43 protein-coding genes and 1 pseudogene are annotated in these 46,983 nt (G+C 72.0%); 14 read left to right on the top strand and 30 right to left on the bottom strand.

The genetic code is table 11. From position 1 onward, the window contains the following. The 16 genes from ACWC21_RS27460 to ACWC21_RS27385 form a co-directional block, all read right to left on the bottom strand. Positions 1-428 (bottom strand): flavodoxin-dependent (E)-4-hydroxy-3-methylbut-2-enyl-diphosphate synthase (locus ACWC21_RS27460; protein WP_450885504.1); only part of this gene is annotated, 428 nt, incomplete at its 3' end. 4 nt (positions 429-432) lie between these two features. Beyond that, positions 433-1,455, bottom strand: coding sequence for an adenosyl-hopene transferase HpnH (hpnH, locus tag ACWC21_RS27455; RefSeq protein ID WP_450885503.1), 1,023 nt, complete (start codon positions 1,453-1,455; stop codon positions 433-435). Positions 1,456-1,460: 5 nt separating this feature from the next. Next, the gene (locus tag ACWC21_RS27450; RefSeq protein ID WP_450885502.1) at positions 1,461-2,102 is read right to left on the bottom strand and encodes a phosphorylase family protein; all 642 of its coding nucleotides are present in this window, start codon (positions 2,100-2,102) and stop codon (positions 1,461-1,463) included. Further along, complete coding sequence (shc, locus tag ACWC21_RS27445) at positions 2,102-4,141, bottom strand: squalene--hopene cyclase (protein WP_450885501.1); 2,040 nt, start codon at positions 4,139-4,141, stop codon at positions 2,102-2,104. The genes ACWC21_RS27450 and shc overlap by 1 nt, the downstream gene beginning before the upstream one ends. 119 nt (positions 4,142-4,260) lie before the next feature. Further along, a complete protein-coding gene (locus tag ACWC21_RS27440) occupies positions 4,261-5,394 on the bottom strand; it encodes a polyprenyl synthetase family protein (RefSeq protein ID WP_450885500.1) in 1,134 nt (377 codons plus the stop codon). Next, positions 5,394-6,872 carry a hydroxysqualene dehydroxylase HpnE gene (gene hpnE, locus ACWC21_RS27435; protein WP_450885513.1) on the bottom strand — a complete coding sequence of 493 codons (1,479 nt, stop codon included), beginning with the start codon at positions 6,870-6,872 and terminating at the stop codon, positions 5,394-5,396. Before hpnE ends, ACWC21_RS27440 begins: the two co-directional genes overlap by 1 nt. After that, on the bottom strand, positions 6,827-6,967 hold the full coding sequence (locus ACWC21_RS27430; RefSeq protein ID WP_450885499.1) for a DUF6380 family protein: 141 nt from the start codon (positions 6,965-6,967) through the stop codon (positions 6,827-6,829). The genes hpnE and ACWC21_RS27430 overlap by 46 nt, the downstream gene beginning before the upstream one ends. Beyond that, a complete protein-coding gene (hpnD, locus tag ACWC21_RS27425) occupies positions 6,967-7,929 on the bottom strand; it encodes a presqualene diphosphate synthase HpnD (RefSeq protein ID WP_450885498.1) in 963 nt (320 codons plus the stop codon). The genes ACWC21_RS27430 and hpnD overlap by 1 nt, the downstream gene beginning before the upstream one ends. Continuing rightward, on the bottom strand, positions 7,926-8,852 hold the full coding sequence (gene hpnC, locus ACWC21_RS27420; protein ID WP_450885497.1) for a squalene synthase HpnC: 927 nt from the start codon (positions 8,850-8,852) through the stop codon (positions 7,926-7,928). Before hpnC ends, hpnD begins: the two co-directional genes overlap by 4 nt. A gap of 329 nt (positions 8,853-9,181) precedes the next feature. Continuing rightward, positions 9,182-9,985, bottom strand: coding sequence for an ABC transporter ATP-binding protein (locus ACWC21_RS27415; RefSeq protein ID WP_450885496.1), 804 nt, complete (start codon positions 9,983-9,985; stop codon positions 9,182-9,184). Further along, on the bottom strand, positions 9,978-10,907 hold the full coding sequence (locus ACWC21_RS27410) for an ABC transporter permease (RefSeq protein WP_450885495.1): 930 nt from the start codon (positions 10,905-10,907) through the stop codon (positions 9,978-9,980). Before ACWC21_RS27410 ends, ACWC21_RS27415 begins: the two co-directional genes overlap by 8 nt. A 98-nt stretch (positions 10,908-11,005) precedes the next feature. Beyond that, positions 11,006-11,878, bottom strand: coding sequence for a glycosyltransferase family 2 protein (locus ACWC21_RS27405; RefSeq protein WP_450885512.1), 873 nt, complete (start codon positions 11,876-11,878; stop codon positions 11,006-11,008). 8 nt (positions 11,879-11,886) lie between these two features. Further along, positions 11,887-12,666: a CDP-alcohol phosphatidyltransferase family protein gene (locus ACWC21_RS27400; RefSeq protein WP_450885494.1), complete on the bottom strand. Its 780-nt coding sequence runs from the start codon at positions 12,664-12,666 to the stop codon at positions 11,887-11,889. Then, positions 12,644-13,705, bottom strand: a complete 1,062-nt coding sequence (locus tag ACWC21_RS27395) for an iron-containing alcohol dehydrogenase family protein (RefSeq protein WP_450885493.1) — start codon at positions 13,703-13,705, stop codon at positions 12,644-12,646. The genes ACWC21_RS27400 and ACWC21_RS27395 overlap by 23 nt, the downstream gene beginning before the upstream one ends. Beyond that, entirely contained in the window at positions 13,693-14,445 is a 753-nt protein-coding gene (locus ACWC21_RS27390; protein ID WP_450885492.1) for a phosphocholine cytidylyltransferase family protein, read from the bottom strand. Before ACWC21_RS27390 ends, ACWC21_RS27395 begins: the two co-directional genes overlap by 13 nt. Continuing rightward, on the bottom strand, positions 14,442-16,241 hold the full coding sequence (locus tag ACWC21_RS27385) for a DUF5941 domain-containing protein (protein WP_450885491.1): 1,800 nt from the start codon (positions 16,239-16,241) through the stop codon (positions 14,442-14,444). Before ACWC21_RS27385 ends, ACWC21_RS27390 begins: the two co-directional genes overlap by 4 nt. A gap of 289 nt (positions 16,242-16,530) precedes the next feature. Here ACWC21_RS27385 and galE point away from each other — a divergent pair, with 289 nt between their 5' ends. The 3 genes from galE (at position 16,531) to idi (ending at position 19,481) form a co-directional block, all read left to right on the top strand. Continuing rightward, on the top strand, positions 16,531-17,529 hold the full coding sequence (galE, locus tag ACWC21_RS27380; protein ID WP_450885490.1) for a UDP-glucose 4-epimerase GalE: 999 nt from the start codon (positions 16,531-16,533) through the stop codon (positions 17,527-17,529). A gap of 118 nt (positions 17,530-17,647) precedes the next feature. Continuing rightward, positions 17,648-18,589: a cation diffusion facilitator family transporter gene (locus ACWC21_RS27375; RefSeq protein ID WP_450885489.1), complete on the top strand. Its 942-nt coding sequence runs from the start codon at positions 17,648-17,650 to the stop codon at positions 18,587-18,589. A 298-nt stretch (positions 18,590-18,887) separates the two neighbouring features. Then, positions 18,888-19,481 carry an isopentenyl-diphosphate Delta-isomerase gene (gene idi / locus ACWC21_RS27370; protein ID WP_450885488.1) on the top strand — a complete coding sequence of 198 codons (594 nt, stop codon included), beginning with the start codon at positions 18,888-18,890 and terminating at the stop codon, positions 19,479-19,481. A 6-nt stretch (positions 19,482-19,487) separates the two neighbouring features. Here idi and ACWC21_RS27365 read toward each other — a convergent pair whose 3' ends face one another. Then, positions 19,488-19,982: an ATP-binding protein gene (locus tag ACWC21_RS27365; protein WP_450885511.1), complete on the bottom strand. Its 495-nt coding sequence runs from the start codon at positions 19,980-19,982 to the stop codon at positions 19,488-19,490. A gap of 201 nt (positions 19,983-20,183) precedes the next feature. On the opposite strand from ACWC21_RS27365, the gene ACWC21_RS27360 reads away from it, so the two are divergent. The 3 genes from ACWC21_RS27360 (at position 20,184) to ACWC21_RS27350 (ending at position 23,630) form a co-directional block, all read left to right on the top strand. Continuing rightward, complete coding sequence (locus ACWC21_RS27360) at positions 20,184-20,939, top strand: enoyl-CoA hydratase/isomerase family protein (protein ID WP_450885487.1); 756 nt, start codon at positions 20,184-20,186, stop codon at positions 20,937-20,939. 81 nt (positions 20,940-21,020) lie between these two features. Continuing rightward, a complete protein-coding gene (locus ACWC21_RS27355) occupies positions 21,021-21,152 on the top strand; it encodes an LPFR motif small protein (RefSeq protein ID WP_388797146.1) in 132 nt (43 codons plus the stop codon). Between the two features lie 102 nt (positions 21,153-21,254). After that, positions 21,255-23,630, top strand: a complete 2,376-nt coding sequence (locus ACWC21_RS27350; RefSeq protein ID WP_450885486.1) for a Tex family protein — start codon at positions 21,255-21,257, stop codon at positions 23,628-23,630. Positions 23,631-23,717: 87 nt separating this feature from the next. On the opposite strand, the gene ACWC21_RS27345 is transcribed toward ACWC21_RS27350, so the two are convergent. The 3 genes from ACWC21_RS27345 to ACWC21_RS27335 all read right to left on the bottom strand — a co-directional run bounded on the left by ACWC21_RS27345 (position 23,718) and on the right by ACWC21_RS27335 (position 28,497). Then, positions 23,718-25,358 (bottom strand): ABC-F family ATP-binding cassette domain-containing protein, encoded by a 1,641-nt coding sequence (locus tag ACWC21_RS27345; RefSeq protein ID WP_450885485.1) that lies wholly within the window; start codon positions 25,356-25,358, stop codon positions 23,718-23,720. 35 nt (positions 25,359-25,393) lie between these two features. Beyond that, positions 25,394-26,437: an oxidoreductase gene (locus ACWC21_RS27340; RefSeq protein WP_450885484.1), complete on the bottom strand. Its 1,044-nt coding sequence runs from the start codon at positions 26,435-26,437 to the stop codon at positions 25,394-25,396. Between the two features lie 104 nt (positions 26,438-26,541). Then, positions 26,542-28,497, bottom strand: coding sequence for a Xaa-Pro dipeptidyl-peptidase (locus ACWC21_RS27335; RefSeq protein WP_450885483.1), 1,956 nt, complete (start codon positions 28,495-28,497; stop codon positions 26,542-26,544). A gap of 174 nt (positions 28,498-28,671) precedes the next feature. Between ACWC21_RS27335 and ACWC21_RS27330 the strand changes: the two genes are divergently transcribed. Beyond that, positions 28,672-30,162, top strand: a complete 1,491-nt coding sequence (locus ACWC21_RS27330; RefSeq protein ID WP_450885482.1) for a M1 family metallopeptidase — start codon at positions 28,672-28,674, stop codon at positions 30,160-30,162. Positions 30,163-30,255: 93 nt separating this feature from the next. On the opposite strand, the gene ACWC21_RS27325 is transcribed toward ACWC21_RS27330, so the two are convergent. After that, entirely contained in the window at positions 30,256-31,722 is a 1,467-nt protein-coding gene (locus ACWC21_RS27325) for an amino acid permease (protein ID WP_450885481.1), read from the bottom strand. Between the two features lie 223 nt (positions 31,723-31,945). On the opposite strand from ACWC21_RS27325, the gene ACWC21_RS27320 reads away from it, so the two are divergent. After that, a complete protein-coding gene (locus tag ACWC21_RS27320) occupies positions 31,946-32,704 on the top strand; it encodes a MerR family transcriptional regulator (RefSeq protein WP_450885480.1) in 759 nt (252 codons plus the stop codon). Here ACWC21_RS27320 and ACWC21_RS27315 read toward each other — a convergent pair. From ACWC21_RS27315 to ACWC21_RS27305, 3 genes are read right to left on the bottom strand one after another with little or no spacing between them, the layout of a single operon-like run. After that, entirely contained in the window at positions 32,699-34,882 is a 2,184-nt protein-coding gene (locus ACWC21_RS27315; RefSeq protein ID WP_450885479.1) for a 3-hydroxyacyl-CoA dehydrogenase NAD-binding domain-containing protein, read from the bottom strand. The genes ACWC21_RS27320 and ACWC21_RS27315 overlap by 6 nt on opposite strands. A 41-nt stretch (positions 34,883-34,923) precedes the next feature. Next, complete coding sequence (locus ACWC21_RS27310; RefSeq protein ID WP_450885478.1) at positions 34,924-36,138, bottom strand: acetyl-CoA C-acetyltransferase; 1,215 nt, start codon at positions 36,136-36,138, stop codon at positions 34,924-34,926. Positions 36,139-36,180: 42 nt separating this feature from the next. Then, complete coding sequence (locus ACWC21_RS27305; RefSeq protein WP_450885477.1) at positions 36,181-37,335, bottom strand: CaiB/BaiF CoA transferase family protein; 1,155 nt, start codon at positions 37,333-37,335, stop codon at positions 36,181-36,183. Positions 37,336-37,544: 209 nt separating this feature from the next. Between ACWC21_RS27305 and ACWC21_RS27300 the strand changes: the two genes are divergently transcribed. Next, a complete protein-coding gene (locus ACWC21_RS27300) occupies positions 37,545-38,723 on the top strand; it encodes a saccharopine dehydrogenase family protein (RefSeq protein WP_450885476.1) in 1,179 nt (392 codons plus the stop codon). 19 nt (positions 38,724-38,742) lie between these two features. Here the strand turns inward: ACWC21_RS27300 and mmpA are convergent, their stop codons facing one another. Beyond that, entirely contained in the window at positions 38,743-38,889 is a 147-nt protein-coding gene (mmpA, locus tag ACWC21_RS27295) for a morphogenic membrane protein MmpA (protein ID WP_450885510.1), read from the bottom strand. Between the two features lie 72 nt (positions 38,890-38,961). Then, complete coding sequence (locus ACWC21_RS27290) at positions 38,962-39,708, bottom strand: endonuclease V (RefSeq protein WP_450885475.1); 747 nt, start codon at positions 39,706-39,708, stop codon at positions 38,962-38,964. A gap of 62 nt (positions 39,709-39,770) precedes the next feature. Between ACWC21_RS27290 and ACWC21_RS27285 the strand changes: the two genes are divergently transcribed. Further along, positions 39,771-40,067, top strand: coding sequence for a YciI family protein (locus ACWC21_RS27285; RefSeq protein ID WP_450885474.1), 297 nt, complete (start codon positions 39,771-39,773; stop codon positions 40,065-40,067). A gap of 9 nt (positions 40,068-40,076) precedes the next feature. Here ACWC21_RS27285 and ACWC21_RS27280 read toward each other — a convergent pair whose 3' ends face one another. Both ACWC21_RS27280 and ACWC21_RS27275 read right to left on the bottom strand, forming a co-directional pair. Further along, complete coding sequence (locus ACWC21_RS27280) at positions 40,077-40,415, bottom strand: plasmid stabilization protein (RefSeq protein WP_450885473.1); 339 nt, start codon at positions 40,413-40,415, stop codon at positions 40,077-40,079. 72 nt (positions 40,416-40,487) lie between these two features. Beyond that, complete coding sequence (locus tag ACWC21_RS27275) at positions 40,488-41,540, bottom strand: WD40/YVTN/BNR-like repeat-containing protein (protein ID WP_450885509.1); 1,053 nt, start codon at positions 41,538-41,540, stop codon at positions 40,488-40,490. Positions 41,541-41,784: 244 nt separating this feature from the next. Between ACWC21_RS27275 and ACWC21_RS27270 the strand changes: the two genes are divergently transcribed. Further along, positions 41,785-42,201 carry an SsgA family sporulation/cell division regulator gene (locus ACWC21_RS27270; RefSeq protein ID WP_450885472.1) on the top strand — a complete coding sequence of 139 codons (417 nt, stop codon included), beginning with the start codon at positions 41,785-41,787 and terminating at the stop codon, positions 42,199-42,201. A 443-nt stretch (positions 42,202-42,644) separates the two neighbouring features. Here ACWC21_RS27270 and ACWC21_RS27265 read toward each other — a convergent pair whose 3' ends face one another. After that, complete coding sequence (locus ACWC21_RS27265; RefSeq protein ID WP_450885471.1) at positions 42,645-43,784, bottom strand: PucR family transcriptional regulator; 1,140 nt, start codon at positions 43,782-43,784, stop codon at positions 42,645-42,647. A gap of 87 nt (positions 43,785-43,871) precedes the next feature. On the opposite strand from ACWC21_RS27265, the gene ACWC21_RS27260 reads away from it, so the two are divergent. Together ACWC21_RS27260 and ACWC21_RS27255 are read left to right on the top strand one after the other, a co-directional pair. Continuing rightward, positions 43,872-44,927, top strand: coding sequence for a ferredoxin reductase (locus ACWC21_RS27260; protein WP_450885470.1), 1,056 nt, complete (start codon positions 43,872-43,874; stop codon positions 44,925-44,927). 7 nt (positions 44,928-44,934) lie between these two features. Beyond that, entirely contained in the window at positions 44,935-46,053 is a 1,119-nt protein-coding gene (locus tag ACWC21_RS27255) for a fatty acid desaturase family protein (RefSeq protein WP_450885469.1), read from the top strand. 156 nt (positions 46,054-46,209) lie between these two features. Here ACWC21_RS27255 and ACWC21_RS27250 read toward each other — a convergent pair. Continuing rightward, a pseudogene (locus ACWC21_RS27250) lies at positions 46,210-46,548 on the bottom strand (isocitrate lyase/phosphoenolpyruvate mutase family protein); the annotation flags it as partial. Between the two features lie 146 nt (positions 46,549-46,694). Between ACWC21_RS27250 and ACWC21_RS27245 the strand changes: the two are divergent. Beyond that, on the top strand, positions 46,695-46,983 hold a 289-nt coding region (locus ACWC21_RS27245), incomplete at its 3' end, for an ATP-binding cassette domain-containing protein (RefSeq protein WP_450885468.1).

Below are 46,983 nucleotides of genomic sequence, written 5' to 3'. Positions count from 1 at the left end.
ATCGGCGTGCCGTGGTCCTTCGCCGCCTTCGCGATCTCCCTGACCTTGTCGTCGAACTGCTTGATGTTGCCCGGGTTCACCCGCACCGCCGCACAGCCCGCCTCGATCGCCGCGAAGACGTACTTCGGCTGGAAGTGGATGTCCGCGATCACCGGGATCTGCGACTTCCGCGCGATCGTCGCCAGCGCGTCCGCGTCGTCCTGCGTCGGACACGCCACCCGCACGATCTGACAACCCGACGCGGTCAGCTCCGCGATCTGCTGCAGCGTCGCACCGACATCGGACGTACGCGTCGTCGTCATCGACTGCACCGACACCGGCGCGTCCCCGCCGACCGCCACGGTTCCGACCTGGATCCGCCGCGACGGACGCCGCGGCGCCACCGGCCGCACCGGCACCTCGGGAACGCCCAAGGGAACGGCGGTCATCGCGTCAGTCCCGGTTTCCGGAGACCGTCTCGCGCATCGCGCGCAGGGACTCCTTCAGGGACCCCATGGTGGCCAGCACGGCGGTGGGCTCGTAGCCGCAGTGCGCCATGCAGTTGGCGCAGCGCGGGTCCTTGCCGCGGCCGTACTTGTCCCAGTCCGTGTCCTCGATGAGCTCCCGGTACGTCGGCACGTACCCGTCGCTCATCAGGTAGCAGGGCCGCTGCCAGCCGAAGAGCGAGTAGTTCGGGATCGCCCAGGCCGTGCACGGGAAGTCGACCTTGCCCTCGAGGAAGTCCAGGAACAGCGGGGAGTGGTTGAGCCGCCAGCGGCGCCGGTTGCCACCCGCGAAGGCCTTCTTGAACAGCTCCCGGGTCTGCTCCACGCCCAGGAAGTGCTCCTGGTCGGGCGCTTTCTCGTAGGCGTAGGCGGGAGAGATCATCATCTCGTCGACCTCGAGGTCGTCGTTGAGGAAGTTGAGCACCTCGATGATCGTCTGCGGGGTGTCCGTGTTGAAGAAGGTCGAGTTGGTGGTCACCCGGAAGCCGCGCCGCTTGGCCTCCTTGATGGCCGCCACCGCCTCGTCGAACACACCCTCCTTCGCGACGGACTCGTCGTGCCGCTCCCGCAGCCCGTCGATGTGCACCGCGAACGCGAAGTAGGGGGAGGGCTTGAACTTGTCCATCTTCTTGCGCAGCAGCATGGCGTTGGTGCACAGGAAGACGTACTTCCGCTTCGCCACGAGCTGACGCACGATCTCGTCGATCTGGGGATGCATCAAAGGCTCGCCGCCGGCGATGGACACCATGGGTGCCCCGGACTCGAGCACCGCTCCCACCGCCTGCGCGACCGGCATGCGCTGCTTGAGCACGCCGGCCGGGTGCTGGATCTTGCCGCACCCCTCGCACTTGAGGTTGCAGGCGAAGAGGGGCTCCAGCTCCACGATCAGCGGGAACTTCTCCCGCCTGCGGAGTTTCTGTTCGGCCAGGTATGTAGCGACCTTGATGGACTGACGCAGCGGCATGGCCATCTGGCTCACCTCCGGGGGAGCAGCGAAGAACGGTGCCATTCGTAGAAAGCCGGAAGGACGGATCGAAGAACGCGGAAAGCCGATATTCCACCGCGCACCGTGCCGATCCGGACGAGTTCGTGTTCTGGAGCGTCCACGACCACCCGTACGGCCGCAACCGGGCGCTCGCCCGCGCGGACGGCGCTCAGGAGCGTGGCCGCCGACTCCATGTCGACCGCGATCGCGCCGGTGACCAGCAGATCGGAACGTTCCTGACCACGGACGACGTGGTCGGAGCCGGTGAGTGGACCGGTGTGGACGGTGCGCCCGGGGAGGATTCGCGCGAGTTCCTCGACGAGCAGGTCCGTGCCGACACAGCCGACGGTCCCGCGCGGGTCACGGGTCTCCTCGGCCACGACCAGGTCGCCGGGGTGCATCCCGGGGGCGAGTCCCGCGCAGAAGCCGGTGGCCAGGACGGCCGCCCCGGCGAACTCCGGCTCGCCGAGGCGACGGCTGACGGACCGTTCCGCCGCCTTCGGCCCCATGCCGGTCCGCAGGACGGTGACCGGCCCGCCCGCACCGCCGCGGTCGCGCCTGCGCAGGGCGAGGTGCTCGATGCCGAGCGCGCAGGCGATCAGCAGCGGGGCCGGGGCGGGCTGGGCGCTCATCAGCTCCCCTCGGCCTCGGTGAGCACCGCCCCGGCCTTGACGGACGGGGTGGCGGGCCGGTCGGTGAAGGGCTCGCCGTGCAGGTAGCGGCCGAGCGCGGTGAGCGGGAAGACCTGCCGGTAGAGGTGGTAGTTGATGGAGAAGTCCCAGGGGAAGCCGGTCCCGGTGAAGTACGGCTCCTCCCAGGTGCCGTCCTCCCGCTGGGTGGCCGCGAGCCACGCGACTCCGCGTTCCACGGCCTTGGAGGCTCTCTCCCCCGCCGCGAGCAGCGCCATCAGCGCCCACGCGGTCTGGGAGGCGGTGGACGCGCCCCGGCCGCTCCACTCCTCGGCGTACTTGTAGGAGCGCAGGTCCTCTCCCCAGCCGCCGTCGTCGTTCTGCACCTTCTCCAGCCAGGCCACCGCCCGGCGGATCGCGGGATGCGAACCCGGCAGGCCGGCCGCGGTCAGGGCGGGCACCACCGAGCCGGTGCCGTAGACGTAGTTGACTCCCCAGCGGCCGAACCAGGAACCGTCCGGCTCCTGCTCGGCGAGCAGCCACTGGATGCCGCGCCGGGTGCGCGGGTCGTGGGCGAGACCCTCGACCGCGAGCATCTCGACCACGTGCGCGGTGACGTCGGCCGAGGGCGGGTCGATGACCTCACCGAAGTCGCAGAACGGCAGCCGGTTGGGGAACGGGCTGGTGTTGTCGACGTCGAAGGCGCCCCACGCACCGTTCTTCGACTGCATGCCGAGGTTCCAGCGCACCCCGCGTCCGATCGCCTTCTCCACCCGCTCCGGGTCGTGGTGCCGCACCCGGCGCAGGGCGAGGACCACCTCGGCGGTGTCGTCGATGTCGGGGTAGTTGTCGTTGTGGAACTCGAACGCCCAGCCGCCGGGCGGGAGTCCGGGCCGCCGGACCGACCAGTCGCCGGGCCGGACCACCTGCTCCCCCAGCATCCAGTCGGCGGCCTTCACCAGCGCCGGATGGTCGGCGGGCAGTCCCGCGTCGGCGAGGGCGATGGTGGCCAGGCAGGTGTCCCACACCGGCGACTGGCAGGCCTCGATCATCCGGGCGCCGTCCTCGCGCCACACGGCGAACCGGTCCAGCGACTCCAGGCCCGCGCGCAGCACGGGGTGCTTCAGGTCGTAGCCCAGCAGGTGGAGGGCGATGACCGAGTACACGGCGGGGGGCTGGATGCCGCCCCAGCAGCCGTCGTTCTCCTGCCGTTCGATGATCCAGCGGGCGGCGGCGTTCATCGCGGCCCGGCGCAGCCGGCGCGGGACGGCCTTGCGCAGCCGGTGCAGCGCCTTGTCCAGACGCTGGAAGGCACCGTCCCAGCTCGCGGCCCGGGCGAGGGGGCCCGCCGGGTTGGGGTTCTCCGGGTCGGTGTGCAGCTCGTCCAGCGGAAAGGGCGCGGGACGCACGGGGCGCTTGGCGGAGACGATGGTCAGCGGCACGATCGTCTGCCGGGCCCAGCAGCCGAAGTCGTAGATGTTGAGCGGGAACCACTTGGGGAACCAGATGAGTTCCGGCGGGAGTTCGGGCAGGTCCTCCCACTTCCACCAGCCGAACAGGGCCAGCCAGATCCGGGTGAAGACGCGGGCGGCGGCGATGCCGCCCCGCTCGCGGATCCAGGCCGAGGCCCTGCGCATGTGCGGAGCGTCCGGCTCGTCCCCGGCGAGCCGGAGGGCGACGTAGGCCTCGATGGTGGTGGAGAGTTCGCCGGGGCCGCCGTGGAAGGTGGCCCAGGTGCCGTCCGCGCGCTGCTCGCCGCGGACGAAGAGAGCGGCGGCGGCGGTGGTCGCCTCGTCGCGGATGCCCAGGAACTGACGGAGCAGCAGGTCTTCGGCGTCCATCGTGACGTTGGTCTCGAGGTCGCCCTTCCACCAGCCTTCGGCGTCCTGCCCGGCCAGGAGGAAATCGGTGGCGCGCCGCGCGGCGTGTGCGGCGGCTTCGTGCACGCCGGCCGCTGCGGGAGTGGTGATGTCGGTGTCACTGGCCGCGGTAGCGCGGGACGGCAGTGTGGCCCCGGTGCTTCCGTCGGTCGTCGCTGTCATGGCTTCCCCTTCGTGCAGTCGTGCGAGTCGTGCTGCTGTGGGTCCGCCGTCGGCCGGTGCGCGGGTGCTGGGCGCGGCACCGGCCGGCGACTACGCGAGGGCTGTCCGACCGATAGCGATCATCTCTTTCTCACGACGACGAAGTCGGCGAGCGCCGTGAACGCGGCGCGGACCCGGTCGGGCATGTCGACGGTGCCGAGGGCCTCGACGGCGATGGTGTGCTGACGGCGCGCCTCCTCGGCCGTCCACTCGCGGCCTCCCGCCTCCTCGATGAGGGCGGCGCGGGCCGCGAACTCCTCCTCGGAGAAGTTCTCGAAGTCGCTGCTCTTGGCGTCGGCGGCGAGGATCTCGCCGAGCCGTACGGACGCCTCGCCGCCCTCCGCGAGCGCGGCCACGACCGGCAGGGACTTCTTGCGCTGGCGCAGATCGCTCCAGGTCTGCTTGCCGGTGGCCTCCGGGTCGCCCCAGATGCCGAGGAGGTCGTCGACGGCCTGGAAGGCGAGGCCGAGGTGGTAACCGTACTTCTCGAGTGTGTCGGCGGTGTGCTCGTCGGCCCCGCCGAGCACCGCGCCGATGGAGGACGCGCAGGCCAGCAGGGCGCCGGTCTTGTTGCCCTCCATCTCCAGGCACTCCTCGACGCTGACCCGGTCGCGGTGCTCGTAGGAGATGTCCTGGGCCTGACCGTCGATCAGGGCCCGGGTGGCGGTGGTCAGCCGGCGGGTGGCGCGGCCGGCCTCGACCGTGCCGAGCTCCAGCAGGACCTCGTTGGCGAGGGCGAAGAGGGCGTCACCGACGAGGATCGCCTGGGCGGGGCCGTGCACCTTCCAGACGGTGTCGCGGTGCCGGCGCTGCTCGTCGCCGTCCATCAGGTCGTCGTGCAGCAGGGAGAAGTTGTGCACCAGTTCCACGGCGACCGCGCCGGGGATGCCGACCTCGGGTGCGGCGCCGGTGACCTCGGCGGAGAGCACGGCGAGGGCGGGGCGCACGGCCTTGCCGCCGTCGCCGTCGGCCGGGTTGCCCGCGGCGTCGATCCAGCCGAAGTGGTAGGCGGCCACGGTGTCCATGGGGGGCGCCAGACGGTCGACGGCCGCCCGCAGCACCGGTGTGGCCAATGTCCGGCCGCGCTCCAGAAGCGCGGCGACGTCCACCGCGGTCTCTGAAACGGCCTTGTCGGCCGGGGGCACAGTGGGCACGGTTACTCCTCTTGTTGCGGTGCCGGGGGTGCGGGGGCCCGCCGCGGGCAGGTCGGACATCAGGCCGCCTCCTCGAACGCGAAGAGGTGGCTCGGACGGGGCCGTCCCAGGGCGCTCAGCGCGGCGTCGGCCGCGCTCACTCCGCTGCGGACCGCACTCTCCATGGTCGCGGGCCACCCCGTGGCGGTCCACGCTCCGGCCAGGTAGAGGCCGGGTGCCTTGGTGCGGGCGCCGGGCCTGAGGCGCCCGACGCCGGGGGCGGGAGCGAACGTCGCCGTGCGCTCCCGGGTCACGAAGAAGTCCCTCACCTCGGCGCCGCGGGCGCGGGGCAGCAGCCGCCTCAGTTCGGGGAGGTAGCGCTCGCGCAGTGCGGCGACCGGTTCGTCGATCTCGTCCTGCGCGGCCGACTGGGAGAGCGCGAGGTACTGGCCCTCGGCGAGGCCGGACGCCTCCGTGCGGTCGAAGACCCACTGCACGGGCGTGCCGAGGGCGGCGAAGAAGGGCCTGGCGAGCACCTTGCGGTCGTAGACGACGTGGACGTTGAGGATCGGCGCGGTGCCGATCGCGAGCAGCCGCTCGGGGGCGTCGAGGGCGCCGGGCGGCAGCAGGTCGTGGGCCTCGCGCTGCGGTACGGCGAGCACGACGGCGTCGGCCCGGAGCGTCTCGCCGGGAACCTGAACGCTCCAGGTGCCGTTCTCGTCGAGGGAGACGGAGGTGACGCGTGAACGGACCTCGGTGCGCACGCCCGCGGAGTCGAGCGCCCTGCGGGCGAGACGGTCGTGCAGTTCGCCCAGCGGCACTCGGGCCCAGCCGATGTCGGCCGCACCCGGGTCGGACAGCAGACCGGTCTTGAACACCATCGCGGCGAGCCCCAGTGAGGCGTCGCCCGCGACCGCGTTGAGGGTGGCGACCCCGACCAGGTCCCACAGGGCCTCCACGGCACGCGCCGACTGGCCGTGCTCGGCCAGCCACCCGCCGAAGTCGGTCGCGTCCAGCGCCGGATCGGCGAGGTCGAGCCCTTTGAGCGCGAGCGCGGCCCGCCCGACCGCGGCACGCTCGGCGAGCGAGAGATGCGGGTACGTGGCGAGGCTCCGGCCCAGGTGCAGGGGCACGGGCAGCGCGTCGCGCCGCAGTCTGCCGAGCCGTCGGCCCTCGGGTCTGCCGGCGTCGAGAACGGGCACGTCGAGACGATCCTGCAGGGGTGCCAGCGCCGCGCCCTCGATACGGTCGAGGAACCAGCGGTAGGCGGTGCAGCAGCGCAGGTAGACGTGCTGTCCGTTGTCCACGGTCAGCTCGCCGCGGCGGAAGGAGAAGGCGAGGCCGCCCAGCCTCGGCCTGCCCTCCAGCAGGGTGACGCGGACGCCCGCGTCGGCGAGCGCGAGCGCCGCGGTGATGCCGGCGAGGCCGCCGCCGACCACCACGGCGGCGCGTCCGGCGGGCCCGGGAACGGTGTTCCGGTCGGCGGACGGCCGGTCGGGCCTGGTGCCGTCGGTCATCGTGCGCCCTCCTGTGCAGTTCCGCCGTACTGCGGGAACGATGCACGGCCGGCCGTCACCGTCAGGGACGCCGCGCCGCACCGGAGGGTTGCGTGCCGCGCAACGGAAGTGGGGTCCTCCTCGCCCGTCGGCTCCATCAGGCACGCCTCCTGACGGTCCGCCGGGAGACGTGGCGGGTCACGTGCCGGGTGTCGAGTCCGGACAGGCCGCGCACGGCGACGTACGCCTTCTCCCGCCCGGGCAGCGAGACCCGGCCGCGCAGCACGGCCTCCGGCTCGCGCTCGATGCGGTCGAGCAGACGGCGGTAGATGCCGGCCATGGCGGCGACGCAGGCTCCGCTGCGCCGGTCGAGCATGGGCAGCAGCCGGTAGCCCTCGGCGAAGAGGGCGCGGGCCCGCCGCACTTCGAAGTGCACGAGGCCCGCGAAGTCGGACCCTGACGGTGGCGTGGGTCCGCCGATGCCCGCCGAGCAGCCGAACTTGGCGAGGTCGTCGGTCGGCAGGTAGGTACGGCCGTCCTCGGCGTCCTCCCGGATGTCCCTGAGGATGTTGGTGAGCTGCAGGGCCAGCCCGAGGGTGTCGGCGTACTCGGGTGCGCGCTCGGCGCCGCGCGCCCCCGGTTCGGTGCCGAACACCCCGAGCGAGAGGCGGCCGATGGCGCCGGCCACGCAGCGGCAGTAGACCTTGAGGTCGTCCCAGGTCTCGTAGGTCTCGCCGCGTACGTCCATGAGGACGCCGTCGATGAGTTCGTCGAGGCCGCCGAGCGGGATGGGAAAGGCCTCGGCGGCATGGGCGAGGGCGACCGCGACCGGGTCGGTGTCGTCCTCGGCGACGGCGCCCTCACGGATCCGGGTGAGCAGCGCCCGGGTGTCCTGCAGCCGCGCGGTCTTGACGTCGTCCGCCAGCGCGCCGTCGCCGATGTCGTCCACGCGCCGGGAGAACGCGTACAGCGCCGACATCGCACGGCGCTTGGGCGGCGGCAGCAGCCTGATGCCGTACGCGAAGTTGCGGGCCTGCTGCCCGGTGACGGCCTCGCAGTAGCGGTAGGCGGCGAGTACCGGTGCGGACACGTGCGGCACGGACTCCACGGTCCGGATCACCCCTCTCCTCGCAGAATCACGCCCACCTCGCGCAGCAACTGAGCCTTGCCGGGCTTGGGCGGGCCGGGAAGTACGTCGTGATCGGCGGCGGCGATCGCGTGGATCGCCGCCCTTCCCCCCGCCACGAATCCCGCGAGCAGCAGCCTCAGCCTGCCGTGGACGCTACCCACCAGGGGGGCGCCTTCATTCAGGAGATCGCGGGCGCGTTCCGCTTCGTACGCGACCAGTGCGCGCAACGGTGCGCCCGCGGTCGTCATGGCGAGGTCCGCCTCCTGGACGTGAAAGCGTTTCATGTCCGCGGCGGGCAGATAGATCCTGTCGCGGCCGAGGTCCTCGGCGACGTCCTGGAGGTGTTCGACGATCTGGAGAGCGGTGCAGATCCGGTCGGAGAGGCGGATCCGTTCGGGGGTGGCGGTGCCGGTGAGGGCGAGGACGAGACGGCCCACGGGGTTGGCCGACAGCTCGCAGTAGGCGAGCAGGTCGTCGTAGGTCTCGTACCGGGTGACGAGCTGGTCCTGACGGTTCGCCGCGATCAGGCCGAGGAACGGCTTCGGGGTGAGCGAGCGGCGGCGGACGGTCCGCTGCAGACGGAGCAGCAGGGGGTGGCGCGGGGTGGCGTCGAAGACGCGGCGCAGGTCGGTCTCGAAGGCGTCGAGGAGGGCGAGGCGGTCCTCGGCCTCGGTGGCCGACACGCCGAGCAGCCGGGCGTCCGCGCCGCCGGGGGCGAGGTCGCCGTCGCCGATGTCGTCGACGAGGCGGGCGAAGCCGTAGACGGCCATGAGGTCGTCGCGCCAGGTCCGGGGCAGGAAGAACGGTGCCACGGGGAAGTTCTCGCCCGCGGCCTTGTCGAGGGTGGCACGCTCGGTGCGGCGCGCCGTGTCGGCTCCCGTCACCGTGCGCTGCCCGTGGCGGGGACGGCACATGCTGCGTTGAGCTGGGGAGTTTCCGTAGCCATTGCCGTCACATCTCCCGTTCTACACCGCCGACCCGATACTCACTATTTCGGACACGCCGCCCGCCCGTCCGTGGGGCGGCCCTGGCCGAGGGTGTCGCGTATTATCGCCCCACTTGCCGCTTTCGGGGACCGGTACAGCTTACGTTGTACAGCGCGGCGAGGGCCGTCGGGGTGTCCCGCAGATCACAACAACACACCGATTGGCGTCAAGATTCCTGACGGCAGTCGGAGTTGACGCTTCCTTTGCAGACGCGGGGCCCCACCGGACGGTTCCGGCGGGGCCCCGGTCCGAACGGGTCACTTGCCCGTGAACTTCTCGTATTCCTTGAGGACCTCTTCGGTCGGTCCGTCCATCCGCAACTCGCCGCGCTCCAGCCACAGCACGCGGTTGCAGGTGTCACGGATCGACTTGTTGTTGTGGCTCACCAGGAACACCGTGCCGGCCTCCTTGCGCAGCTCCCGGATCCGCTCCTCCGAACGCTTCTGGAACTTGCGGTCGCCGGTGGCCAGCGCCTCGTCGATCATGAGGACGTCGTGGTCCTTCGCGGCGGCGATGGAGAAGCGCAGGCGGGCGGCCATGCCCGAGGAGTAGGTGCGCATCGGCAGGGTGATGAAGTCGCCCTTCTCGTTGATACCGGAGAAGTCGACGATGTCCTGGTAGCGCTCCTTGATCTCCTCCCGGGACATGCCCATGGCGAGACCGCCGAGGATGATGTTCCGCTCGCCGGTGAGGTCGTTCATCAGGGCGGCGTTGACGCCCAGCAGCGAGGGCTGGCCGTCGGTGTACACCTTGCCCTTCTCCGCCGGGAGCAGGCCGGCCACCGCGCGCAGCAGCGTCGACTTGCCGGAGCCGTTGGAGCCGATCAGGCCGATGGCCTCGCCCCGGTAGGCGACGAAGGAGACACCGCGTACGGCGTGCACCTTGCGCACGCCCCTCTCCTCGCCGCGCTTCAGGATGCGGCTGAGCGCGGCGGTCGCGCTGCCCTTTCCGGTCTTGGCGCCGTTGACGCGGTAGACGATGTGCAGGTCGTCCGCGATGACGGTGGGCCGGCGCTCCACGGTGCGCTCCCCGGTCTGCAGCTCGGTGTGCTGCTCAGCCACGGCCGTACCGCTCCTCCGCCTTCCAGAAGTACACGAATCCGCCGACGAAGGCGGCCACCGCCCAGAACAGCGCGATGGCCCAGACGTGCGGCGGGAGGTTGCCGGCGCCGTAGCCGTCGATGAGGGCGAAGCGCATCAGGTCCATGTAGACGGCGGCCGGGTTCACCTCGAGCACGCGGGCGACGGCCTGGGAGCGTCCTTCGAGCATCTTGTTGATCGAGAACATGACGCCGGAGGCGTACATCCAGGTACGCAGCACGAACGGCATCAGCTGGGCCAGGTCGGGCGTCTTGGCGCCCATGCGGGCGACGATCAGCGCCAGCCCGGTGTTGAACAGGAACTGCAGCGCGAGCACCGGCACGATCAGCAGCCAGGACAGGCCCGGGTAGCTGCCGAAGCCGATCGCCACGACGAACAGCACGATCATCGAGAACAGCAGCTGCTGAAGCTGCTGCAGGGCGAAGGAGACGGGCAGCGAGGCACGCGGGAAGTGCAGGGCGCGCACCAGGCCCAGGTTGCCGGAGATCGCCCGTACACCGGACATGATCGAGCTCTGGGTGAAGGTGAAGACGAAGACGCCGGTGACCAGGAACGGGATGTACACGTCCTGGGACATGCCCCGGCTGGCGTGCAGGATCAGGCCGAAGATGAAGTAGTACACGGCCGCGTTCAGCAGGGGTGTGGCCACCTGCCAGAGCTGGCCGAGCTTGGCCTGGCTGTACTGGGCGGTCAGCTTCGCCTGGGAGAAGGCGAGGATGAAGTGCCGCCGCCCCCACAGCTGGCGGACGTACTCGACGAGCGAGGGCCGGGCGCCGCTGACGGTCAACCCGTACTCGGCGGCGAGCTGCGCCGCCGTCAGTCCCTCGTCGGGCGACGGGGCCGCGCTCACCGCGATACCGCCGTCGTGCGTTGTCTCACTCACGGGTTGGAACCTTCGTCTTCACATACGTATTCGAGTGCGTCGTGGGGAAGGGGCCCCGCGTGGTCCGCGCGAGGCACCGCCTCCCCCGGTCGAGCTTTTCAGATCACCGGGGGCCGGCCCAGTCGGGTCAGCCGCCACACGGTGCGCCACTTCATCGGCCGGCGGGGGCCGCACGGAGTGGTCCAGCCCTCCTTGAACCCGCCGAACCAGGCCCTCAGGGCCGGGCCCGAGGGGCGGCGCAGCAGGGTGAGCAGCATCCAGACCCCGAGGTAGACGGGTACCAGGAGGACGGGGAGGTTGCGGCGGGCGAGCCAGACCCGGTTGCGGGCGACCATGCGGTGGTAGACCGCGTGCCGGGAGGGCGCGGTCGTGGGGTGGTACAGCACCATGTCGGACCGGTAGTCGATCATCCAGCCCGCGTCGAGGGCCCGCCATGCCAGGTCGGTTTCCTCGTGAGCGTAGAAGAATGCGTCCGGCAGGCCGCCGACTTCGGTGAAGACCTGGGTACGGACCGCGTTGGCGCCGCCGAGGAAGGTGGTGACCCGGGAGGAGCGCATCGGGTCGGAGGCGCGCAGCCGCGGCACGTGGCGGCGCTGGGTGACGCCGGTGTCCGGGTCCGCGATACGGAAGCTGATGATGCCGAGCTTCGGGTCGGCCGCGAAGGCCCGGCGGCACAGCTCGGCGGTGTCGTGGTGCGCGAGCAGCCCGTCGTCGTCGAGGAAGAGCAGTACGTCCACGTCGCGGCCACCGGGCCCGAAGGCCTCGATGCCCACGTTGCGGCCGCCCGGGATCCCCAGGTTCTCGGGCAGTTCGATGGTCCGCACGCCCTCGGGCACGTCCGGGACCGGGGAGCCGTTGCCGACCACGACCACCTCGACCGGGTCGCCGTCCTGCTTGGCGACCGAGTCGAGCAGTGCGCGCAGTTCGTCGGGTCGGTTGCCCATGGTGATGATCACCGCGCCGACCCTCATGCCGGCGCTCACCGCAGCCTGCTGGAGGCGAGGATGGACACCAGGTGCAGCACGGTCTGCAGCAGCGCGATGCCGGCCAGCACCGCGACACCCAGCCGGGTGAAGAACAGGTCGCCGCGTGCCTGGTCGGCGACGGCCAGGACCAGGATCAGCAGGGACGCCTCGATGCCGAGGATCAGCCGGTGGAACTTGAACGCGGCCGCGGCCCGGCGGGCCAGCGCCATGCCGGAGGTTCGCATCTCGGCGGCGGCCTCCTGGACCGGCGGCTTGCCGGCCTGGTGCCGGGCGACACCGACCAGGTCGGTCTCGGCCTTGATCAGGATCGCGCCGAGGGCGGCCAGCGTGCCGAGGAAGGCCCACAGCCAGTCGATCCTGCCGCTGCCCCACAGGTCCGCGGCGCGCAGGCCGAAGCCCACGAGGACAGCGGCGTCGGTGAGGTAGGCGCCGACGCGGTCGAGGTAGACCCCGTTCAGCGAGTACTGCTTCTTCCAGCGGGCGATCTCGCCGTCGACACAGTCGAGCAGCAGGTACAGCTGGACCATGACCACGCCGAGCACGGCGCCGGCGATCCCCGGCACCAGCAGGGCCGGGGCCGCGAGGACGCCGCAGACGGTCATCAGGTACGTGAGCTGGTTGGGCGTGACCCTGGTGTTCACCAGGTAGCGGTCGACCCGCAGGGACACCTCACGCATGTAGAGGCGTCCCATCCAGTGCTCACCGCTGCGCCGGTCCTTCACCCCCGCGGGGTGCACGACCGGACGGAGTTCAGCTACCGATGGCCTTGACATAGTCGGCGTAGATGTCCTTGATCTGGTCGGTTTTCAGGTCGAGGTGTTCGAGGATCGTGTAGCGGCCGGGGCGCGTCTCCGGGGCGAACTCCACGGCGCGGACGAACTCGTCCACCGTGAAGCCGATCTCCTCCGGGAGCACCGGCAGCCCGTGCCGGCGCAGCACCTCGGCCGTGTGCGCCGACTCCTCGTGCGCACCGCGCAGGTACATCGCGAAGGCGGCGCCCAGGCCGCACTGCTCGCCGTGGCTCGCGGCGCGCTTGGGGAACAGCAGGTCGAAGGCGTGGTTGATCTCGTGGCAGGACCCCGAGGCGGGGCGAGAGTCGCCGGAGATGGACATCGCGATGCCGGTGAGGACCAGTGCCTCCGCGAGCACCTGGAGGAAGTCGTTGTCCCCGATGCCGCCGGGGTGCCGGAGCACCGCCTCGCCGGCCTGGCGGGCCATGGCCGCGGCGAGACCGTCGATCTTCTCGCCCTTGACGCGGTTCGCCAGTTCCCAGTCCGCGATCGAGTTGATGTTGGAGATGGCGTCACCGATACCCGCCCGCACGAAGCGCGCCGGCGCCTCCCGGATCACGTCCAGGTCGATGACGGCCGCGATCGGGTTCGGCACACCGTAGGAGCCGCGGCCCGCGTCGTTGTCGAGCGTGGCGACCGGCGAGCAGAGACCGTCGTGGGCGAGGTTCGTCGGTACGGCGACCAGCGGCAGGCCGACGCGCGCCGCGGCGAACTTGGCACAGTCGATGATCTTGCCACCGCCGAGGCCGACGACGGCGTCGTACCGGCCGGCCTTTATGTCGCCGGCCAGCCGGACCGCGTCGTCGAGCGTGCCGCCGCCGACCTCGTACCAGGTGGCACCGGGCAGGGTCGGGGCGATCCGCTCGCGCAGCCTGGCACCGGAACCGCCGCTGACGGCGACGGCGAGCCTGCCCGAGGTCGAGATGCGCTCGTCCGCGAGGACCCCCGCCAGGTCGTCGAGGGCACCCGGACGGATGTCCACGACGAGCGGCGAGGGGATGAGCCGGGTCAGTACTGGCACGCGATCTCCCGTCCGCGGGCGAGGTCGTCGTGGTTGTCGATCTCGACCCAGTTCACGTCGCCGATCGGCGCCACGTCGATCCTGAAGCCCCGGTTCACCAGTTCCTGGTACCCGTGCTCGTAGAACTGCTGCGGGTCGGTCTCCCAGACCGTCTTGAGCGCGTCGGCCAGTTCGGGGGCCGCGTCGCCCTCGATGAGGGTGACGCCGATGTACTCGCCGGTCGCCTCGGCGGGGTCCATCAGCTTGGTGATCTTCTGCACGCCCTTGGCCGGGTCGACGACGACCTTCATCTCCTCGTCGGCGAGGGACTTCACCGTGTCCAGGGCGAGGATGATCTTCCTGCCCTCGCCGCGGGCGGCGAGCAGCGTCTTCTCGACGGAGACCGGGTGCACGGTGTCGCCGTTGGCGAGGATCACACCGTCCTTGAGGGCGTCACGGCCGCACCACAGCGAGTAGGCGTTGTTCCACTCCTCGGCCTTGTCGTTGTCGATGAGGGTGAGCTTCAGCCCGTACTTCCGCTCCAGGGCCGCCTTGCGCTCGTACACGGCTTCCTTGCGGTAGCCGACGATGATCGCGACCTCGGTCAGACCGATCTCGGCGAAGTTGGCGAGGGTCAGGTCCAGGACCGTCGGCTCGCCGTCTATGCCCGCGGGGCCCACCGGCACCAGAGCCTTGGGAAGGCTGTCGGTGTAGGGGCGCAGGCGCCGTCCGGCGCCGGCCGCCAGCACGAGGCCGATCATGCGGGTTCTCCTTCATCGTGTACGGCGGGTGCGCCACCCTTGTGGGCGGCCACCCAGAAGCGGATGCTCTCTACGAGCACCACGAGGGCGACGGCCACGGCGAGGACCGTGAGCGCGACCTTGAACTGCGAGGCGGTGAGCAGTGCGGCCAGAACCGCGACCAGCAGCGTCCGCCCTTCCTGCCCCCCGATGGCGCTCACCAGCCAGGCCGGCGGCGCTCCGGCGTCGCCGCGGATGCGGTACACCGTGTCGTAGTGATGGTAGGCGACGGCGGCCACCAGCCCGAAAGCCGCCGGAAGGGCTCCGTTCACGTCCGCTTCGGCCGCCAGGGCCAGGACGGTGCCGTACTCGGCGGCACGGAAGAAGGGCGGAACCAGCCAGTCCAGCGCACCCTTGAGGGGGCGCGCGACGGCCAGACCGGACAGTACGGCGTAGAGCGCGGCGGCGACGACGGTGAGCCAGCCGGCGCCCAGGAGTGCGGCGGAGATCACCACGAGGAGACCGCCGACGGCGGCGGCGACCGGCGCCGGGAGACGCACGCCGCGCGCGGCACGGCCCAGGGCGGCGGCGAGGGGCCCGTTGTCCGCGAGGTCCGCCAGCGCCCGCGCGGCCCGGTCCGTGCGCCGCGCCTTGCGCGTCAGCGACCGCAGCACCCGGCCCGCCGTGGTGTACGTCGCCGCGAAGGCGCAGCCGACCAGCAGCACGTAGAAGGTGATGCGGGGCGTGGTGACCGCCGTGAGGACCGCGATCATCGCCCAGCGCTCACCGATGGGCAGCACGATCATGCGCCGCAGCCAGACCGTCCAGCCGACGCTGTCGAGCTTGTCGGAGAGGGCGGCGGTGGGGCTGGTGTTCGCGGTCGCGTCGTGATTGGCCTCGTTGAAGGAGAAGTCGACGACGTGCCGGCAGGTCTGGAGCACCATCGCGCCCAGTGCCAGTGCCCATACGTCGTCGCCACCGCGGGCCGCGCCGAGGGCGAGCCCCGCGTAGTAGGCGTATTCCTTGGCCCGGTCGAAGGTGGCGTCCAGCCAGGCGCCGAGCGTGGAGTACTGCAGCGAGTAGCGGGCCAGCTGGCCGTCCGTGCAGTCCAGCACGAAGGAGGCGATGAGCAGGACACCCGCCGCGACGAAGCCCGCCCGGGTGCCGGTGGCCGCGCAGCCCGCGGCTATCAGGGCGGTGAGCAGTGAGGCGGTGGTGACCTGGTTGGGAGTCAGACCGCGGCGGGCGCACCAGCGGGCGACGTAGCGGGAGTACGGGCTGATGAAGAACGTGGTGAAGAAGCCGTCGCGGGCCTTCACCGCCGACTTCAGGCGCACGGCCTCGTCGTCGACGGCGTCCGTGGCCTGCCGGGCCTCGTTGCGCGCCTGCGGATCGGTGGGGACGGCGGCGACCAGGCTGCCGAGCTCGGGCCGGTGCACCTGTGCGCCGTCCGCGTCGAGGGCGAGGACCAGACGGTCCGCGATGCCGGCCACGGCGATGACGCTGCCGCCGCCGGCGGAGGTCTCGCGCGCCACCGCCCGGGTCAGCGCCTGGCGGCCGTCCGGCCGGGCGGTGACGGCGCCGGGGACGGCGGCGAGCGGGAAGCGCGGGTCGGTGAGTCCGAGGCGGAGGGCGTGCGGGTGCCCGACGAAACGGGAGTCGACCACGGCCACGCGCTCCCCCGCGGGGACGGCCGCGAGGAGGGCCTCCGTGCCGGAGGTGTCGGTTGCGTTGAGCACCTCGAAGCCGAGGGACCGCAGATCGCTCTCGAGCGACGATCCGGGGACCGGCTGGCCGGTCACGATGGCGGTCGACAACCGAACTCACTCCCTGGTGCCGACGCGTGTGCGCCGGTCGTCTGCTTGGCGGGGCGCCGCTTCCCGGACGGCCGGGCGGCATGTCGGCAGAGGCTATCGGATGCCGACGACCCCGTGTTCACCGCCCGTTCACGGGCCGGTCGACGCGGTCGGCCCCGGCCTTTGCCGCGATCATCATCGGTGATCCGGGGCCTGCCCACAAACCGCCCCCGCGCGCGTGACCTCGCCGGACCGGGCATCCGGGACATCGGGGACCGCCCCGGTCGGGGTCGGCATAGGGTGGGCGACCATGACGTGGCTGATCACCGGCGGTGCCGGATACATAGGGGCTCATGTGGCGCGGGTCATGAGCGACGCCGGGGAGCGCGTCGTCGTGCTGGACGACCTCTCGGCAGGGGTGCCCGCGCGGCTTCCGGCCGGTGTGCCGCTCGTCGAGGGCTGTGTGACGGACCGGGCCGTGCTGGAGCGGGTCCTCGCCGGTCACTCGGTGACGGGCGTGGTGCATCTCGCGGCGCGCAAGCAGGTCGCCGAGTCGGTGGCGCAGCCCACCCGCTACTACAGGGAGAACGTGGGCGGACTCGCCACGCTCCTGGAGGCGGTCGCCGAGGCGGGGATCGACCGCTTCGTCTTCTCCTCCTCGGCGGCCGTCTACGGCAACCCGGACGTGGAGCTGATCACCGAGGACACCCCGTGCGCGCCGGTGAACCCCTACGGCGAGACGAAGCTCGCCGGGGAGTGGCTGGTGCGGGCGGCGGGGCGGGCGCACGGCATCGCCACCGTCTGCCTGCGCTACTTCAACGTGGCGGGCGCGGCCGCGCCGGAACTCGCGGACACCGGGGTCTTCAACATCGTGCCCATGGTCTTCGACCGGCTCACCCGCGGCGAGGCTCCCCGGGTCTTCGGCGACGACTACCCGACCCCGGACGGCACCGGCGTCCGTGACTACATTCACGTGGCCGACCTGGCCGAGGCCCACCTGGCGGCGGCCCGGCTGCTGGCCGAGGGGGACGTGCGCGGCGACCTGACGCTGAACATCGGCCGGGGCGAGGGCGTCTCGGTCCGCGAGCTGGTCTCCGTCATCGGTGAGGTCACCGGCGACCGCCGGGCGCCCGTGGTGGAGGGGCGGCGCCCCGGTGACGCGCCCCGGGCGGTCGCCTCGGCCGAGCGTGCCGCGAAGGTGCTCGACTGGCGGGCACGGCGGGGGGTACGGGCCATGGTGGAGTCGGCCTGGCAGGGCTGGCGGCTGCACCACGGCGAGGCCACCGCCCCGGGCCATCGGGCACCCTGACCTGGACATCGTTTACGCAGGTCAAGGCACATGACAACGGTGTTCAGTGCCGCGTTGCCCGATACCCCCTCCCCGTAGTTCACTGTGAGCTCGGGCGGCACGCGGAAGGGCGGACGGCATGGGTGCAGGGCACGACCACGGGCACGCGCACACGCATGTGCCGCCCACCGGGACGGCGGCCGCGGCGTACCGGGGCACCCTGCGCGTCACCCTGTCGATCACCCTCGGCGTCATGGTGCTGGAGATCGCCGGCGGTCTGGCCGCCGACTCCCTCGCGCTGATCGCGGACGCGGCCCACATGGCCACGGACGCGCTGGGGCTGGGCATGGCCCTGCTCGCCATCCACTTCGCGGCCCGGCCGCCGAGCACCAACCGCACGTTCGGCTACGCCCGCGCCGAGATCCTCGCCGCCCTGGCCAACTGCCTGCTCCTGCTCGGCGTCGGCGGGTACGTGCTGTACGAGGCCGTCCAGCGCTTCTTCACCCCGGCCGGCACCGAGGGCGGGCTGATGATCGTGTTCGGTGCGATCGGCCTGGTCGCGAACACGGTCTCGCTCACGCTGCTGATGCGGGGCCAGAAGGAGAGCCTGAACGTGCGCGGCGCGTTCCTCGAGGTGGCCGCGGACGCGCTGGGCTCGGTGGCGGTGATCGTCTCCGCGGTCGTGATCCTGACCACCGGCTGGCAGGCCGCCGACCCGATCGCCTCGCTCGTCATCGGGCTGATGATCGTCCCGCGTACCGTCAAGCTGCTGCGCGAGACCCTGGACGTGCTGCTGGAGGCGGCTCCGAAGGACGTCGACATGGCGGAGGTCCGCGCACACCTCCTGGCCCTGGAGGGGGTGGAGGACGTGCACGACCTGCACGCCTGGACGATCACCTCCGGGATGCCGGTGCTCTCCGCGCACGTGGTCGTGGGCTCGGACGCGCTCAGCGCGATCGGCCACGAGAAGATGCTGCACGAGTTGCAGGGCTGTCTCGGCGACCACTTCGACGTGGAGCACTGCACCTTCCAGCTGGAGCCGAGCGGCCACGCGGAGCACGAGGCACGGCTGTGCCACTGACGGCGTGCCGTTGACGGCGGGCCGCGGGGAGCGGGGAGCGGGGAGCCGTCGGCGCCGGGGGGCGCCGCCGGTGGAGCGCGGCGGCCCGTCGCGCTCCGGTGTCCTCCTGTTCACGGCGTCCCGGCGGTTCCCGGGCGTTCCCCTCGGGCAGCCCACCTACCGGGGCTCGCTTCCCGGTGTCCGGCCGGACGGCCGCGGGCCGCGCCGCGCGCGGGACATGCGGACGTGCCGGGAAGTGACAGGAGTGCCGGATTCGTGCGGCAGACTTGAGATGCCAAGACCGAGGCGAAGGATGGGTATGCCGATCACACCTGCCACCGCGACGCACAATTCGTCGAACGGCACCGCAGAGGCGATTTTGCTGGAACTGGTCGACGAGGACGGCGTGACGATCGGCACCGCGGAGAAGCTCGCCGCCCACCAGCCGCCGGGACAGCTGCACCGCGCCTTCTCCGTCTTCCTGTTCGACGCCCGCGGCCGGCTGCTGCTCCAGCGACGGGCGCTCGGCAAGTACCACTCCCCCGGTGTCTGGTCCAACACCTGCTGCGGCCATCCCTACCCCGGGGAGGCGCCCTTCGTGGCGGCGGCCCGGCGCACGCACGAGGAGCTGGGCGTCTCCCCCTCACTGCTCGCCGAGGCGGGCACGGTCCGCTACAACCACCCGGACCCGTCCTCGGGCCTGGTCGAGCAGGAGTACAACCATCTGTTCGTCGGCCTGGTGCAGACCCCGCCCGCACCGGATCCGCAGGAGGTGGGTGCGACCGCCTTCGTGACACCCGCCGAGCTCAAGGAGCGGCACGCGACCGACACCTTCTCGTCCTGGTTCATGACCGTGCTGGACGCGGCACGCCCGGCGATCAGGGAGCTGACGGGTCAGTCCGCCGGGTGGTGAGGCGGTTCACGGGAGCCGCGCGGGTTTGAGCGGCAGGGCGACCCAGATCACCTTGCCGCCGCCCGCCGTGTGCTCCATGTCGACCATCCCCCCGGCCTCCGCGGCCACCTCGCGCACCAGGAGCAGGCCCCGGCCGCCGGTCCGCCCGTGGTCGGCCTCCAGGGCGGTGGGACGGTAGGGGTGGTGGTCCTCCACCGACACGCGCACCCAGTCGGCGCCCACGGCGACCTCCACGGCGAGCGTCGGCGACAGCAGCGCCGCGTGCTTGACCGCGTTGGTGACCAGTTCGGAGACGATCAGCAGCAGCGCGTGGACCATGTCGTCGGCGGCCGGCACGCCCTGGCGGTGGAGCAGGTCCCGTACGGCGTGCCGCGCCTGCGGGACCGAGGCGTCGACGGTGGGGGCGGTGAACCGCCACACTCCTTCGTACGGCAGCGGGCCCGGCGGGTGCCGGTCGCCTCCCTCTGGGCGCGGGACCGCCCCACGCCCGTGGTTCTCCATCGTCCGGTCGCCACCCTCGCGCTCGATTGTCACCACACGTCGAGTGTCGGCAGCGATCCGGTCCGACCTGCGGAACTGAACACAAGTCAGCGGATTTCAGTTGCTTCCCGACCGTTTCGCCACGGATGCCGTCCGAGTTTGACGCGTTCACCGGTGTCCAGGCCGGCGAACGCTGCAGAGGACCCGGATAGCATCCGGCTCATGGAGCCCCAGCTGCTGCACGAGGTGACCGACTCGGTCGCCACCGTCGTCGTCCACCACCCCGCCAAGCGCAACGCCATGACGGCCGCGATGTGGCGGGCGCTGCCCGAGCTGCTGGACGCGCTGGCCGCCGATCCGGCCGTGCGGGCGCTGGTGCTCACCGGTGAGGGCGGCACCTTCTGCGCCGGGGCCGACATCTCGACCCTGCGTGATGCGCCCGAGGAGGCGCAGGGGCTCGCCGTCCGCGCCGAGGAGGCCCTCGCGGCGTTCCCGAAGCCGACCCTGGCGGCCGTCCGCGGGCACTGCGTGGGCGGCGGCGCACAGCTGGCGGCGGCCTGCGACCTGCGGTTCGCCGAGGAGGGGGCGCTGTTCGGGGTGACGCCCGCGAAACTCGGCATCGTCTATCCGGCCTCCGCCACCCGGCGGCTGGTGTCGCTGGTGGGTCCGGCCACCGCCAAGTACCTGCTGTTCTCGGGCGAATTGATCGACACGGCCCGCGCACTGCGCACCGGCTTCCTCGACGAGGTGCTGCCGGAAGGGGAACTGGGCAAGCGCGTCGCGGAGTTCACCAGGATCCTGGTCACCCGCTCGCAGCTGACGCAGGCCGCGGCGAAGGAGTTCACGGACGGACGCACGGACCGCGACGCGTACTGGACCGGGCAGATGCGCGACAGCGCGGAGACGGCGGAGGGCGTCCGGGCCTTCCTGGAGCGCCGGACACCGCGCTTCACCTGGAGCGCGCCCTCCTCGAACTGATCACCCCTGCATGGGTCGGCACAGGTGAGGTACCCGTTCCCTGCCGGCCGGAGTGGTCGGCACCGAGGAAAGGAGCTGTCCGTGTTCCGTGCCATCGCAGACGTACTGCGCCAGATCGGCGGGGCGATCGCCACCGTGGTGACGCTGCCGTTCCGGGCCCTGGCCCGGCTCTTCGGCGGAGCCTCCGCCTCCGCGCGCGGCGGCCGGGCCTGACCACAGGCCCGGCGCCCCGCCGGGACCCGCCCTGATCCCCGGTTGTCGGTGCGACCTGCCACAATTGCCGCGCAACCTCAGTGGAGAAGGCGGTACGGGATCGTGACGACACCCGGATCCATCCAAGCAGGATCCATCGAAGGCAGGATCGCCGAGGAGCTCGGCGTACGGGAGCGGCAGGTGAAGGCCGCGGTCGAACTGCTGGACGGCGGTTCGACGGTGCCCTTCATCGCCCGCTACCGCAAGGAAGCGACCGAGATGCTCGACGACGCGCAGCTGCGCACGATCGAGGAGCGGCTGCGCTACCTGCGGGAGCTCGAGGAGCGGCGGACGGCGATCCTGGACTCGGTACGCGAGCAGGGCAAGCTCACCGAGGAGCTGGAAGCCCGGATCCGGGGCGCCGAGACCAAGGCACGTCTGGAGGACATCTACCTCCCCTACAAGCCCAAGCGGCGCACCAAGGCGCAGATCGCGCGCGAGGCGGGACTGGAGCCGCTCGCCGAGGGGCTGCTCCGCGACCCGGCGGTCGAGCCGCTCGCCGCGGCCGCCGCGTTCGTCGACGCGGACAAGGGCGTCGCCGACCCGCAGGCGGCCCTGGACGGCGCCCGGGCGATCCTCACCGAGCGGTTCTCCGAGGACGCCGACCTGATCGGTGAGCTGCGTGAACGGATGTGGGTGCGCGGGCGGCTCGCCGCCAAGGTGCGGGAGGGCAAGGAGGAGGCGGGCGCGAAGTTCGCCGACTACTTCGACTTCGCCGAGCCCTTCACCGAGCTGCCCTCGCACCGGATCCTCGCCATGCTGCGCGGTGAGAAGGAGGAGGTCCTGGATCTCGTCCTGGAGCCGGAGGAGCAGACGGACGGCCCTTCGTCGTACGAGGGGATCGTCGCCCACCGGTTCGGCATCGCCGACCGGGGCCGCCCCGCCGACAAGTGGCTGGGCGACACGGTCCGCTGGGCCTGGCGCACCCGCATCCTCGTGCACCTCGGTATCGACCTGCGGCTGAGGCTGCGCACGGCCGCCGAGGACGAGGCGGTGAACGTCTTCGCGGCCAACCTGCGCGACCTGCTGCTCGCCGCCCCGGCGGGCACGCGCGCGACGCTGGGCCTGGACCCGGGTTTCCGTACGGGCGTGAAGGTGGCCGTGGTCGACGCGACCGGCAAGGTGGTGGCCACCGACGTCATCTACCCGCACGTCCCGGCCAACAAGTGGGACGAGGCCCTCGCGAAGCTGGCCCGGCTGGCGAAGGAGCACGCGGTCGAGCTGGTCGCGATCGGCAACGGCACGGCGTCCCGGGAGACCGACAAGCTCGCCGGAGAGCTCATCGCCAAGCACCCCGAACTGCAGCTCACCAAGGTGATGGTGTCCGAGGCGGGCGCGTCCGTGTACTCGGCGTCGGCGTTCGCCTCGCAGGAACTGCCCGACATGGACGTGTCCCTGCGCGGCGCCGTCTCCATCGCACGCCGGCTGCAGGACCCGCTGGCCGAACTGGTCAAGATCGATCCCAAGTCGATCGGTGTCGGCCAGTACCAGCACGACCTGTCCGAGGTGAAGCTGTCCCGCTCGCTGGACGCGGTGGTCGAGGACTGTGTGAACGGCGTCGGTGTGGACGTCAACACCGCCTCCGTGCCGCTGCTCGCGCGGGTGTCCGGGGTCACCTCCGGCCTCGCCGAGAACATCGTCGCGCACCGGGACGCGAACGGGCCGTTCAAGTCCCGCTCGGAACTGAAGAAGGTGGCACGGCTCGGCCCGAAGGCGTACGAGCAGTGCGCGGGCTTCCTCCGCATCCGGGGCGGCGACGACCCGCTGGACGCCTCCAGCGTGCACCCGGAGGCCTATCCGGTCGTGCGCCGCATGGTGAAGACGACGGGGCAGGAGGTCGCCTCCCTCGTCGGCAACACCGGCGTGCTGCGGTCGCTGCGGCCGGCCGACTTCGTCGACGACACCTTCGGCCTGCCGACCGTCACCGACATCCTGAAGGAGCTGGAGAAGCCGGGACGTGACCCGCGCCCCGCCTTCAGGACGGCCACCTTCAAGGAGGGTGTGGAGAAGATCTCGGACCTGTCCTCCGGGATGGTCCTGGAGGGCGTCGTGACGAACGTGGCGGCCTTCGGGGCGTTCGTCGACGTCGGCGTCCACCAGGACGGCCTGGTGCACGTCTCCGCGATGTCGAAGACGTTCGTGAAGGATCCGCGGGACGTCGTCAAGCCCGGTGACATCGTCAAGGTGAAGGTCCTCGACGTGGACATCCCGCGCAAGCGGATCTCGCTCACGCTGCGCCTGGACGACGAGGCGGCCCCGCAGGAGCGGCAGCAGGGCGGCGGCGAGCGACGGCAGCGGGGCGGACGCCCGCCGCAGCAGCGGCAGCCCCGCGCCGGCGGGGGCGGCGGCTCCCGTCAGGCTCCCCCGCCGGCGAACAGCGCGATGGCGGACGCGCTGCGGCGCGCGGGGCTGCTCGACCCGAAGAACGGCCGGCGCTGAGCACCGGGGCCGGGCGCTCCGCCATGGCGCCCGGCCCGCCGGGACGACCCGAGGAGCCGCCCGGTCCTCCGCCGGACCGGCGTCGGCTCAGCGCTCGGTCACCTTGCCGGCCGCGACCTCCAGGCGGCGGGTCACCCGTACCGCGTCGAGCATCCGCCGGTCGTGGGTGACCAGCAGGAGGGTGCCCTCGTAGGCGTCGAGCGCCGACTCGAGCTGTTCGATGGCGGGCAGGTCCAGGTGGTTGGTCGGCTCGTCCAGCACGAGGAGGTTGACGCCGCGGCCCTGGAGCAGGGCCAGGGCGGCGCGGGTGCGCTCACCGGGTGAGAGGCTCGCGGCCGGGCGCAGGACATGGTCCGACTTCAGGCCGAACTTGGCCAGCAGGGTGCGCACTTCGACCGGTTCGGTGTCGGGGACGGCCGCGCGGAAGGCGTCCAGCAGGGTCTGGGGGCCGTGGAACAGCCCGCGGGCCTGGTCGACCTCACCGACCAGTACGCCCGAGCCGAGCGCGGCGTGCCCGGCGTCCAGCGGGATCCGGCCGAGCAGCGCGCCGAGCAGGGTCGACTTGCCCGCGCCGTTCGCACCGGTGACCGCGACCCGGTCCGCCCAGTCGATCTGCAGGGACACCGGTCCGAAGGCGAAGTCCCCGCGGCGTACCTCCGCGTCCCGCAGGGTGGCCACGACCGCGCCGGAGCGCGGGGCCGCCGCGATCTCCATGCGCAGTTCCCACTCCTTGCGGGGTTCCTCGACGGCCTCGAGGCGTTCGATCATGCGCTGGGTCTGGCGGGCCTTCGCGGCCTGCTTCTCACTGGCCTCGCTGCGGAACTTGCGGCCGATCTTGTCCTTGTCGTTGCCGGCCTTGCGCCGCGCGTTCTTCACGCCCTTGTCCATCCAGGCGCGCTGGGTCTGCGCCCGGTCCTGCAGGGCCGCCTTCTTGTCGGCGTACTCCTCGTAGTCCTCCCGGGCGTGCCGGCGGGCCGTCTCGCGTTCCTCCAGGTAGCCCTCGTAGCCGCCGCCGTAGAGATTGATCTGCCGCTGTGCCAGGTCGAGTTCGAGGACCTTGGTGACCGTGCGGGTGAGGAACTCGCGGTCGTGGCTGACGACGACGGTGCCGGCGCGCAGACCGGTGACGAAGCGTTCGAGGCGCTCCAGGCCGTCGAGGTCGAGGTCGTTGGTGGGTTCGTCGAGCAGGAAGACGTCGTAGCGGGAGAGCAGCAGCGAGGCGAGACCCGCGCGGGCCGCCTGGCCGCCGGAGAGGGAGGTCATCGGCTGGTCCAGGTCCACGGCGAGCCCCAGGGAGTCGGCGACCTCCTCCGCCCGCTCCTCCAGGTCGGCTCCGCCGAGGCCGAGCCAGCGCTCCAGGCTCGCCGCGTAGGCGTCGTCGGCGCCGGGCGCGCCCTCGACCAGTGCCTCGGTGGCCCGGTCCATCGCGCGCTGGGCCTCGGCGACGCCGGTGCGGCGGGCGAGGAACTCCCGTACCGTCTCTCCGGGCCGGCGTTCCGGCTCCTGCGGGAGGTGTCCGACGGTCGCGGTCGGCGGGGAGAGCCTCAGCTCGCCCTCCTCCGGCACGGCCAGTCCGGCGAGCAGGCTCAGCAGCGTGGACTTGCCCGCTCCGTTGGCACCGACCAGCCCGATCACGTCCCCGGGGGCCACGACGAGGTCCAGGCCGGAGAAGAGCGAGCGGTCGCCGTGGCCGGCGGCGAGGTTCTTGGCGACGAGGGTGGCAGTCATCAGGCGCCGATCCTAACGGCCGGGCCGCCCGGCGCTCAGCCGGGTTCTCCGCGCGTCACGGCCGCCACCAGCACGCTCCCGGAGGCCCGGGCGACCACGAAGGCCCGGCCCTTCACCGCCTTGGCGTCCAGCGCGATGCGGTGCCGTCCGGGCTCGAGCACACCGTCGAAGACGTCCACGGCGTGGGCGCGGGAGAGCCGGTCGAGTCGGTAGGCGGTCAGGCGCACCCGGCAGGCGACCGCGACCTGCACGTCCGCCCCGTCGTGGGAGGCCGCCACACGGGTCAGCCGGCGCCGGCCGGCGGCGCCGCGGTCGAGGGCGTGCTCGACCTGTGCGGCCAGGAGCGGGACGATCGGGGCGAGCCCCTCGACGTAGGCCGCATCGATGCCGGCGCGCTCGAACACCCGGCGTACGGGGGCTCGTCGGTCCTCGCCGACGGCGGGACCGAAGACGACGGCGCCGTACGGGCGCAGTTCCCCGGCGGGTACGTCGTCGATGTCGGGGGTGATGTCGGCGCCGATGCCGCTGGTGCGCAGGGCGGCGGCGAGCCGGGCGAGGAAGCCGGCGCGGGGGCCGATCAGCAGGACGCGGCGGCCGGGTGTGTCGCCGGGACCGTCACAGCCGTGGAGCAGGCCGCCCAGGGTGGCGCGGTACTCGGGTCCGCGGAAACGGAAGGGCCCGATGCCGTGGCGGCCGGCGGGGTCCGGGGCGGCCCGGTCGTCCGTCGGCAGGGCGAAGTCCCGCCAGACGTAGTCGTCGCCGTCCCGCTCGATGACGGCGGTGACCGCGCCGCACGCCGGGTCCTCGCATCCGGGACAGCCGTAGATGACGTACCGGCCGCCCGGGAGCGGCGCTCCGGTCTCCAGCAGGAGGCCGCGGACCCGCGCGGCGAACATCGCGGGCGGCAGGCCCAGGGCGAGCGGGGAGACCAGGTCGAGGTGGGGCAGCCGGCCGAGCAGCGGACGGCCGTCGACGACGAAGTCCAGGAAGTCCCGCGGGAGCCGGGGACGGCCGTCGGCGAGGACACCGCCGGCGCGCGTCGCCGGGGCCAGGCCGAAGGTCACGTGTGCGGCAGACATGCCGTGAGTATTCCCGCGGCGAAACGGCTGCGGGCAGTGCGCGGCCGGTTCCGTGGGATGCGCGTCCGGGCGGCCCGGCCGGTGTGCCGGGCCGCCCGGACCGGTCAGGTCCCCGGCAGGTGCCGGACGGTGCGCGGTGCCCGCACGCCGTCCAGGACCGTGGCCCCGGGCGCGGCGGACGTGCCGCCCGAGGTGGCGCGGGCGAACGCGGCTGCGCCGCCCACCAGCGGCACCCTGGCCGACGTACGCGCCAGGTCCACGGTGAGGGTCGGGGTGGTGGACGGGGGGTCGATGAGGTCCTTGTCCGTGCCCGCGACGATCAGCGCCAGGCGGTGCCCCCGGGGCACGACGTGGTCGGTGGCGGCGAGGTCCAGGGTGATGGTGTACGCCTTGCCCGGGGTGAGCGGGACGCCCTTGCGGTCGGAGGCGTAGTTGCCGAGGTCCGCCCACCCACGGCTGAGGACGGTGTAGCCGACGGACGCCGTCTTCGCCCGCGTCGCCTTGAAGCAGGCGCTGTCCCCGGCGGTGCTCTCGCCCCAGCAGGTGCGATCGGTGAGCGTGGTGATGCCCTCGGCGGCGTCGGCGTAGTCCCGGATGGTGTCGGGGCCGACGTCGACGAGGACGGCGGACAGATGGGCCGTCGAGGTGGTCGGGGTGGCGGTGACGGTGACCTCGGAGGAGCCGGACAGGCGCAGGTCACGGGTGAGCGGCCGGGTGACGAAACCGGCCTTCTCGGGGGTCGGCTCGGTGATCCGCGCGGCCCAGTCGGTCTCGCTCAGCCGCGGGTCGTCGGTGAAGGTCTCGGTGCCGGAGCCCTTGCGCAGGCCGAGGGTGCCGACGCCCGCCCGGGAGCCGGTGGCCGGGCGCAGGGTGGTGTCCCGCGTGGTGCGCGGCGGCCAGGCTGCCGAGGTGACCCACTGGTCGGGGTGGCGCTCGATGTCCGCCATCGGCTCACGGTCGATGCCGTTGGCGTAGCCGAGGAGTGCGTGGTCGAACCAGCGGTGCAGGGTCTCGACCCAGTCGGCGCGCCGGTAGTCGAAGGGGTCGACGTGGCCGGTCTGGGAGAGCCAGATCTTGCGCTCCACGCCGTGCCGGGCGAGCGCCTCCCACCACTGGCCGAAGTGCTTGGTGCGGACGTTGAGGTCCTGCATGCCGTGGACGAGGAAGACGCTGGCCCGCACCTTGGCGGCGTCCTTGACGTAGTCCCGCTCGGTCCACAGGGGTGTCCAGTCGCCGGTGCGCGGCGCCCCGTCGACGAGCCTGTGCTGCACCGCGGCGCACCTGGCGTGGGCGCCGTCGCTCTCCACCGCGTCGGACAGCTGGGCGGGGCCGGAGTCGTACAGCGGGGCGCCCTTGGCGAAGTAGTAGTCGTACCAGGAGGAGATCGCGCTGATCGGCACGATCGTCCGCAGGCCCTTCACACCGGTGGCGGCCACACCGTTGGCGATGGTGCCGTCCCAGCTCTTGCCGATCATTCCGGTGCGGCCGTTGGTCCAGGTCGCCTTGACCGTGGCGGTTCCGGTACGGCTGGTGTAGGCGCGGGCGCGGCCGTTCAGCCAGTCGACGACGGCCTTCGCGGACTGGATGTCGCTGCGGCCGCCGATGTCGACGCAGCCGTCGGAGCGGTTGGTTCCGGCCAGGTCGACGCCGATGAAGGCGTAGCCGCGCGGCACGAAGTAGTTGTCGTAGAACAGCGGCATCTGCACGACGTGGCCGCTCGCGTCGTACGTCTTCGTCTGGCTCTCGTTGCCGCGGCCGCAGCAGGAGTAGTACGGGCTGGCGTCCATGATGACGGGCACCTTGCGGTGCTGCTGTGCCGCCTCCCGGGGGCGGACGATGTCGGCGGCGACCCGGTCGGTCCTCCCGTCGCCGTCGCCGTCGAGGCCGGTGTCGACCCAGACGGACTCACGGACGGCGTCGGCGTAGGAGTAGACCGGCCGGCTTTCCCCGGGGCCCCGGGCGGCCTGGGCCGCGGCCGGGGTGAGGAAGGCGGCGACGAGGACGGCGACGGCCGCCGTCGCGAACGTTCTCCAGGTCGTGAAGCGCGTGCGTTTCGGCATGCGCGGACGGTACCCCGGTCAACTGCCGTGCAGAAGGGTGCATCTGAGTGGCCGTAAGGTTCGTGACGGCCGAATGGCGATCGTGTGACAGGGGGTGCTGTGGACACGTCAGGGGCCACAGGGGCTGAATAGGCTCCGGACAGACCTGTCGTCACCCTACGACTTGGAGCTGACGTGCACCGCAGAATCCTCGCCCCGGGCGTACTCGCGGCGGCCTCCCTGCTGCTGGCGATCCCGGCATCGGCCGCGAGCTACGCCCCCGGCGCGCCCGGCATCGGCGACCCCTACTACCCGTACTACGGCAACGGCGGTTACGACGTCTCCCACTACGACCTGAGGCTGCAGTACCAGCCCGCGACGGACGAGCTGGAGGGCACGGCGACCATCCTGGCGCGGACCACCGAGGACCTGTCACGGTTCGACCTGGACTTCCTGCTGGACGTGAGCGAGGTCCGGGTCAACGGCGCCAGGGCGGCCTTCAGCAGCTCCGGTCAGCACGAGCTGGAGATCACCCCGGCCACACCGCTGGCGAAGGGCACGCCGATCACGGTCGTGGTCAGGTACAGCGGGGTGCCGTCGACGAAGAGCGCCTACGGGTTCTCGACCTGGCACCGCACCCCGGACGGTGCCGTCGCGGCGGACGAGCCCGAGGCCGCCTGGTGGTGGTTCCCCAGCAACGACCACCCGTCGGACAAGGCCACCTACGACGTGTCGGTGGCCGTGCCGGACGGCACCCAGGCCATCTCCAACGGCACGCTGCAGTCGACGAGCTCGAAGCTCGGCTGGACCCGCTACAACTGGCGGCAGAACAAGCCGCAGGCGACGTATCTGGCCACCCTCGCGGTCGGGAAGTTCGACATCACGACCAGCACCTCCGAGGGCGGCGTCCCGGTCGTCAACGCCTACAGCAAGGACCTCGGCGACAACGACGGGGCGGCGCGGGCGAGCGTGGAGCGGACCGGTGAACTGGTGGACTGGCTCAGCGGCTACTTCGGGCCGTACCCGTTCGCCTCGGCGGGCGGTTACGTGCCGAACACCACGACCGGGTACGCGCTGGAGACGCAGAGCCGGATCTACTACAGCCCCAAGCAGTTCGCGAACGGCTCCAACACCTCGGTGGTGGTGCACGAGCTGGCGCACCAGTGGTACGGCGACGACGTGTCGCTGAAGGGCTGGAAGGACATCTGGATCAACGAGGGCTTCGCGCGGTACGCGCAGTGGCTGTGGTCCGAGCACGAGGGCGAGGGCACCACGCGGGAGCTGGCGGACTACGTGTACGCCTCGCACCCGGCCGACGACCCGTTCTGGAAGGTGGCGCCCGGTGACCCGGGTCCGGACAACCAGTTCGACACCGCGGTCTACGACCGGGGGGCCGTCGCGGTCCAGGCGCTGCGCAACGAGGTCGGCGACGACGCGTTCTTCGCCATCCTCAAGGGCTGGCCGAAGGAGCACGCTTACGGCAACGCCTCGGTGGCCGACTTCCAGAAGTACGCCGAGCGGGTCTCCGGCAAGCCCCTGGCGGCGCTCTTCGACACCTGGCTGTTCCAGCCGTCGAAGCCGGCCGCGTCCGCGGCGCGCACCGCGTCGATCGCGAAGCCGGCGGCGCCCGCACAGCCGAAGTCGTGGAAGAAGATCGAGGCGACGAACAACGTGCACGGACGCTGACGTGCTCCTGGCCCGGGGCGGCGGGAGCCTGCCCCGTCGCCCCGGCCGGGGCTGTGCCCGCCCCGTCCCCCGACGTCCGGTGGCCGCGGCCCGCTACTGCGCGGACCGGCCCGGCTCGCCGTCGGCCGTCCGCGCGACCCTGCGGCGCACGCCGAACCAGCCGCCGACCAGGGCGACGGCGATCAGCGGGATCAGCAGCAGGGTCTTGCGGCCGACCTCGGGGTCGTTCCACATCATGCCGAGACAGGCCAGCAGGAAGACGACCGTGGTGATCTCGGTGAACGGGCTGAACGGCAGCCGGAAGGACGGCCGGGTGACCTCGCCCTCCCGGGCCCGCCGGACGAAGACCAGGTGGCTGACCATGATGATGACCCAGGTGCTGATGATGCCGAGGGCCGCCACGTTCAGCACGATCTCGAAGGCCTGGCTCGGCACCAGGTAGTTCAGGACGACACCGGCCACGCACACGGCGCAGGTCAGCAGGATGCCGCCGTAGGGGACCTGGCTGCGGTTCATCCGGGCGGTGAACTTCGGCGCCGAGCCGGCCATCGCCATGGAGCGCAGGATGCGGCCGGTGGAGTACAGGCCGGAGTTCAGCGAGGACATGGCGGCGGTGAGCACGACCAGGTTCATCACGTCGCCCGCGCCCGAGACGCCGATCTTGGACAGCACCGTCACGAAGGGGCTCTCGTCGCCGGAGTAGACCGAACCCGGCAGCAGCAGGGCCAGCAGGACGACCGAGCCCACGTAGAAGAGGCCCACCCGCCACATGATCGAGTTCACCGCGCGCGGGACGACCTTCGCCGGCTCGGCGGTCTCGCCCGCGGCGACGCCGACCAGCTCCAGCGCGGCGTACGCGAAGATCACGCCCTGCATGACCAGGACGACCGGCATCAGGCCGTGCGGCAGGACCCCGCCGTTGTCCGTGATCACGCTCACGCCCGGGGTCCGGCCGTCGACGGGGTGCTGGGTGGCCAGCAGGAAGATGCCGATCAGCATGAAGACGACGAGGGTGGCGACCTTGATGATCGAGAACCAGAACTCCATCTCACCGAAGATCTTCACCGAGATCAGGTTCACGGCCAGCACCACCGCGAGGGCGATCAGGGCGAGCGCCCACTGCGGAATCGACGTGAACATGCTCCAGTAGTGCGTGTACAGCGCGATCGCGGTGATGTCGGCGATGCCGGTGGTCGACCAGTTCAGGAAGTACATCCAGCCGGCGACGTAGGCGCCCTTCTCGCCGAGGAACTCGCGCGCGTACGACACGAACGAACCGGAGGAGGGCCGGTAGAGCACCAGCTCTCCCAGGGCCCGCACGACGAAGAAGGCGAAGACGCCGCAGACCAGGTAGGCCAGGGCCAGCGCCGGGCCCGCGTTGTGCAGACGGCCGCCGGCGCCCAGGAACAGTCCGGTGCCGATGGCGCCGCCGATGGCGATCATGTTGACGTGGCGGTGCTTGAGGTCCTTGCTGTAGCCGGCGTCACCCGCGTCCGCGGGTGCCCCGGTCGCCCGGGGATGGTCGGCGACCTGTGCCGAATGGACGGCTTCCTTGCTCACGGGTGGTTCCACTTTCTGGTGCCCCCGGGAGTCGTGACCCGGGTGTCCGAATGTGACTTCGGCCCGCACCACCCTCGTGTCGCGGCACAGACCAACGCTGCTGCTTCCCCACCGGTTCGCCCGGTATGCGGTGGCCCATCTCACAGGACGGCAGCTCTCACAGGGTCACCACATGGATCACCACATGTTTCACAGCACTGGTGAGACAGCGATACTGCTGAACATGACGACCCACGCCGAGACGGACGCCGGCGCCGGCGCCGGCGAGCCGGCCCTCACGATCGACGAGCTGGCCGCCCGGGCGGGGGTCACGGTGCGCACGGTCCGCTTCTACGCCACCAAGGGGCTGCTGCCGCCGCCGGTGATCGGCCCGCGCCGGGTGGGACGCTACGGGCCCGGGCACCTGGCGCGCCTGGCCCTGATCGAGGAACTGCAGCAGCAGGGCATGACGCTGGCCGCGATCGAGCGGTACCTGCGGCAGCTGCCACCGGACCTCGACCCGCACGACCTGGCCATCCACCGTGCGGTGGTGGCGTCCTGGGCGCCGGACACGGAGGAGACGGTGTCCCGGGGAGAGCTCGAACGGCGGGCCGGACGGCCGCTGACGGACGAGGACATGGCGCGGCTGACGGCCATGAGTGTCGTCCGGGCCGATGGCACGGATGGCGCCGATGGCACGGATGGCGCGGATGGCGCGGAAACGTTCCGGGTCGACGCCGGGCTGCTCCGGCTCGGCGTCCAGCTCCTGGACGTACCGCTGTCCCAGGAGGCGATCCTCGCGGCGCGCGAGGTGCTCGTCGAGCACTCGCGCGCCGCCGCCCACGAACTCTCCCGGCTCTTCCGCGGCGAGGTGGCCGAGCGCACCGCCCGGGACGTGAAGTCCCTGTCCGCGCACATGCACCCCCTGGTGGTGCAGGCGCTGCTGACGACGTTCCAGCGGTCGCTGAGGGAAGAGCTGGGAGAGTGGCTCACCCGGTCATGAGCGGGCCGGGTCGGTGAAGCGCTCGCCCTTCTCCGCCTTCTCCACCAGCAGCGCGGGCGGGGTGAACCGTTCGCCGTAGCGCTCGGCGAGCTCACGCGCGCGTGCCACGAATCCGGGCAGGCCACCCTCGTACCCGTTGATGTACTGCAGCACACCGCCGGTCCAGCCGGGGAAGCCGATGCCGAGGACCGAACCGATGTTGGCGTCCGCGACCGAGGTGAGGACGCCCTCCTCCAGCAGGCGGACGGTGTCCAGAGCCTCGGCGAAGAGCATGCGCTCCTGCATGTCCACGAACGGGATCCCGGCGCCCTCGCGCGTGAAGTGCTCCCGCAGTCCCGGCCACAGCCCGGCCCGCTTTCCGTCATCCCCGTACTCGTAGAAGCCCGCGCCGCCGCTGCGGCCGGTACGGCCGAACTCGTCGACCATGCGGTCGATGACCGCCTCGGCGGGGTGCGCCGTCCATGTGCCGCCCGCCTCCTCGACCGCCCGCTTCGACGCGTTACGGATCTTGCGCGGCAGGGTGAGGGTCAGCTCGTCCATCAGGGACAGCACCTTGGCCGGGTAGCCGGCCTGCGCGGCGGCCTGCTCGACGGAGGCGGGCTCGATGCCCTCCGCGACCATCGCGACGCCCTCGTTGATGAAGTGGCCGATGACCCGCGAGGTGAAGAAGCCGCGCGAGTCGCCCACGACGATCGGCGTCTTGTTGATCTGCCGGACCAGGTCGAAGGCGCGCGCGAGGGCCTCGTCACCGGTCCGCTCGCCCTTGATGATCTCCACCAGCGGCATCTTGTCGACGGGTGAGAAGAAGTGCAGGCCGATGAAGTCGCCCTGCCGTTCGACACCCTCGGCGAGGACGGTGATGGGCAGGGTGGAGGTGTTGGAACACAGCAGCGCGTCCGGGGCGACGACGTGCTCGATCTCCTGGAACACCTTGTGCTTGAGCGCCGGGTCCTCGAAGACGGCCTCGATCACCGCGTCGCAGCCGGCCAGGTCGGCCGCGTCGGCGGTCGGCGTGATGCGGGCCAGCAGGGCGTCCGCCTTGTCCTGTGTCGTACGGCCCTTCGCCACGGCCTTGGCGCAGAGCTTCTCGGAGTAGCCCTTGCCCTTGACCGCCGCCTCCAGGGACACGTCCTTCAGGACGACGTCGATGCCCGCGCGGGCGCAGGAGTAGGCGATGCCCGCGCCCATCATCCCGGCGCCGAGGACGGCCGCCCTGCGGACCTTGCGGGGCTCGATGCCCTGCGGGCGGCTGGCACCGGAGTTGACGGCCTGCAGGTCGAAGAAGAACGCCTGGATCATGTTCTTCGAGATCTGGCCGGCGGCCAGTTCGACGAAGTAGCGGGCCTCGATGACCTGGGCGGTCTCGAAGTCGACCTGGGCGCCCTCGACGGCCGCCGCGAGGATGTTGCGGGGGGCGGGGTAGGGGGCGCCGCCCGTCTGCTTGCGCAGGGTGGCGGGGAAGGCGGGGAGGTTCGCCGCGAACTTCGGGTTGGCCGGTGTGCCGCCGGGAATCCGGTAGCCCGGCCTGTCCCACGGCTGCTGGGACTCGGGGTTGGCGTCGATGAAGGCGCGGGCCTTGGCGAGGAGTTCCTCGGGAGTGGCGGCCACGTCGTGGACCAGGCCGTTCTCCAGCGCGCGCCGCGGGCTGTACTGGGTGCCCTGGAGCAGGACCTTCAGGAGGGCGTCGGCGATGCCGAGCAGGCGTACGGTGCGGACCACGCCGCCGCCCCCGGGGAGCAGGCCGAGGGTGACCTCGGGGCAGCCGATCTTCGAGCCGGGCGCGTCGAGGGCGACGCGGTGGTGGCAGGCGAGGGCGATCTCGTAACCGCCGCCCAGGGCCGCGCCGTTGATCGCCGCGACGACCGGCTTGCCCAGGGTCTCGATGCGACGCAGGTTGCGCTTGACGGCGAGGCCGCCGTCGAAGACCTCCTGGGCGGTTCCGGGGGTGACCCGGATCAGGTCGCGCAGGTCGCCGCCCGCGAAGAAGGTCTTCTTCGCCGAGGTGAGGATGATGCCGCGGACGGAGTCCTGCTCGGCCTCCAGCCGGTCGGCGACGACGGCCAGGGAGTCGCGAAACGCCTGGTTCATCGTGTTCGTGGACTGGTTGGGGTCGTCCAGCACGAGGGTGACGACACCGGTGTCGTCCTGCTCCCAGCGGATGGTGGTGCTCTCGGTCATGACAGTCGTCTTTCGTTGAGGTCGTGTGGGTCCGCGGGGAGTCAGATGCGCTCGACGATCGTGGCGATGCCCATGCCGCCGCCGACGCACAGCGTGGCGAGGCCGTACCGCTTGTCCTGCCGTTCGAGTTCGTCGACGAGGGTGCCGAGGATCATCGCCCCGGTGGCGCCGAGGGGGTGGCCGAGGGCGATGGCGCCGCCGTTGACGTTGACCTTGTCCAGGGACAGCCCCATGTCCTTGACGAAACGCAGCACGACCGCCGCGAAGGCCTCGTTGATCTCGACGAGGTCGATGTCGTCGATGGTCAGCCCGGCCTTGGCGAGTGCCTTGCGGGTGGCGGGCGCGGGACCGGTGAGCATGATGGTCGGCTCGGAGCCGGAGACGGCGGCGGAGACGATCCGGGCGCGCGGGGTGAGGCCGTGGCGCTCGCCGACCTCCTTCGAGCCGATGGCGACCAGCGAGGCGCCGTCGACGATGCCGGAGGAGTTGCCCGCGTGGTGGACGTGGTCGATCCTCTCCACCCAGTGGTACTTCTGCAGGGCGACCGCGTCGAAGCCGCCGAGCTCGCCGATGTCCGCGAAGGACGGCTTGAGCTTCGCGAGCGAGTCGGCGGTGGTGCCCGGGCGCGGGTGCTCGTCGTGGTCCAGCACGACGAGACCGCTGCGGTCCCTGACGGGGACGACGGAGCGGTCGAAGCGGCCCTCCTTCCAGGCCGTCGCCGCGCGTTCCTGCGACAGCGCCGCGTACTCGTCGACATCGCGGCGGGTGAACCCCTCGATGGTGGCGATCAGGTCGGCGCCGATGCCCTGCGGTACGAAGTTGACCGCGAGGTTGGTCATCGGGTCGTTGAACCAGGCGCCGCCGTCCGAGGCCATCGGCACCCGGGACATGGACTCCACGCCGCCGGCGAGTACGAGGTCCTCGAAGCCGGAACGGACCTTCGCGGCGGCCATGTTCACCGCTTCCAGGCCGGAGGCACAGAAGCGGTTCTCCTGGACGCCCGCCACCGTGTCCGGCAGTCCCGCGGCGATCGCCGCGATCCGCGCGATGTCCGAGCCCTGGTCACCGACGGGGCCGACGACGCCGAGGACGATGTCGTCGATCGCGGCCGGGTCGAGCCCCGGGAAGCGGTCGCGGAGCTCGTGGATGAGTCCGACGACCAGGTCGATGGGCTTGGTGCCGTGCAGGGCGCCGTTCGCCTTGCCGCGGCCGCGCGGGGTGCGGATCGCGTCGTACACGTACGCTTCGGTGCTCAACTGTATGCCTTTCGCGGGTGGTGGGCCGGGCGGGAGGCGGGGTCAGTCGCCGTCCCGGACGAGGTCGTCGGGGTGTGGGTGCGCGGGCAGGCCCCAGTCCCGGGCCACGGCGGCCGTGTCGGCGCCCGGCCGGGCCGGGCCGGTACGGACCTCCGTGGGGGTGACGGAGAAGCGGGGCGCGGGCGCGGGCTGGGTGATGCCGCCGTGGCCGGTGAAGGTGCCCCGGGCGGCCAGGTGCGGGTGGTGCGGGGCCTCACGCAGCGACAGCACGGGCGCCACGCACGCGTCCGTGCCCTCGAAACGGGCGGTCCACTCGTCCCGGGTGCGGGACTTGAAACGGGCGGCGACCTTCTCGCGCAGCTCCCCCCAGCGGGTCCAGTCCTTCCGGGCCGGGACCAGTTCGGGCAGGTCGAGCAGTCGCAGGAACTCGTCGTAGAACTGCTGCTCCAGGGCGCCCACCGCCATGTACCGGCCGTCGGCGGTCTCGTACGTGCCGTAGTACGGGCAGCCGCCGTCCAGCAGGTTGGCGTGGCGCCGGTCCTGCCAGCGGCCGGCGGCCAGCATGCCGTGGATCATCGTGGCGAGGTGGGCGGCGCCGTCGACGATGGCGGCGTCGACGACCTGTCCGGTGCCCGTCGCGCGCGCGTGGTGCAGGGCGGCGAGGACGCCCACGACGAGGTAGAGCGAGCCGCCCGCGTAGTCGCCGAGCAGGTTGGCCGGGACCGCCGGCGGCCCGTCCGGGTCGCCGATCATGCCGAGGACACCGGTCGGCGCCAGGTAGGCGATGTCGTGACCGGCGCGGTCGGCGAGGGGCCCGTGCTGGCCCCACCCGGTCATCCGGCCGTAGACCAGTGCCGGGTTGCGGGCGTGGCAGGCGTCGGGGCCGACTCCGAGGCGCTCGGCGACACCGGGGCGGTACCCCTCGACGAGGACGTCGGCCCGTTCGGCCAGGTCGAGGACGCGGTCCGGGCCGCCCGGGGACTTCAGGTCGACCAGCACCGAGCGCTTGTTGCGGTTGGTGATGTCGTACGCGGGGTCCAGGGCGAGCGAGGTGCCGCCCGGGCGGTCCACCCGGACCACGTCCGCGCCCAGGTCGGCGAGGAGCATGGCGGCGAACGGGCCGGGGCCGATGCCGGCCAGCTCGACCACGCGCACACCGGTGAGCGGACCGTGCCCTGGCGCCTGTGCGGTGGTCATGCCGCCCCCAGTCCGTATGACACCACTGCTGTAACATCGCCGATGTTAAGAACACGTTCCACCGGGCACAAGGCCCGGACGAGCAAGCGCTTGGCCATCGGCTGCCTCCGGCTGGTCGTCGGGCCCCGCGGTCTCACGCTAGCCTCAGCCACCGACAGCGGCGCGGGGTGCACGACCACGCGGCGCGGGGTGCGCGACCAAGGGGTGTCATGAGCAGGCTGAAAAGGACGGACCGTCCCTACGACATCGTGCTCTTCGGAGCCACGGGCTTCGTCGGCAGGCTCACCGCGGAGTACCTCGCCGCACACGCACCCCAGGACCTGCGCTGGGCGATCGCCGGCCGCAGCGGGCGCAAGCTGCGCGAACTGCGCGAGCGGCTGCCCGGCGGCGCGGACGTCGGCGTCCTCGAGGCCGACGTGGCGGACCCCGGCACGTTGCGCCGGCTGGCCGAGCACGCGCGCGTGGTGGCCTCGACGGTCGGCCCGTACATCCGGTACGGCGAGCCGCTGGTCGCCGCCTGCGCGGACACCGGAACCGACTACCTCGACCTGACGGGCGAGCCGGAGTTCGTGGACCTGATGTACGTCCGGCACGACGCCCGCGCACGGGAGACGGGCGCCCGGCTGGTGCACGCCTGCGGATTCGACTCCGTGCCGCACGACCTGGGGGCGTACTTCACCGTCCGTCAGCTGCCGGAGGGCGTGCCGCTGACCGTGGACGGCTATGTGACGGCCGACGCGGCCTTCTCCGGCGGCACCCTCGCCTCGGCGCTGAACCAGTTCGCGCGCGGGCGGCAGATGCTGGCGGCCGCGCGGGAACGCGGCCGGCACGAGCCGCGGCTGCCGGCCCGCCGGGTGTCGGCGCCGGCGGGTGCGCCGAGGTTCGCCCGGGAGGTCGGTGCCTGGGCGCTGCCGCTGCCCACCATCGACCCGCAGATCGTCCGCCGGTCGGCGAAGGCCCTGGACCGGTACGGCCCGGACTTCCGCTACCGGCACTACGCGGCGGTGCGGCAACTGCCCGTCGCCCTGGGCGGGGTCGCGGCCGTGGGCGCGGTCGCCGCGGCCGCCCAACTGCCGCCCGCCCGGCGCTGGCTGTCCGGCCGGCTCAGGCCCGGGGACGGGCCGAGCGCCGAGAAACGGGCGAAGAGCTGGTTCTCGGTCCGCTTCGTCGGCGAGGGCGGGGGCCGGCGCGTGTTCACGGAGGTCTCGGGCGGCGATCCGGGGTACGACGAGACCGCCAAGATCTTCGCCGAGGCCGCCCAGTCCCTGGCCTTCGACGAGCTGCCGCCGACGGCCGGGCAGGTCACGACGGCCGTGGCGATGGGGGACGCGCTGACGGAGCGGCTCCGCGAGGCGGGGATCACCTTCCGGGTGGCCGCGTCGTTCTAGACGGCCGCGGCGGAGGCGTTCACACGGACCACCCGATCACCGTGTACAGCATGCCGCCTATCCACCCGACGCCCGCGAGCACGCACAGGACCAGAGCGGCCGTCACGGCGCGCTCGACGGGCCGGTCGGGGTCGGTCAGAGGCTTCGGGGAGCGGCGTGTCGTCATGCGGTGCGTCGTCATGCGGCAGAGCCTGCCGCCGGTCTTCGGCGGCCACATCCGTACTGGTACTCAGACGGCTTACCCGGTCCCTGAGTACGTGGCGGGCCGGCTCCGGCGGACCCGGCGGTACCGGAGATCGCCGGTCGCCTCGCGCAGCGCGCGGCGGCACAGCGCGTCCGCCCGGCGTGTCGTCTCCGGGAGCCGGTAGGACGGGGTCAGGGCCAGCGTGTGCGCGCAGGCGTTGTCGAGGCTCATGCGGTGGCCGACGGAGACGAACACCGGTTTGACCGCGTCCCGCGTACGCAGCGCGCGCCCGACCTCCTCGGTGCCCGCCAGAAGCGGGGAGCCGCTGCCACGCACGGCGGCCGGGTCCTCGTAGGTGAAGGTGAAGGGATTCTTGGCGATGCCGATCGTGGGCAGCCCGGTGAGCACGCCGAGATGGCAGGCGAGGCCGAAGCGGCGCGGATGGGCGAGGCCGTAGCCGTCGCAGACGACCAGGCCGGGCGGGCAGGGCAGCGCGTCGAGGGCGGCCAGGGCGGTGGGGATCTCCCGGAAGGCGAGCAGCCCGGGCACGTACGGGAAGCGGACGCGGCCGACGGCCGTGGCCTCGGCGACCACCTCCAGGGTGGCCCCGTCCAGGACGACGGCCGCCGCGGCGACGAGGTCCCTCTCGTCGTCGTAGGCCACGTCGACGCCCGTCACACGGCCCGTGCCGGGACGCGGCCCGGCCTCGTCCAGGACCACCCGCTCGCGCAACTCGTCCTGGAGGGCGCGGGCCTGTTCCTCGGTGGCGGGCCAGTCGGCGGGAATCCGTACGCTCGTCATGGTGGTGACGAGCGTACGGCCCCGCCCTCGGGGTGCGCCGCACCAGGGGTACGCTCGCGATCATGTTCGTACTGGAGCTGACCTACACCGCCCCGCTCGAGGCCGTCGACGCCGCTCTCAAGGCGCACGTCGCCTGGCTCGACGAGCAGTACGAGAGGGGTGTCTTCCTGGCCTCCGGACGCAAGAACCCCCGCGACGGCGGGGTGATCCTCGCCGTCGCGGGGGACCGCGCGCGGATCGAGGAGATCGTCGCGGGGGATCCGTTCGTCGTCGCCGGTGTCTGCGCGTACCGCGTCACCGAGTTCATCGCCACGAAGACGGCTCCGGAGCTGGCACGCCACCGGCAGACGCTCGGCTGAGCGCCGCGGTCATCCCTTCTTGGCGTCCAGCGCCCGCCGCAGTTCGTCCTTGTTCATGTGCGAACGGCCTTCGATGCCGCGCTGCTTGGCCTCGTTGTACAGCTGGTCGCGGGTCGGGCCGTGGGAGCCGGCCCGGTTGCCCGAGCGCCGGCCGCCGCGCTTGCCGGACGACATGTCCTGCGTGGAGCTGCGGCTGGCGGTCTTCGACTCACCGGAGCGGGCACGTTCCTTGTTCACCGTCCGCGCGGCGATCTCCTTGGCGCGTCCCTCGCTCTCGCCACGGTCCTGCGCGCTCTCCTTGATGTGCTCGTACTGACGTTCCCGCTTGGGGCTGGAACCGCGTGGCATGTCGGTCACTCCTCTCTCGTGAGGAGTGACCGGGTACCCGTTCCGTCCGCGGAATCGCATGCCCGGCCCGGATCAGCGCTCCAGCCGGGCCACCCGCCCCTTCTCCCCCGCCGCCCAGCAGCTCAGGTCGGGGGTGCAGTCGACGGTGTCGTACGAACCGGTGTCCAGCGTCCTCCAGGTGCGTCCGCCGTCCGTGGTGACATCGGTGCCGGTGGGGCCGACGGCGAGGGCGGCGGTGCGGCTGTGCGGGAGCCAGGCGGCGCCGGAGCGGTAGGCGGGCGGGGGCGTGGCCGCCGGCTGCCAGGTGCGGCCGCCGTCCCCGGTGACCGCGGCGGCCTGCGGGGAGGGCTGGTCGGCGCGGTAGTCGCCGCCGACCGCGAGGCCGTGGGCGCGGTCGCGGAAGGCGAGCGCGAACACGCCGCGCGCCGGGTCGCCCGCCGGGATGGGCGTCTCGGTGGCCGTCCAGGTCAGGCCGCGGTCCGCGGAGTGCAGCACGCGCGCGTGGGCGCCGCCGCCGGTGGCCAGCCAGACGTCCTCGGGCCCGGAGGTGACCAGGCACTGTCCGCTCGCCGCGAAGCCCGCCTCGCCGTCGAGCGCGGCCGGCATGCCTTCGGCGGGCAGCACCCGCCAGGTGCGTCCGCCGTCGGCGGTCGACAGTATGCGGAACTTCCCGTCGACCGGATCCCCCATCGCCAGGCCGTGGCGGCGGTCGAAGAAGGCCAGGCAGTCGTAGAACGCCTTCGGGTCGGTGTTGCGGAAGGACTCCGTCCAGGTCGCTCCGCCGTCGTCGGTGCGGTAGACGCGGGACGCCTCTCCCTCACCGATGGCCAGTACCACCGCGCGCCGCGCGTCGAACGCCTCCACGTCCCGGAACTGCAGCTCGGCCGCGCCGGGCGGGGAGACGTTCCGCCAGCTCGCCCCGCCGTCGGTGGTGCGCAGGACGGTGCCGCCGGTTCCGGCCAGCCAGGCGGTGTCGCGGCTTACCGCCGCGAGTCCGCGGAAGCGCACCTGCGGCGCCCCGCTGTCCTTGAGCGCCCAGTGCGGCGCCCGCTGCTCCGGCGTGTGCGCCTGGGCCGGTGCGACGGTCAGCGCGGCCAGCGCCACCCCGGACGCCCCCGCCGCCATCACCCCCGTCAGCCGCCGCCGCTTACGTCCCGTCAGTCCCGCGTTCCCCGAGCGCCTCATGGCGGGCGAAGCTAGCCCACCGGTCCGGCCCCGTCCAGACCGCCCGCTCCGGCCCGCGCATGCATGAACGCGGTGACAGAGGTCACTAGCGATACGTGTGCACGGAGCGGCTCGTTCCGTCGTCTCCTCCAGTGTCCGGTCCCACACCCGGAAGCCCGTCCAGCCGTCACGAGGGAGCAAGGCGTTGTCCACCGTCATCGAGCAGCCCGTCGAGGCCCGCCTCGTCGCCGCAGCACCGCGCATGCCGAGTATTCCCGCCACGCTGCGCTACGACCGGCGCGACCCGTTCGCGGTCCGCATGACGTTCCCCGCCCCGGCCACCCTGGAAGGCGTCGAGGTCTGCTGGACCTTCGCCCGCGAGTTGCTGACGGCGGGGCTGCAGGCCCCGGAGGGCCACGGCGACGTACGGATACGCCCGTACGGGTACGACCGCACCGTCCTGGAGTTCCACGCCCCCGAGGGCACCGCCGTCGTGCACGTGCGCACCGGTGAGATCCGCCGCTTCCTGCAGGCGACCAACGAACTGGTGGCCACCGGTCTGGAACACCTCCAGCTCGACCTCGACCACGACCTGGCGGAACTGATGCGCGACGCCTGCTAGGACCTGTCCGGCGGACCATTGCCGCAGACGCGGGGCTTGGCACGCCCTCCCCGACGCCCCCCTCCGCCTTGCAGCCGCACGCTCCCCCACGCTCGAACCGAGCTCGCGCGGGGCCCCCGCTCGCCCACGCCGATGTGGCACCGCCCGTGTCCTGCGACCCGATCCGCCGGACAGCTTCGCCTTCGCCAGGTCCGCACCGAACAGGTCTGCGTTCGCGCCGTCCAGGTTCGCGACGCGCCGCGCGCACCAGTTCCTGGTCCGGGCGCGGTCATGACAGCAGTCCTTGCCCATGGTGAGGGGACGTCACCTGGCCGACCACGAAAGTGACGTCCTTTGCCCGGCTCTCGGCGATGGCCGCGATCCCGCCCGCCGGCTGATGGCCGCAGATGGCGCAGGCGAGCGCACGGCCGGAGCCAGGACCAGGTCGGGCACGGCCGTGGTCGTCAGCCGACCCGAAGGCCGACCGCCAGCGTCAGTTCAAGGACCCGGTGCGGTGATGCGAGATCGGGAAACAGCTCCCGCAGCTGCGACATCCGGTACCGGACGGTCTGGGGATGGACGAACAACGCCGCCGCCACCTCATCCCGCCTGCCCTGGTGCAGCAGCCACGCCCGCAACGTTTCCTCCAGCCGCCGTGCGGTCGCGACAGGCAAGGTCCGCAACGGTGCGAGAGCTCGGGCACGCAGGTCCGCGAACGCTTCCGCGTCGGCGCTCAGCACCAGGTCGGGCAGATGGTCCTCGGTGTCGCGAATGTCGGAGGAGAGGGAGCGCGCGCGTACGGCTCGTGCGTACGAGGCGGACACACGAGTCCATGGCCGGGCCGGTCCGGCCACGGCGGTGCGGTCGGTCAGCTGCCGCAGGAGATGTGGCCGGTCGGCATCGGGGACGAGCAGCACACCGGTGGCGTCCGGCAGATCGTCGAGGACGAGGGTGCCTTGGTCGAGCGCGCGGTAGGCGGGCCGGGCCTGGGCGGCGGGAAGCAGGACCGCGGTCAGCGAAACGGGAGGCTGCCACCCGGCCCGTTGAGCAGACGTCAGCAGCACGTCCGGGCTCGCGCCGGCGAGGAGGTCGCGGGCCAGCTGTTCCAGGTGGCGCTCGCGGGCCCGGCCCCGGGCGGCCAGTTCGTCGGCGTGGCCCGCGGCGCTCGCGGCGGAGAGCTCGTCGATGTAGGCGAAGGTCAGCTCGGCGAACTTGGCGACCTCGGCGGCGGGCAGGCCTGCGGGTACGGCACCCGCTGCCAGGCATCGCCAGGCCACGCGGGCACCGACGCGGTAGGCGCTGAGCAGGGCGTCCATCGAACGTCCGTCGCGTACTTCGCCGCGGCCCAGCTCATAGGCCGCGTCACCGGCGTCGCCGCCTGTGGCCTTCCCGCTCGCGAGGTCCAGGTAGTGCCCCAGGGCGGTGCGCACGGCTCGGCGGATGGTGGCGCCCATGTGACCCGACAGGGCACCTGCGTAGGGCGGGACCTCGTCGATGATCGCCTGGACGACCTCGTCCGCGGTGCTCTTCAGTGCGGCCCGCAGTGCGGTGACCGTCGTCTCATCCAGGGCCAATTCACTGGCCCTCCGGATTGCATGGCTCACGTTTTTGTTCCCAGCGAACAATTCGGCCGATCAGTTTTACGTCCTACGGTCAGGACTTTACGCCCTGAGGCGCAGCAAGCTGGAGTCATGACGAGTGCAGCCCTCCGCAGCAGGGCGTGGAAACTACTGGAGATGGTCACGACGCCGCTGCTGCCGTCGGACTACCTCGACCTGGTCAGCCCGCTGCGTGCGGGCGCGGACCTGCGTGGGCGCATCGAGGCCGTGCACCCCGAGACGGGTGACGCCGCGACCATCGTGATCAGGCCGGGGCGGGGCTGGCGCGGCCACACAGCCGGTCAGTACGTGCGGATCGGGGTCGATGTCGACGGGGTGCGCCTGTGGCGTGCCTATTCCATCACCTCGCCGACGAACCGCGAGGACGGCCGCGTCACGATCACCGTGAAGGCCATCGAGGACGGCAAGGTCAGCAACCACCTGGTCCGCAGGGCGAAACCGGGCACGCTGATCCAGCTCGACCAGGCGACCGGCGACTTCGTGCTGCCGCAGGCCAAGCCCGCCAAGGTGCTCTACCTGACGGCCGGCAGCGGGATCACGCCCGTGATGGGCATGCTGCGCGACACCGAGTTCGACGACGTCGTCATGGTCCACTGCGCCCCGCAGCCGCAAGACGTGATCTTCCGCAAGGAACTGCACGACCTGGTCGCGGACAAGAAGCTGCGGCTCACCGAGGTGCACACCGACACGGACGGCATGCTCGACATCGCCCGTCTCGACGGACTCGTGCCCGACTGGGCCGAGCGCGAGACCTGGGCCTGCGGGCCCGCGGGGCTGCTCGACGCCGCCGAGAAGCACTGGAGCGAGCACGGCGTCCCTCAGCGCCTGCACACCGAACGCTTCCGTCCCACCGTCGTCGCCGCCGGCGATGGCGGCGCGGTCACGTTCAGCGCCACCGGCAAGACCGTCGACGCGGACGGTGCCACGCCGTTGCTGGACGTCGGCGAGGAGGCCGGCGTGCTCATGCCCTCCGGGTGCCGCATGGGCATCTGCTTCGGCTGCGTCACACCGCTCAGGGCGGGCGCCGTCCGCGACCTGCGCACCGGCGAGATCACCGAGGCCGAGCCGGGCGTCCTCATCCAGACCTGTGTGTCCGCCGCGGCGGGCCCCTGTGACATCGAACGGTAGGAACACCTTGACCGCAATCGACCCCACCGCCCACCTGACCGCGGAACAGATCGAGGAACTCGGCCGCGAACTGGACGAGATCCGCGACGAGGTGATCGCCGGCCGCGGCGAGAAGGACGCCGCCTACATCCGCAAGGTCATCTCCGCGCAGCGCAAGCTCGAGTTCGTCAGCAGGGGCGTGCTGCTGTTCTCGGTCTTCCCTCCCGCGTGGCTGCTCGGCACCGCCGGTCTGTCCGTGGCGAAGATCATGGACAACATGGAGATCGGCCACAACGTCCTGCACGGCCAGTGGGACTGGATGCGGGACCCGAAGATCCACTCCACCACCTGGGAGTGGGATCACGTCTCGCCCGCCGACCAGTGGAAGCACTCGCACAACGAGCTGCACCACACGTACACCAACGTGATCGGCAAGGACAACGACCTCGGCTACGGCATCATGCGCGTCGACGAGGACCAGAAGTGGCACCCGATCCACCTCGGCCAGCCGCTGTGGAACTTCATCAACGCCTGCTTCTTCGAGTACGGCATCGCGGCGTACGACCTCGAGCTCGGCAAGAACCTGCACAGGCGCCGCCGCAAGAACCCGGAGTTCCGCGCGCGGGCCAGGGCCGTGGGCCGCAAGATCCGCAAGCAGGTGCTCAAGGACTATGTGATCCACCCGCTGCTGTCGGGCCCGTCGTTCCTCCCCACGCTCGCCGCCACGTTCACCGCGAACCTGGTCCGCAACATCTGGTCCCACTCGGTGATCATGTGCGGGCACTTCCCCGAGGGCGTGCAGGTCTTCGAGCGCCGGTCGATCAAGGGCGAGACGCGCGGCCAGTGGTACCTGCGCCAGATGATGGGCTCGGCGAACATCAGCGGCGGCAAGGCCATGCACTTCATGACCGGCAACCTGTCGCACCAGATCGAGCACCACCTGTTCCCGGACCTGCCGAGCAACCGGTACGCCGAGGTCGCGGTGAAGGTGCGCGCGCTGTTCGAGAAGTACGAGCTGGAGTACGTCACCGGGCCGCTGCCCAAGCAGGTGTTCTCCGCGTGGCGCAAGGTCTTCCGGCTCTCGCTGCCGAACAAGCGGCCCGAGGTCAAGGCGCCGGCCCGCGAGCAGGAGCTCGTCGCGGCCTGATTCCGTCGATGCGGGCGTCGACGAACGACGGCACCCCATCGGCGTCCGCGGCCTCCCGGGCGACGGCGATCCTCCCCCGGACTTCGCCCGGGGGACCCCCGATCTCGCTTCGCTCGCCTGCTCCGCCGGCGCCCGCAGCGGGCCGCGCCCCCGTTCGTGCGGCGCGTCCTCGATGCCGACGCCCACCGCGCCCGCCGTGAACACCGCCCGCGCGGTGTCGGCCACGCTCCTCGGGTCGTCGGCGTAACCGGTCTCGATGTCGGCGCCGGCCGGGACCCGCACGGTCGCGGCCACGCGCGCGACGGCCTCCAGCGCGCGGTCCCGCTCGAGCCGGTCGCCGCCGGCGGCCCCGAGGGCCCCCGCCGGCCGAGGACGCGGTCCCTCGTAAATTCCGTTGACGGCGTCCGACCGCCCTCCTACGGTGTACAACGCTTCTGTTGCCGTCGATCGGAGAAGGACGTTGCTCGTCTGAGGTCCTGAGACACCGCGCCCCACACGAAGTGGGCATGCGCGCGTGCGACCTCGGCGTCCGAGCCGTCCTCCGGCACAGGGGCTCCCCCCTCGTCCGGCTGCGCTGCCGCCGCCCCGCGGTGTCTCGACACGCGTTCACCCTGACCGCTTCAAGCGACCGCGAGGCCCGTATGTCTTCCTCCCTCACAGTGACGTCCCTGTCCTTCTCCTGGCCCGACGGCACCCCCGTCTTCGACGGCCTCGACGCCGCCTTCGGCCCCGGCCGCACAGGGCTCGTCGGCGTCAACGGGTCGGGGAAGTCCACCCTGTTGAAACTCGTCTCCGGTGAGCTCACCCCGACGGACGGCGCCGTCCGGGTCTCGGGCGAGGTCGGTCACCTGCCCCAGAACGTCACCCTGGACACCGCCCTCCGCGTGGACGAGGCGCTGGGCATCGCCGCGCAGCGGGCCGCGCTGCATG

Source organism: Streptomyces sp. NPDC001348, from assembly GCF_053597535.1.
Note: the sequence above shows the minus strand (reverse complement) of the source record. Positions and strands in the feature narration are given on the sequence as shown.

What these genes read in the sequence shown, in the direction of transcription:
- ACWC21_RS27405 (WP_450885512.1), bottom strand. Translation starts at nt 11,878, where the DNA reads ATGAGGGTCGGCGCGGTGATCATCACCATGGGCAACCGACCCGACGAA.
- ACWC21_RS27450 (WP_450885502.1), bottom strand. Translation starts at nt 2,102, where the DNA reads ATGAGCGCCCAGCCCGCCCCGGCCCCGCTGCTGATCGCCTGCGCGCTC.
- ACWC21_RS27365 (WP_450885511.1), bottom strand. Translation starts at nt 19,982, where the DNA reads ATGGAGAACCACGGGCGTGGGGCGGTCCCGCGCCCAGAGGGAGGCGAC.
- shc (WP_450885501.1), bottom strand. Translation starts at nt 4,141, where the DNA reads ATGACAGCGACGACCGACGGAAGCACCGGGGCCACACTGCCGTCCCGC.
- ACWC21_RS27400 (WP_450885494.1), bottom strand. Translation starts at nt 12,666, where the DNA reads ATGTCAAGGCCATCGGTAGCTGAACTCCGTCCGGTCGTGCACCCCGCG.
- ACWC21_RS27320 (WP_450885480.1), top strand. Translation starts at nt 31,946, where the DNA reads ATGACGACCCACGCCGAGACGGACGCCGGCGCCGGCGCCGGCGAGCCG.
- ACWC21_RS27375 (WP_450885489.1), top strand. Translation starts at nt 17,648, where the DNA reads ATGGGTGCAGGGCACGACCACGGGCACGCGCACACGCATGTGCCGCCC.
- galE (WP_450885490.1), top strand. Translation starts at nt 16,531, where the DNA reads ATGACGTGGCTGATCACCGGCGGTGCCGGATACATAGGGGCTCATGTG.
- ACWC21_RS27345 (WP_450885485.1), bottom strand. Translation starts at nt 25,358, where the DNA reads ATGACTGCCACCCTCGTCGCCAAGAACCTCGCCGCCGGCCACGGCGAC.
- ACWC21_RS27315 (WP_450885479.1), bottom strand. Translation starts at nt 34,882, where the DNA reads ATGACCGAGAGCACCACCATCCGCTGGGAGCAGGACGACACCGGTGTC.
- ACWC21_RS27360 (WP_450885487.1), top strand. Translation starts at nt 20,184, where the DNA reads ATGGAGCCCCAGCTGCTGCACGAGGTGACCGACTCGGTCGCCACCGTC.
- ACWC21_RS27290 (WP_450885475.1), bottom strand. Translation starts at nt 39,708, where the DNA reads ATGACGAGCGTACGGATTCCCGCCGACTGGCCCGCCACCGAGGAACAG.
- ACWC21_RS27390 (WP_450885492.1), bottom strand. Translation starts at nt 14,445, where the DNA reads ATGATCGGCCTCGTGCTGGCGGCCGGCGCCGGACGGCGCCTGCGCCCC.
- ACWC21_RS27335 (WP_450885483.1), bottom strand. Translation starts at nt 28,497, where the DNA reads ATGCCGAAACGCACGCGCTTCACGACCTGGAGAACGTTCGCGACGGCG.
- hpnH (WP_450885503.1), bottom strand. Translation starts at nt 1,455, where the DNA reads ATGGCCATGCCGCTGCGTCAGTCCATCAAGGTCGCTACATACCTGGCC.
- ACWC21_RS27305 (WP_450885477.1), bottom strand. Translation starts at nt 37,335, where the DNA reads ATGACCACCGCACAGGCGCCAGGGCACGGTCCGCTCACCGGTGTGCGC.
- ACWC21_RS27300 (WP_450885476.1), top strand. Translation starts at nt 37,545, where the DNA reads ATGAGCAGGCTGAAAAGGACGGACCGTCCCTACGACATCGTGCTCTTC.
- ACWC21_RS27275 (WP_450885509.1), bottom strand. Translation starts at nt 41,540, where the DNA reads ATGGCGGCGGGGGCGTCCGGGGTGGCGCTGGCCGCGCTGACCGTCGCA.
- ACWC21_RS27440 (WP_450885500.1), bottom strand. Translation starts at nt 5,394, where the DNA reads ATGTCCGACCTGCCCGCGGCGGGCCCCCGCACCCCCGGCACCGCAACA.
- idi (WP_450885488.1), top strand. Translation starts at nt 18,888, where the DNA reads ATGCCGATCACACCTGCCACCGCGACGCACAATTCGTCGAACGGCACC.
- ACWC21_RS27260 (WP_450885470.1), top strand. Translation starts at nt 43,872, where the DNA reads ATGACGAGTGCAGCCCTCCGCAGCAGGGCGTGGAAACTACTGGAGATG.
- ACWC21_RS27285 (WP_450885474.1), top strand. Translation starts at nt 39,771, where the DNA reads ATGTTCGTACTGGAGCTGACCTACACCGCCCCGCTCGAGGCCGTCGAC.
- ACWC21_RS27340 (WP_450885484.1), bottom strand. Translation starts at nt 26,437, where the DNA reads ATGTCTGCCGCACACGTGACCTTCGGCCTGGCCCCGGCGACGCGCGCC.
- ACWC21_RS27280 (WP_450885473.1), bottom strand. Translation starts at nt 40,415, where the DNA reads ATGCCACGCGGTTCCAGCCCCAAGCGGGAACGTCAGTACGAGCACATC.
- hpnC (WP_450885497.1), bottom strand. Translation starts at nt 8,852, where the DNA reads ATGTGCCGTCCCCGCCACGGGCAGCGCACGGTGACGGGAGCCGACACG.
- mmpA (WP_450885510.1), bottom strand. Translation starts at nt 38,889, where the DNA reads ATGACGACACGCCGCTCCCCGAAGCCTCTGACCGACCCCGACCGGCCC.
- ACWC21_RS27430 (WP_450885499.1), bottom strand. Translation starts at nt 6,967, where the DNA reads ATGGAGCCGACGGGCGAGGAGGACCCCACTTCCGTTGCGCGGCACGCA.